Origin of the sequence: Brevibacillus sp. MER 51 (assembly GCF_023714195.1) — a bacterium.
Classification (GTDB): Bacteria; Bacillota; Bacilli; order Brevibacillales; family Brevibacillaceae; genus Brevibacillus.
In genome coordinates this window covers 514,484-572,154 of sequence record NZ_JAMAUS010000002.1, presented here as the reverse complement: position 1 = coordinate 572,154, position 57,671 = coordinate 514,484, and the positions used below count along the sequence as shown (strand labels likewise).

The 57,671-nt window shown below is 48.2% G+C and carries 57 protein-coding genes and 1 other annotated feature (2 of these 58 running past the window's edge); of the genes, 47 read left to right on the top strand and 10 right to left on the bottom strand.

What is annotated here, in order from left to right; all coding sequences use genetic code 11:
- The 5 genes from M3630_RS07005 to M3630_RS06985 form a co-directional block, all read left to right on the top strand.
- Positions 1-568: the final stretch of an MDR family MFS transporter gene (locus M3630_RS07005; RefSeq protein WP_251251649.1), read on the top strand. Its footprint begins 869 nt before the window's first position; 568 of the gene's 1,437 nt are visible here — the last part of the coding sequence; its start codon lies beyond the left edge, outside the window; its stop codon occupies positions 566-568.
- 146 nt (positions 569-714) lie between these two features.
- A complete protein-coding gene (locus M3630_RS07000) occupies positions 715-1,965 on the top strand; it encodes a GNAT family N-acetyltransferase (protein ID WP_251251648.1) in 1,251 nt (416 codons plus the stop codon).
- An 89-nt stretch (positions 1,966-2,054) separates the two neighbouring features.
- Complete coding sequence (locus M3630_RS06995) at positions 2,055-2,228, top strand: hypothetical protein (protein WP_007728597.1); 174 nt, start codon at positions 2,055-2,057, stop codon at positions 2,226-2,228.
- Between the two features lie 78 nt (positions 2,229-2,306).
- Complete coding sequence (locus M3630_RS06990; protein WP_173608674.1) at positions 2,307-2,783, top strand: PilZ domain-containing protein; 477 nt, start codon at positions 2,307-2,309, stop codon at positions 2,781-2,783.
- 115 nt (positions 2,784-2,898) lie between these two features.
- Positions 2,899-4,041: a DUF2087 domain-containing protein gene (locus M3630_RS06985; RefSeq protein WP_251251647.1), complete on the top strand. Its 1,143-nt coding sequence runs from the start codon at positions 2,899-2,901 to the stop codon at positions 4,039-4,041.
- On the opposite strand, the gene M3630_RS06980 is transcribed toward M3630_RS06985, so the two are convergent.
- From M3630_RS06980 to M3630_RS06970, 3 genes are all read right to left on the bottom strand, one after another.
- Positions 4,038-4,355, bottom strand: coding sequence for a hypothetical protein (locus M3630_RS06980; RefSeq protein ID WP_251251646.1), 318 nt, complete (start codon positions 4,353-4,355; stop codon positions 4,038-4,040). The genes M3630_RS06985 and M3630_RS06980 overlap by 4 nt on opposite strands.
- A 125-nt stretch (positions 4,356-4,480) precedes the next feature.
- The gene (gene gerQ / locus M3630_RS06975; RefSeq protein WP_232773370.1) at positions 4,481-4,933 is read right to left on the bottom strand and encodes a spore coat protein GerQ; all 453 of its coding nucleotides are present in this window, start codon (positions 4,931-4,933) and stop codon (positions 4,481-4,483) included.
- A 32-nt stretch (positions 4,934-4,965) separates the two neighbouring features.
- The gene (locus tag M3630_RS06970; protein ID WP_012685322.1) at positions 4,966-5,388 is read right to left on the bottom strand and encodes a cell wall hydrolase; all 423 of its coding nucleotides are present in this window, start codon (positions 5,386-5,388) and stop codon (positions 4,966-4,968) included.
- A gap of 168 nt (positions 5,389-5,556) precedes the next feature.
- Between M3630_RS06970 and M3630_RS06965 the strand changes: the two genes are divergently transcribed.
- From M3630_RS06965 to M3630_RS06955, 3 genes are read left to right on the top strand one after another with little or no spacing between them, the layout of a single operon-like run.
- Positions 5,557-5,973 (top strand): MerR family transcriptional regulator, encoded by a 417-nt coding sequence (locus M3630_RS06965; RefSeq protein WP_173608670.1) that lies wholly within the window; start codon positions 5,557-5,559, stop codon positions 5,971-5,973.
- On the top strand, positions 5,970-7,541 hold the full coding sequence (locus tag M3630_RS06960) for a class I adenylate-forming enzyme family protein (protein ID WP_251251645.1): 1,572 nt from the start codon (positions 5,970-5,972) through the stop codon (positions 7,539-7,541). The genes M3630_RS06965 and M3630_RS06960 overlap by 4 nt, the downstream gene beginning before the upstream one ends.
- Positions 7,538-9,349 (top strand): acyl-CoA dehydrogenase family protein, encoded by a 1,812-nt coding sequence (locus tag M3630_RS06955; protein ID WP_251251644.1) that lies wholly within the window; start codon positions 7,538-7,540, stop codon positions 9,347-9,349. The genes M3630_RS06960 and M3630_RS06955 overlap by 4 nt, the downstream gene beginning before the upstream one ends.
- Positions 9,350-9,401: 52 nt before the next feature.
- On the opposite strand, the gene M3630_RS06950 is transcribed toward M3630_RS06955, so the two are convergent.
- Positions 9,402-9,968 (bottom strand): YqaA family protein, encoded by a 567-nt coding sequence (locus tag M3630_RS06950; protein ID WP_251251643.1) that lies wholly within the window; start codon positions 9,966-9,968, stop codon positions 9,402-9,404.
- A gap of 194 nt (positions 9,969-10,162) precedes the next feature.
- Between M3630_RS06950 and M3630_RS06945 the strand changes: the two genes are divergently transcribed.
- The 11 genes from M3630_RS06945 (at position 10,163) to M3630_RS06895 (ending at position 20,916) form a co-directional block, all read left to right on the top strand.
- Complete coding sequence (locus M3630_RS06945) at positions 10,163-10,588, top strand: hypothetical protein (protein ID WP_251251674.1); 426 nt, start codon at positions 10,163-10,165, stop codon at positions 10,586-10,588.
- A 129-nt stretch (positions 10,589-10,717) separates the two neighbouring features.
- Positions 10,718-10,942 carry a hypothetical protein gene (locus M3630_RS06940; protein WP_173608665.1) on the top strand — a complete coding sequence of 75 codons (225 nt, stop codon included), beginning with the start codon at positions 10,718-10,720 and terminating at the stop codon, positions 10,940-10,942.
- Between the two features lie 146 nt (positions 10,943-11,088).
- Complete coding sequence (gene mqnC / locus M3630_RS06935; RefSeq protein ID WP_221867723.1) at positions 11,089-12,195, top strand: cyclic dehypoxanthinyl futalosine synthase; 1,107 nt, start codon at positions 11,089-11,091, stop codon at positions 12,193-12,195.
- Between the two features lie 178 nt (positions 12,196-12,373).
- Positions 12,374-13,294 (top strand): putative sporulation protein YtxC, encoded by a 921-nt coding sequence (ytxC, locus tag M3630_RS06930; RefSeq protein WP_251251642.1) that lies wholly within the window; start codon positions 12,374-12,376, stop codon positions 13,292-13,294.
- A 25-nt stretch (positions 13,295-13,319) separates the two neighbouring features.
- Positions 13,320-13,555: a binding site (T-box leader), on the top strand.
- Between the two features lie 60 nt (positions 13,556-13,615).
- Entirely contained in the window at positions 13,616-15,529 is a 1,914-nt protein-coding gene (gene thrS, locus M3630_RS06925; protein WP_047070955.1) for a threonine--tRNA ligase, read from the top strand.
- A 135-nt stretch (positions 15,530-15,664) separates the two neighbouring features.
- On the top strand, positions 15,665-17,719 hold the full coding sequence (locus M3630_RS06920; RefSeq protein ID WP_251251641.1) for a methyl-accepting chemotaxis protein: 2,055 nt from the start codon (positions 15,665-15,667) through the stop codon (positions 17,717-17,719).
- A gap of 207 nt (positions 17,720-17,926) precedes the next feature.
- On the top strand, positions 17,927-18,946 hold the full coding sequence (gene moaA, locus M3630_RS06915) for a GTP 3',8-cyclase MoaA (RefSeq protein WP_251251640.1): 1,020 nt from the start codon (positions 17,927-17,929) through the stop codon (positions 18,944-18,946).
- A 263-nt stretch (positions 18,947-19,209) separates the two neighbouring features.
- On the top strand, positions 19,210-19,713 hold the full coding sequence (gene infC / locus M3630_RS06910; protein WP_035291699.1) for a translation initiation factor IF-3: 504 nt from the start codon (positions 19,210-19,212) through the stop codon (positions 19,711-19,713).
- Positions 19,714-19,743: 30 nt separating this feature from the next.
- Positions 19,744-19,941, top strand: coding sequence for a 50S ribosomal protein L35 (gene rpmI, locus M3630_RS06905; protein WP_047070958.1), 198 nt, complete (start codon positions 19,744-19,746; stop codon positions 19,939-19,941).
- Positions 19,942-20,032: 91 nt separating this feature from the next.
- Positions 20,033-20,392, top strand: a complete 360-nt coding sequence (rplT, locus tag M3630_RS06900) for a 50S ribosomal protein L20 (protein ID WP_047070959.1) — start codon at positions 20,033-20,035, stop codon at positions 20,390-20,392.
- Between the two features lie 158 nt (positions 20,393-20,550).
- Positions 20,551-20,916: a hypothetical protein gene (locus M3630_RS06895; protein WP_173608660.1), complete on the top strand. Its 366-nt coding sequence runs from the start codon at positions 20,551-20,553 to the stop codon at positions 20,914-20,916.
- Between the two features lie 68 nt (positions 20,917-20,984).
- Here the strand turns inward: M3630_RS06895 and M3630_RS06890 are convergent, their stop codons facing one another.
- Positions 20,985-21,671: a helix-turn-helix transcriptional regulator gene (locus M3630_RS06890; RefSeq protein ID WP_232774237.1), complete on the bottom strand. Its 687-nt coding sequence runs from the start codon at positions 21,669-21,671 to the stop codon at positions 20,985-20,987.
- A gap of 192 nt (positions 21,672-21,863) precedes the next feature.
- Between M3630_RS06890 and M3630_RS06885 the strand changes: the two genes are divergently transcribed.
- From M3630_RS06885 to leuB, 10 genes are all read left to right on the top strand, one after another.
- Positions 21,864-22,778: a R2-like ligand-binding oxidase gene (locus M3630_RS06885; protein WP_255438307.1), complete on the top strand. Its 915-nt coding sequence runs from the start codon at positions 21,864-21,866 to the stop codon at positions 22,776-22,778.
- Positions 22,779-22,951: 173 nt separating this feature from the next.
- Positions 22,952-23,191, top strand: a complete 240-nt coding sequence (locus M3630_RS06880) for a hypothetical protein (RefSeq protein WP_173608658.1) — start codon at positions 22,952-22,954, stop codon at positions 23,189-23,191.
- A gap of 161 nt (positions 23,192-23,352) precedes the next feature.
- Positions 23,353-23,586 (top strand): hypothetical protein, encoded by a 234-nt coding sequence (locus M3630_RS06875; RefSeq protein ID WP_251251639.1) that lies wholly within the window; start codon positions 23,353-23,355, stop codon positions 23,584-23,586.
- A gap of 173 nt (positions 23,587-23,759) precedes the next feature.
- A complete protein-coding gene (locus M3630_RS06870; protein WP_221867726.1) occupies positions 23,760-24,461 on the top strand; it encodes a phosphoadenylyl-sulfate reductase in 702 nt (233 codons plus the stop codon).
- The gene (gene sat / locus M3630_RS06865) at positions 24,443-25,582 is read left to right on the top strand and encodes a sulfate adenylyltransferase (RefSeq protein WP_251251638.1); all 1,140 of its coding nucleotides are present in this window, start codon (positions 24,443-24,445) and stop codon (positions 25,580-25,582) included. The genes M3630_RS06870 and sat overlap by 19 nt, the downstream gene beginning before the upstream one ends.
- A 608-nt stretch (positions 25,583-26,190) precedes the next feature.
- Complete coding sequence (gene ilvB, locus M3630_RS06860) at positions 26,191-27,927, top strand: biosynthetic-type acetolactate synthase large subunit (RefSeq protein ID WP_173608654.1); 1,737 nt, start codon at positions 26,191-26,193, stop codon at positions 27,925-27,927.
- Position 27,928: 1 nt separating this feature from the next.
- Positions 27,929-28,435, top strand: a complete 507-nt coding sequence (gene ilvN, locus M3630_RS06855) for an acetolactate synthase small subunit (protein WP_047070968.1) — start codon at positions 27,929-27,931, stop codon at positions 28,433-28,435.
- 56 nt (positions 28,436-28,491) lie between these two features.
- Complete coding sequence (gene ilvC / locus M3630_RS06850; protein WP_088906547.1) at positions 28,492-29,514, top strand: ketol-acid reductoisomerase; 1,023 nt, start codon at positions 28,492-28,494, stop codon at positions 29,512-29,514.
- 57 nt (positions 29,515-29,571) lie between these two features.
- Positions 29,572-31,110 (top strand): 2-isopropylmalate synthase, encoded by a 1,539-nt coding sequence (locus tag M3630_RS06845; protein ID WP_173608653.1) that lies wholly within the window; start codon positions 29,572-29,574, stop codon positions 31,108-31,110.
- A 79-nt stretch (positions 31,111-31,189) separates the two neighbouring features.
- Positions 31,190-32,284, top strand: coding sequence for a 3-isopropylmalate dehydrogenase (gene leuB / locus M3630_RS06840; RefSeq protein WP_173608652.1), 1,095 nt, complete (start codon positions 31,190-31,192; stop codon positions 32,282-32,284).
- A gap of 72 nt (positions 32,285-32,356) precedes the next feature.
- Here leuB and M3630_RS06835 read toward each other — a convergent pair whose 3' ends face one another.
- Both M3630_RS06835 and M3630_RS06830 read right to left on the bottom strand, forming a co-directional pair.
- Complete coding sequence (locus M3630_RS06835) at positions 32,357-33,703, bottom strand: TrkH family potassium uptake protein (protein WP_056496231.1); 1,347 nt, start codon at positions 33,701-33,703, stop codon at positions 32,357-32,359.
- An 88-nt stretch (positions 33,704-33,791) separates the two neighbouring features.
- On the bottom strand, positions 33,792-35,234 hold the full coding sequence (locus M3630_RS06830) for an aminotransferase-like domain-containing protein (RefSeq protein WP_173608651.1): 1,443 nt from the start codon (positions 35,232-35,234) through the stop codon (positions 33,792-33,794).
- 174 nt (positions 35,235-35,408) lie between these two features.
- Here M3630_RS06830 and M3630_RS06825 point away from each other — a divergent pair, with 174 nt between their 5' ends.
- The 10 genes from M3630_RS06825 to M3630_RS06780 all read left to right on the top strand — a co-directional run bounded on the left by M3630_RS06825 (position 35,409) and on the right by M3630_RS06780 (position 46,169).
- The gene (locus tag M3630_RS06825) at positions 35,409-35,915 is read left to right on the top strand and encodes a MogA/MoaB family molybdenum cofactor biosynthesis protein (protein ID WP_173608650.1); all 507 of its coding nucleotides are present in this window, start codon (positions 35,409-35,411) and stop codon (positions 35,913-35,915) included.
- A gap of 121 nt (positions 35,916-36,036) precedes the next feature.
- Positions 36,037-37,815 carry a B12-binding domain-containing radical SAM protein gene (locus M3630_RS06820; protein ID WP_251251637.1) on the top strand — a complete coding sequence of 593 codons (1,779 nt, stop codon included), beginning with the start codon at positions 36,037-36,039 and terminating at the stop codon, positions 37,813-37,815.
- A gap of 40 nt (positions 37,816-37,855) precedes the next feature.
- Complete coding sequence (locus tag M3630_RS06815) at positions 37,856-38,527, top strand: DNA alkylation repair protein (protein WP_251251636.1); 672 nt, start codon at positions 37,856-37,858, stop codon at positions 38,525-38,527.
- Positions 38,528-38,698: 171 nt separating this feature from the next.
- Entirely contained in the window at positions 38,699-39,316 is a 618-nt protein-coding gene (locus tag M3630_RS06810) for a DedA family protein (RefSeq protein ID WP_088906555.1), read from the top strand.
- A 3-nt stretch (positions 39,317-39,319) separates the two neighbouring features.
- Positions 39,320-39,703 carry a DUF1294 domain-containing protein gene (locus tag M3630_RS06805; RefSeq protein ID WP_173608647.1) on the top strand — a complete coding sequence of 128 codons (384 nt, stop codon included), beginning with the start codon at positions 39,320-39,322 and terminating at the stop codon, positions 39,701-39,703.
- Between the two features lie 93 nt (positions 39,704-39,796).
- Positions 39,797-41,077: a kynureninase gene (gene kynU / locus M3630_RS06800; protein WP_251251635.1), complete on the top strand. Its 1,281-nt coding sequence runs from the start codon at positions 39,797-39,799 to the stop codon at positions 41,075-41,077.
- 126 nt (positions 41,078-41,203) lie between these two features.
- On the top strand, positions 41,204-42,745 hold the full coding sequence (locus M3630_RS06795) for a spore germination protein (protein WP_221867734.1): 1,542 nt from the start codon (positions 41,204-41,206) through the stop codon (positions 42,743-42,745).
- Positions 42,742-43,902 (top strand): GerAB/ArcD/ProY family transporter, encoded by a 1,161-nt coding sequence (locus M3630_RS06790; protein ID WP_173608644.1) that lies wholly within the window; start codon positions 42,742-42,744, stop codon positions 43,900-43,902. The genes M3630_RS06795 and M3630_RS06790 overlap by 4 nt, the downstream gene beginning before the upstream one ends.
- Entirely contained in the window at positions 43,895-45,025 is a 1,131-nt protein-coding gene (locus M3630_RS06785) for a Ger(x)C family spore germination protein (protein WP_251251634.1), read from the top strand. The genes M3630_RS06790 and M3630_RS06785 overlap by 8 nt, the downstream gene beginning before the upstream one ends.
- A gap of 13 nt (positions 45,026-45,038) precedes the next feature.
- Positions 45,039-46,169 (top strand): GerAB/ArcD/ProY family transporter, encoded by a 1,131-nt coding sequence (locus tag M3630_RS06780; protein ID WP_251251633.1) that lies wholly within the window; start codon positions 45,039-45,041, stop codon positions 46,167-46,169.
- Between the two features lie 43 nt (positions 46,170-46,212).
- Here the strand turns inward: M3630_RS06780 and sspI are convergent, their stop codons facing one another.
- Positions 46,213-46,449, bottom strand: coding sequence for a small acid-soluble spore protein SspI (gene sspI / locus M3630_RS06775; protein WP_047070986.1), 237 nt, complete (start codon positions 46,447-46,449; stop codon positions 46,213-46,215).
- 171 nt (positions 46,450-46,620) lie between these two features.
- Between sspI and M3630_RS06770 the strand changes: the two genes are divergently transcribed.
- Complete coding sequence (locus M3630_RS06770) at positions 46,621-47,274, top strand: potassium channel family protein (RefSeq protein ID WP_007728524.1); 654 nt, start codon at positions 46,621-46,623, stop codon at positions 47,272-47,274.
- Positions 47,275-47,278: 4 nt separating this feature from the next.
- Positions 47,279-48,106, top strand: coding sequence for a TrmH family RNA methyltransferase (locus tag M3630_RS06765; protein ID WP_251251632.1), 828 nt, complete (start codon positions 47,279-47,281; stop codon positions 48,104-48,106).
- Here the strand turns inward: M3630_RS06765 and M3630_RS06760 are convergent.
- The gene (locus tag M3630_RS06760; RefSeq protein WP_173608640.1) at positions 48,103-48,822 is read right to left on the bottom strand and encodes a DUF2225 domain-containing protein; all 720 of its coding nucleotides are present in this window, start codon (positions 48,820-48,822) and stop codon (positions 48,103-48,105) included. The genes M3630_RS06765 and M3630_RS06760 overlap by 4 nt on opposite strands.
- A gap of 457 nt (positions 48,823-49,279) precedes the next feature.
- Here M3630_RS06760 and pheS point away from each other — a divergent pair, with 457 nt between their 5' ends.
- The 3 genes from pheS to zapA all read left to right on the top strand — a co-directional run bounded on the left by pheS (position 49,280) and on the right by zapA (position 53,111).
- Positions 49,280-50,314: a phenylalanine--tRNA ligase subunit alpha gene (gene pheS / locus M3630_RS06755; protein ID WP_106833018.1), complete on the top strand. Its 1,035-nt coding sequence runs from the start codon at positions 49,280-49,282 to the stop codon at positions 50,312-50,314.
- Positions 50,315-50,329: 15 nt separating this feature from the next.
- On the top strand, positions 50,330-52,753 hold the full coding sequence (gene pheT, locus M3630_RS06750; RefSeq protein ID WP_251251631.1) for a phenylalanine--tRNA ligase subunit beta: 2,424 nt from the start codon (positions 50,330-50,332) through the stop codon (positions 52,751-52,753).
- 82 nt (positions 52,754-52,835) lie between these two features.
- The gene (zapA, locus tag M3630_RS06745; RefSeq protein WP_007728510.1) at positions 52,836-53,111 is read left to right on the top strand and encodes a cell division protein ZapA; all 276 of its coding nucleotides are present in this window, start codon (positions 52,836-52,838) and stop codon (positions 53,109-53,111) included.
- Between the two features lie 96 nt (positions 53,112-53,207).
- Here zapA and M3630_RS06740 read toward each other — a convergent pair whose 3' ends face one another.
- On the bottom strand, positions 53,208-53,582 hold the full coding sequence (locus tag M3630_RS06740) for a phage holin family protein (RefSeq protein ID WP_251251630.1): 375 nt from the start codon (positions 53,580-53,582) through the stop codon (positions 53,208-53,210).
- 242 nt (positions 53,583-53,824) lie between these two features.
- Between M3630_RS06740 and M3630_RS06735 the strand changes: the two genes are divergently transcribed.
- From M3630_RS06735 to M3630_RS06725, 3 genes are all read left to right on the top strand, one after another.
- Positions 53,825-56,182: an endonuclease MutS2 gene (locus M3630_RS06735; protein WP_173608637.1), complete on the top strand. Its 2,358-nt coding sequence runs from the start codon at positions 53,825-53,827 to the stop codon at positions 56,180-56,182.
- A gap of 17 nt (positions 56,183-56,199) precedes the next feature.
- On the top strand, positions 56,200-56,610 hold the full coding sequence (locus tag M3630_RS06730; protein ID WP_173608636.1) for a DUF350 domain-containing protein: 411 nt from the start codon (positions 56,200-56,202) through the stop codon (positions 56,608-56,610).
- 282 nt (positions 56,611-56,892) lie between these two features.
- Positions 56,893-57,671 carry the 5' portion of a nucleotide sugar dehydrogenase gene (locus M3630_RS06725; protein ID WP_251251629.1) on the top strand. Its footprint extends 520 nt past the window's final position, so only the first 779 of its 1,299 coding nucleotides appear in the window; the start codon lies at positions 56,893-56,895; its stop codon lies off the right edge, out of view.

The window sequence follows — 57,671 nt, the reverse complement described above, 5'->3', positions numbered from 1 at the left end:
AGAAAGTGCGACGATGGCTGGCTTTGTCCTGACACCGATGCCGGTTTGCTGGACAATCGGCTCTATCCTTGCCGGGAACTTGTTAGGAAAGCTGCGAGCGGAACAGTTGTTTATCGCGGGGACAGCCGTTCTGACGGTAGCGACAACGTTGTTGAGCTTCCTTTCCGCTCACTCAGCGGGATACCTCATTTATGTGGCTGTGGGCTCAATTGGTTTGGGAATGGGACTCATTTCCCCGATCGTTATGGTAAAAATTCAATCGTCTGTTGCAGTCGACAAGAGGGGAACTGCCATTGCTCTCAATACATTCACGGGTACATTTAGCCAAACCTTCGGGGCTGCTGTATTCGGAATGTTGTTCAACATGGTAACTGTAGCAAGTGGTCATACGAATTTAGGGGCCTCGTTTGAACACGGATCGGTCCCTGTGGCACAGCTGGCACAAATCCGGGACTTATTGGCTAGTGGTGTTCATGTGGTTTTCACAGGCACTTTAGTGCTTGCGATAGGCAGCTTTATTCTGACGCTTTTGATCGCAAAAGGGAATCGAGTCAAGCAGACACACTAATTCGAAGACGTCCGCCAAGTGCGGACGTTTTTTAATATTTGGTTACAGTTTTCCAAAAAATACAAACTTCGTATTGCCAGCGGTTACATTCATCGATACTATTTTCCTAGATGCCCAATTTCTTGCAGACAGGAGTGCATGAGACGATGGAGGAGATTCGCCCGGTTTCAATTGACGATATCGATGAGGTCGTTAGGATTGCAGCGATGAGCTACCCTGGAAGCAATCTTCTGGGTACAGATAGCAGACAGCGTTTTGCGGACCGTGTAAAAGAAACGATCGAAAACGACCCACACGTCAGCTACCACGGCTGCTATCGGGATGGACGACTAGTGGGAATTATGAAATGGTACGATTTCCCTATGAATGTTCACGGTACACCGCTCTTGACTGGCGGGATTGGGCTGGTCGCCGTAGACCTTTTGCATAAAAAGGAAAAGGTCGCCATGTCGATGCTACAAGGTTTTCTTTCCAGCTACCGGGAACGGGGAATCTCGCTGGTCTCTCTCTATCCGTTTCGTGTTGATTTTTACAAGCAAATGGGGTTTGGAATAGGAACCAAGGTTCACCAATACAAATTCAAACCGTCCAGCCTGCCGTTTGTAGGAAAGGACAAAATCGTTTATATAGGAAAAGAGGACAAAGAAGAACTGTCTGCTTGCTATCATCGCATCGCCCGTCAAACCCATGGTATGATCAAGCGAACAGACCGAGAGTGGGACAGACTCCTCGATGTCCCGGAAATGATTGTTGTCGGCTACAAAAAGGAAGGGAGATTAGGCGGCTATCTCGCTTTCCAGTTCCAGAGCGCTCATGAAAAAAATAAACTCGTCAACAACATAGAAGTAAGAGAGCTTCAATATGAGAGCCGCGAAGCATTTGCCCAACTGCTCTCTTTCCTGCGGAGTCAGGCCGATCAGATTCAACGGATCGAGTTCACGACACCGGACGAAGATTTTCACTTGTTGCTCTCTGATCCGGGCAATGGAACGGATTCGCTGTTGTGGAGCATTTATCATGAGAGCCATGCATCAGGAGTCGGTCTGATGTATCGGATCATTGATGTTCCAGGATTTTTCCGTCAGCTCTCCCACCACCGTTTTGGTTCGGAAACAGTGAATGTAAAGCTGACGATCCGCGATTCGTTCCTGCCCGAGAATGAAGGAACATGGCTCATCAAGTTTGTCGATGGACGTCCGGAAGTAGGAGAGGCAGCGGAGTCAGACGTTTCGGTGCAGCTCGATATTGCCGATTTTTCTTCACTCGTGATGGGGGTAGTAACTGCCCGCAAGCTGTATCAATACGGCCAGTTAGAGCTGGATACTACACAGAAGCTTCCCATTTTGGATAGGCTGTTTGCAGTTTCCGAGAAGCCGAGAAGTGTGACAACCTTCTAAAAAGAAGATTCGTCACGTTTTTGACACATTTGGTTATCTTATTTTGCTTCCTCCCATATGTTGTTAGTAAATGGGAGGAGGCAGGTTTTATGATCTTTTTAACACTCGTTATCTTTTTTGCGTTTCTTTTGATTGTTTGGGTGGTCGTTAGGCTCCTCTTCCGGCTTGAAAAGCATGATTCCATCACACATGATGAGAGGGAATTATGGAATCGCTTTCAGGTGAAAGAGCAGGAGATCAAATACCGAAAGCCCAAAAAATAAAAAGAAAGGCGCCAAAGTGACAGGCGCTCTTTCTTTTGCGTGTTACCCCACTATGAGAAGAGAAAGAAGGAGAAAACAATGCCGGGTAGATCAGAGGGGCATCAACGTGAATTTTTTCGCTTACGACTAGAATACGCCCTCTGTGCAGACATGACCATTGTGCTGGTCAAAGGGAAGACCATGGAGATTGGGAGCACGCAGGTTTTGATCGAGGATATTGGGGCAGGTGGACTTCGTTTTCTCTCTCATCTCAAAATGCCAGCAAATGACCAGCTCGTTCTGCAGTTTGCGACGGAATTGTGCGGACAGGCTCTGAAAATGTACGGCCACGTAGTTCGCACGATTCCGTGGGAAACGGACTATTACGAATACGCTGTACGGTTTACGATGGAAGAGGAACAACATCTGGAGATTAATCGCTTGGTAAACCGACTGGCGATCCGCTATCGGCAAAAACGCACAGCAACAGAAGGACGTTTCTTTAAAGGTGATCGCCAGGCATTTTTAAAAGAGTTGGCCCAAGCAAGTCTTTCGATGCGAGCCAGTGAAGCATAGACAATAAGGCTTTCTGTTGTGCAATACACAATGGGGAGCTTTTTTGTTTGACATAAAATAAACGCAGTGATAAGTTATCTATAATAAGTCAAACGAATAAAGGTTGTGTTTATAGATGGGTCTACATGAAGCATTTTGGAGCGCTTCTCTTCAAGAATGGAAGCAAGGTTACATCGAACAAGATGAACATTTCATGTGTTTGCTCTGTGGGGAACAGGTGGAGAAAGGAATCATTTATCCGGTGGAGGGGGTCCTGTACGAAGCGTCCCGCTTTATGCGCCATCATATCGAGGTTGCGCACGGTTCTGTCTTTACCCATCTGAGCCAGTTGGATAAACGATTGACGGGCTTGTCTGATCATCAAGTTAATTTGCTTCGCCTTTTTTACCAAGGAAAGACAGACGCCGAGGTTCAATCTGAAATGGGGATCGGCAGTGCATCAACGATCCGTAATCACCGCTTTGCACTCAAGGAAAAAGAACGTCAGGCCAAGGTATTTCTGGTCATGATGGAATTATTGCATGAAGCGGATAAAAATCAATCGTCCAATGATGCCAAATCAAGCAAGCAAAAGAACACCTCGAAAGATGGCGATGCCGCTGAGTATGTCGCGATCGTAAAGAAATTCCTGCCAAATGGATTATCAGGTCGATTAGAGCGCTTCCCGCGCAAGCAAAAGCATAAACTCATCCTACTCGAAGAGATTTCTAAAAAATTTGAGCTCGATCGTATCTACACCGAGCGGGAAGTAAATGAGATTTTGGAAGGTCTCTATGACGATTATGTGACCTTGCGGAGATATTTAGTCGATGTGGGTTTGATGGATAGACAGGCGGACGGCAGTCAATATTGGCGGATCGCTGTGGAAAATGAAGGAGAGGAGCGGGGGGCGCAGCAGATGAATCGCAAGCAAGAGCTCAAGCAGATGTACAAGGAAGTAGAAACCGATGCAGGCGTTTATCAAATAAAAAACAAGCAAAATGGCAAAGTCTTCATCGCCAGAACGAATAACCTAAAAACGATCAACGGTAGAAAGTTCATGCTTCAGCATGGCTCGCATCCGAATCGTGAACTGCAAAAAGACTGGGATAAATACGGTTCGGACGCTTTCGAAATCGAAGTGCTAGAGAAGGTTGAAAAGAAAGACCATCCGTATTTTGATCTGAAGGATGCCCTGGAAAAACTCGAAGATAAGTGGATGAAAAAGCTGGCGCCATATGGTGATCGAGGCTATCACGTGCAAAAGGATCCGTCCTAGTCTCGTCCATCACCCAGCATGCGGAAGCGCTCCAAGTGATCCCACAGACCTTCCTTTTGCAAGATCTGGATTTGCTTTTCGCCAAGTAAATCAAAATGCGGGAAGGGTGCACGGTTATGAATGTAGACGGGATCGAGTCCGTTGGCAAGGCACCAGTCTGTCAGTAACGAATAATTGGCACAGCCTACTTTTGTAACGGTTTTGATGCCAGGAAACCGTGGGTCCAGCCAATAATGCGTGAGAAATGCCAATTCGCCTCGACTAACGGCTTGCTTCCAACGGTTCAGTTCGTCTCGTGTAATCCCAAATGCCACTCTACCTCATCCTTTACAAAGCGGTCGTGTTTCTCACTCATTAATAGCATGGAATGGTATAAACGTCAAAAAGACAGTTCTCCTCGGGGATAGCCGACGAAAACTGTCTTTTTGTAATTGGTCGCTTACCGAACTCCTGTTGGAAGCTGAGGCGGGATGTAATTCAACTCTTCATCCGCCGTGATGTAATCGGTGTTGACCATGAGGAGCAAATAGCGTTTGCCGGTTTGCGGATCGCTGATAATGATGTGGTCCCGGCCAGCTGTTTCGAGGACACCACGGAAAATTTTAGCGTTCCATTGGCTGTTGTTTTCAAATGTTTGGTACACTGTAATGACTTTGCCTCGGTTCAGGCGAAGGATGTTTTCGATGTACGATTCTTCCAGTACTTGCCCAGGGGTAATGGGCATTCCGGGAATCAAGGATCCGCTTGGTTGCATCGGAACCAGTTGAGGTTGCTGCTGCTGAATCATCTGCTGTTGTTGCTGAGGTATGCCGTATGGATACTGTGCGGATGGGTACATGTCGTAGCCGTATTGTTGTTGAGGGAAACCAGTGTAAGGCATTTGTTGACTCATGATGAACTCTCTCCTTTATCTATCTAATCCTTTTAATAGACGCGTGGACAATCTGCTGGTGTTGGAACGAAGAAGCAGTGTGCCTTATAGCGACCGGAGTTTTGTTGATCCCACCAGGTAGCTGGACAGTTTCCGGCAGGCCGGTAAAACCATAATGCGTTGCTAGCCGGACGGGTCTTTTCGCCATTGACTGCGCGCTGTGCCAATCGTCTTTCTTTATCTCTGGTCCGTTGATAGAAATACGGCTTTTGGACCGCTTCGAATCCTCCCGGAGATTGATAGACCATGTCACGCATGCTGCGAATGTTTTTGAAGTCAAGGCAGTTACCTAAAATCCGATTTACCCCAACGTTGCCAACCATCAACATGCCCAACTCACCTTCACCCTCAGCCTCAGCTCGAATCAGTCTGGCAAGCATATCGACATCTTTGGAGTTCGCTTTGATGACGGCCATTGCTTCACCTCCTTCCCCAAAAATCACAATAACAATATATGGGCGAATAATAGATTGGTGATTGGCCCGATAAATTTTTCATCAAGTTGACGTTTACGTAAACGGCAGTTACAATCATGTTGTTCGGTAAATTTTGAATTTTACAAATGTAAGTAAGGGGCGCTGGACATGAGCAGAGAAGGAATACAGAAGGAAGAATCGTGGACCATCTCTGATCTTGCTCAACAATTAGATGTCAGCACCAGAACGATTCGGTACTACGAAGAGCTCGGCTTGATTTTCCCTAGTCGGACAGAGAAGGGAAGCAGGTACTACAACCGCAAGGATCGTGCGAGGCTGCGACTCATTCTGCGAGGGAAGCGCTTCGGATTTTCGTTGGATCAGATTCGCGAGATGATTGAGCTGTTCGACGAGGACCGTACAGGTCGGGCGCAGCTTTTGCGAACGATTGAGTACGGCAACCAAAAGCTGGCTGAGATCGACGAGAAAATCATGGAACTCCGACAACTGAGAGAAGACATTCTCGTCTACAAGCAAAACTTTGAACAAAAATTGCTTGAAGAAAATGAGGAGGAGAAACGATGAACGTATCAGCTCTGCTCGCAGCAAACGGAAGGAAATACCCTGACAAGCCCGCTCTGGTTGCAGGGGATGTGGAGGTCAGCTATTCCCAGTGGGATACACGCTCTACGCAGTGGGCTTGCTATTTGCGAGAGCTTGGCATCGAGCAAGGGGATCGGGTCGTCATGCTGATGCCCAATTGTCCGGAGTTTGCCATTTTTTACGTCGCCGTCATTCGCAGTGGTGCCCTCGTCGTGCCGATCAATGCACGCTCAACCCAAGAAGAAGTACGACATATATGTGATCATGCCGGAGCAAAGGCACTTCTTGTTCACGATGCCCTCGTGCCTATCGTCAATGAGTGGGTCCTCCAAACGCCGAAACTTGTAGCAATCAAAACAGGCAGGAGCCAAGGGAATTGGCATGGCATTGCTGACTGGGATGCCAATGATCTGTCTTTAGATAAAATGGATACGCTTTCCTCACAGCCTTATTTGGTGAACATGAATGAAGATAGCGAAGTCAGCATCCTCTATACATCTGGTACGACTGGACGCCCTAAAGGGGTGCTTTATACACATAGAAGCTTGTTGACTGTCGCGAAAATGATGTCGATTGAACTGACGATGACACATCGTTCCCGAATTTTACATTTGATGCCGCTGAGTCATTCGGCTCCCCTCCATCTCTTTTTCATTGCAGGGCTCATGCTTGGCGCCACCCAGGTAATGGCCCTGACCTTCTCGCCGCAGCTTCTTTTGGATTTGGTGCAGCAGCATCGGATTACGCATTTCTTCGGTGCGCCAGTAGCGTATTTGCTGACGATGAAGCATCCCGAGTTTGCGGCGTACGATCTGTCTTCCATCGAATATTGGATGTATGGCGGTGCTCCACTGTCCAAAGAGATGGCTTCGCTCATGGAAAAAGCTTATGGACGCGATAAACTGGCGTGCGTCTACGGCTTGACAGAGGCCGGGCCGACCGGAATGTGTCTTTTGCACAGAGAGCATCCGGACAAAATCGGCAGTATAGGCAATCGTGGTGTATTGTTCGTCGAAATGGAGGTCGTAGACGAGCGAGGAGAGCGATGCGCCAGTGGCGAAGTGGGCGAAATTCGCTTGCGCGGAGAAGGGACAATGAAAAGTTACTACAACAATCCAGAGGCTACAGCAGAAACCATACGCGATGGCTGGGTGTACACTGGTGATATTGCACGCGTGGATGAGGATGGATTTTTGTGGATGATTGATCGCAAAAAAGACGTGATGATCACGGGTGGGGTAAACGTCTATCCCAAAGAAATCGAGCAGTTGTTGGAGCGTCATCCGTGGATTGGCGAGGTAGCTGTTGTGGGTTTGCCGCATCTGGAGTGGGGCGAGACGGTTACAGCGTATGTGGTCCTGAAATCAGGAGTCGATACCAATCGAGATTGGCTAGAGGAAATCCAAAGCTTTTTGCGCGGTCATCTCGCTGATTACAAGCTCCCCCGACAGGTAAATATCGTTCCTGCACTGCCGCGGAATACGAGCGGAAAAGTCCTGAAGCATGTATTGCGTGATGTCCGTTCCCAAAAGGAAGTGGAGCTGAGATGAGTGATTTGCAAACGAGAATCGATCAGCGAACTTACAGCGACAACATCCCGCACCCGCGTACGTCACAGGGGGAAAACTTTTTCAAAGCAGATCCCAACCTCGATTACTTGCTGGAACGTTATCTCCCTGGTTCCATGCATGAATGGGCCAGACAGCAGTTGAGCTGGCTAGGTGCGCAAGTGGCAGGACCCATCGACGAGCGTGCCGCCCATACGGACAGAGAAGGCAAGCCAAGATTGCGCAAGTACAATCGGCTGGGCGAGGATATTTCCGAGATTATTACCAATGAAGGCTATAAGGAAACAGTAGCAGAGGTTTACGGAGCAGGCATCGTCAGCTATTTGTATCAAGACATTCCCGAGTTGGGGAGAAAAGCGCCGTACAGCTATTCTTTTTTCATGGGCTATCTCGTGAGCCAGTCTGAGCCGGGGTTCTATTGCCCTGTTACTTTGTCGATGTCAGCCGCTTATTTACTTGATCGCTATGGCAGCGAAGAACAAAAGGAGCAGTACCTGACAGGACTGACCTCTCGTGATCGCACTCGCTTGTATGAAGGAGCTACGTGGCTGACCGAGAGACAGGGAGGCTCGGATGTCGGTGCGAATTTGACTATAGCAGAGCCAGTAGCAGGTCGGCCGGGTGTGTACCGATTGACAGGAGAAAAGTTTTTTGCGAGCAATGCTGGAGCATTTGTTGCGACTGTTTTGGCGAGAATCGATGAGGAGAAACCGGGGACAAAAGGGCTCGGACTGTTTTTGGTGCCATGGGTGAAGCCTGACAACGAACGCAATCACATCCAGGTTCGCCGCTTGAAAGAGAAGCTGGGAGTCAACGCCGTACCATCTGCAGAGATTCTGTTGAACGGGGCAGAGGGTTATTTGATCGGGGAGCCACAGAACGGCTTCAAGTACATGGCAGAAGCACTGAACCTCTCGCGCATTTGCAACGCGATTGCTTCGATTGGGATCATGCGTCGGGCCTTTTACGAAGCGAGGTATTACGCCGAGCAACGTCGTGCATTCGGGAAGCCAATCGATCAGTATCCGATGGTAAAAGAAATGCTGGTGAGCCTCTTATTGGATACGGAGGTCAGCACAGGCGCGGTGTTTGATATGATTGCTGTCTATGATCGCTTGCAGTCTCATTCCGCGAGCAAAGAGGATAACGCGCTTGCTCGTCTACTGATTCCTTTGCTGAAATACCGTACAGGGGAGGAGGCCGTCGAATCGACCCATACCGCGATTGAAATTCATGGCGGTAACGGATATATCGAGGAATACGTGACGCCGCGTCTGTTGCGGGATGCCCAAGTTTTGACCGTATGGGAAGGGACCTCGAATATACTCGCACTCGATATTTTGCGTGTGATGCAAAAAGAAAACAGCCACGAAGTGTTTAGCCAATTGCTTCGGGAGCGCATAGCTGGGTGGAAGCATGCCTTTTCACAGCCGTACGCTGAGCTGATTCGGACAGAACTGGTCATTCTCGAGGAAAATATCGCCTATCTCATGCAACAGACCCATGATTATGTAACGTACAAATTAAAAACGCTCGCAGACCATATGGTAGACTTGTACACCTTATCATGCATCGTCAGTGAAGCAGAGGATCAGGTAACACGTATGGGAAATGCGCGCAAATACATTTTGGCAAGACTGTATGCCAAAAAGCATTTCCAATCACCAGAAAAGCGGGGGGTTCAATCCGATTCTTTGCTGGACGTACAGTTCTTCACCCAACTGGTGGAGTATCAGTTTGTCAGCGTAGAAGAGTGGGCCCAACAATCCGTGATTGTTCCGACCCGATAATCAAAAAGCGCCTTTAGACCACTTGTTGAGGTGGCTAAGGCGCTTTTGAATTTTACGCATACCGCTTGCGGCGTATGCTCCAAATAAACCAGATCGCAGCTACCAGTGTTGCAACCGCCAGCAGAGTGATCTCAAAGTATTCATCGATCAGGACCTTTGCGTGTTTCCCGTATAAAAAAAACAAGGTGCCAATCAGATAAAACTTCAATCCTCGCCCGACGATCGCATAAAACATGAGCTTGGTCAGCGAGTAATTGAATACGCCAGAGAGCACAGTGAAAACCTTGAAAGGAATGGGGGTAAAAGCTCCGATCAGTACGGCAGCATCCCCGTTTTTTGCGAATTTTTCCGTCGCTACGATAACCCATTTTTCAGGGAGAATCTTGTGCAAAAGTGGTTTTCCCAGCCATCTCCCCAACAAAAACCCGATGGGAGCGCCGAGGACGGAAGCAGTAAAGGCTACTGTCGCAAACTGAATCGCTGAGCCTGGATCGAGCAGACTCATCGCAATTTGCATAAAAAACGGAGGAATCGGACTGATAAAAGAGTCCAAAAATGCCATGGCAGCGAGTCCCCACATCCCATATTGCATGAATAGCTGTGTGATATGTTCGAGCATGAGCATCTCCTTGTGAGGTTTTTTCTATTGTAGCCATCTTATGCCACTTTGTCCAAAGAAAGACCACAACGGAAGTTAAACGTCGGGAGGGAAAATAAGGATTTAGGACGAATGACCCATCATTCAATTTCCAAAAAATCCCGATTATAAGTGGGTACGGAATGTCATTACGAAAGGGAAATTTTTAATTGAAGATGCCATTATCTATCAAAGTCATTCAAGGGTTTATACTGTTGCAAGTCATCGTATTGGGGGGCCTCTATTTTGTGGTTTCACAGGCAGATCCGATGAACTTGAGCCACTGGGCCAGTAAAATGGTTTTCAGCGTGGTGACGATGCCGGAAGATATGTTAGATCAAAGCTACGTGTTGGGAAGAATGCAAGGAAGATTAATGTTTCCACTGATCATCACTACTTTATTGTTCATCTTTATACAGATGAAGTTACTAAAATCGTCGATTGTCTGCATAAGTTTGGCGATTTTACTTGATATAAGCAATGGAACTTTTTTGATCGCCATCTTGTATATAACCCTTCTTTTGGTTGTGACCCACAACAAACAATCGAAGATATATTTTAAGCGGGATCATCATGAAGTTGCGCAGACGGTTTCAAAATAAAAAATGAGTGATCCAGTGAGCTGATCCTAAGTCGAATATTGGTAATGAAGTCCTTGCTTTTTCATTGACGCTAGGAAAGATTATCCACTAAAATGTAGGGAAACAGGACAAACATCATGGGAGGAACCAATGAAAACATTGGGTTCGGGAAAAGTCGTTTTCTATGCGCCAAACGGTACTACTCTGCAATTATCAGGGGAAATTGATGTACGTGGGGATCGGATATCTATAACTGAAATCATCTATTTTAATGGTAAACCAAACGGAGCGCGCGAAACGAATTTGCCACTCGCGCAATCAGTGATTTACTGGGAGCCAGAAGTGTACGAACAGATCGGATATGAAGAAGAATAAGAATCATTGCGATTCCAGACCCTGTCTCTTGCAGGGTTTTTTCGCGTATCGCAGTGTATCTGCCAGCACCTCGGGCTATAGCCGATGTCCTGGTATTGTGTTATGATGTGGGATGGAATTTACGTATGGTACAAGGAGTGATCCTTATGATCGATTCTATATTAGAACGAGCACTCGCAGGTGAACGACTGGGTCTCGAAGACGGTCTGGCTTTGTTTGCGAGCAATGAAATCGAAAAGATCGGACATTACGCCAATCTGGTCATGCAGAAGCATCATCCAGAACCGATTGCGACCTTTGTCATCAGTCGCAACGTCAATTACACGAATGTATGTGATACCTATTGCCGTTTTTGTGCCTTTTACCGTCCCCCTGGCTCTTCAGAAGGATATGTTCTTCCCAGAGAGACTATTTTCCAAAAAATTCAGGAGACCGTTGATGTAGGCGGTACGGAAATCTTGATGCAAGGCGGCACCAATCCCGATCTGAAGCTGGATTATTACACCGACCTCTTGCGTGCAATCAAAGAGCGCTTCCCGCAGATTACGATGCACTCTTTGTCTGTGGCGGAAGTGATGAAAATCGCGGAAGTTTCCAACATGTCTGTCGAGGAAGTGCTGAAAGAGCTAAAGGCAGCAGGTCTCGATTCCTTGCCGGGAGCGGGTGGCGAAATCCTCGATGATCGTACACGTCGGAAGATTTCCCGATTGAAAGGCTCTTGGACTGACTGGATTGATACCCAAAAAGCAGCACACCGTGCAGGCTTGCCTGGTACTGCTACCATGGTTATTGGTTTTGGAGAAGAGATGGAAGAGCGCGTACTTTCTCTGTTGCGCATCCGCGAAGCACAAGATGAAACAGGCGGCTTCAAAGCCTTTATCGTCTGGACCTTCCAACCGGACAACACCAACATGAAGGCTGTCAACAACACGCCAGAGGAATACTTGAAAACACTGGCAATCAGCCGTCTCATGCTGGATAATATCGAAAACTTCCAATCTTCCTGGGTGACGATGGGCCCGCATTACGGTCAGCTTTCTCTCTCTTACGGAGCGAACGATTTCGGCCAAACGATGATGGAAGAAAACGTTGTTTCCGCAGCGGCATGTACGTACAAGGTCAACACGAACCAAATTTTGGAACTCATTCGCGGCGCAGGCAAAATTCCTGCACAGCGCAACACACAGTATGACATTCTCCGTGTTTTCAAAGACGGTGAAATGGCAGAACGTGATTTTGTCATGCAAAACTAATAAACGAAAAAACGCTTCTCTGCCCCTCCTTACAAAGGGGATTTGGCAGGGAAGCGTTTTTGGGTTTTTAATCAGGAACTTTTTACCTGCAACCTTCCCTGAGTTTCCAACCGTTTAAAAGTATATCGCTCCTGACGGGACATATACTGTAACTACAATGGCGGTTGGGGGGATGGTTATGCAGACGTTTCGCGTATTGCTGGAGAATGTCCCTGAGCATTGTGACACGTATCGGACTATCGTAAATGAGATGACGGAGCGGGTTAACACTGCACCGGTGCGCATTACATACAGGGAGCAAGAAGAGAATGGATACCTCTTGTTCTACTTTCAAAGCTGGTGTGAGAGTGAGTATGACGCGCAGACCATCGAATGGGCGAGAGCCTTCGTTGCTCTTACATTAGCCGAATGGGTCATTCAGGTGAAGGAACCGAAAATTATGGAAGAAATGGCCACTGACTTACTCGCAGCCGAACAGATGGAAACCGAGTGGGCGGAGATTTTCCCTTATATTCAACGCATGTGCCAAGAAATTGAGCTAGATGGCAGGGAACTGTTAACGGCGACAACACGCAAGGCAAACGTATATCGCAAAGTTTTCACCTATCTGGAGTCGGAGCGAACGATCAACGTTTTGGGTTTCGTCCGGTTTCGATTGCAGGAGCACTGGAACGAGCTATTCGAACTCGTGGAAACTGGTATTGATGAATATCTGGAAGACAAGCAATATCAAGAGTTTGTCGAGCTGTTGCGCTATTTCATTGCTGTACAGGAAACCAAGCAGGAAATCGTTCATGTCGTTCCTAGTGTGGACAAACCTTTCCATCTTTATGATAAAAAAGGGGATCGTCTTTGGCTTGAACAGTTGGATACCGTTCTGAACATGGACGAACAAAAATACAGGGACGAAGATTATTTGGTCAGTGCTTTGGTTACACTGGCTCCTGAGAGTATCGTGCTCCATTTGGCTTCGGAAAAGCCTGGGCTTGTACAGACGATCCGCAGTATTTTTGACGGTCGGCTTATTACTTGCCACTCTTGTTCGCTTTGCCTATCCGAGAGACGTGTACTTGACGGGAATAATCCCTCTAAACTATAATAGCAACAACAACTTTACATTGCTTATAAATACGATGAGAAGGACACGGACAATAGTAAGGACGCTTTAGAGAGGCGGGTCACAGGCTGGAAGCTCGCTGCGTACTGTTATTGATCTACCACCTTCGAGTAGCTGCCGGGAACGAAGCATAGGCTTTTACTATCGGTATGCCGGTTAAATACCGTTACATGGAATGAGGAGTCTGTTTTTGTGAACAGACTTGAAGTAGGGTGGTACCGCGAGAACACACTCGTCCCTTTTTGGGGATGAGTGTTTTTTTATTTTCTCAACCAAACAAGATACAGGAAGGAAGAATCCACAGTGGCACAAATTCATGTTACTTTCCCAGATGGAGCCGTTCGTCAATACGACGCTGGGATTACGATCGAGGACATCGCAGGCTCCATTAGCTCTAGCCTGAAGAAAAAAGCAGTAGCTGGTAAAAAAGATGGCAAGGTTGTCGATCTGTACACAGAACTCACAGATGACGCAGCGATTGAAATCGTTACCCTCGATTCTGCTGACGGATTGGAAGTATACCGCCACAGTACAGCTCACTTGCTCGCTCAAGCGGTAAAACGCATTTACGGCGCTGAAGTGAAGTTTGGAATCGGTCCTGTGATCGAAGATGGCTTCTACTACGACATGGATATTCCGGTTTCCCTTTCCCCAGAGGATTTGGGCAAAATCGAGGCGGAAATGGAAAAAATCGTGAAGGAAGACCTGCCGATTCGCCGCAAAGTCGTAAGCCGCGAAGAAGCAACTGCGATTTTCCAAGAACTGAACGATCACCTGAAGCTGGAACTGATTCGCGACCTGCCAGAGGATGCGACTATTACGCTGTATGAGCAAGGCGAATTTTTCGACCTCTGTCGTGGACCGCACTTGCCGTCTACTGGCTACATCAAAGCATTCAAGCTGATGAGCGTGGCAGGTGCATACTGGCGCGGAAAAGCAGAAAACCAAGTTCTGCAACGCGTATACGGTACAGCTTGGCCGAAAAAAGCAGACATGGATGAATATCTGCACTTCATCGAAGAAGCGAAAAAGCGCGATCACCGCAAATTGGGGAAAGAACTGGGCTTGTTCATGTTCTCCGAGGAAGCACCGGGTATGCCGTTCTATCTGCCAAAAGGCTTCACTGTTCGCAACGAGCTGGAGCAATTCTCCCGCCGTCTGCAACAATTGGCACAATACACAGAAGTGCGCTCTCCTTTCCTCATGAACGAGCGTCTCTGGAAAGAATCCGGTCACTGGGATCACTACAAAGAGAACATGTACTTCTCTGAAGTAGACAACGCGACTTACGCCTTGAAGCCAATGAACTGCCCAGGTCACATGCTGATCTATAAAAACGAGATGCACTCTTACCGCGACCTGCCGATCCGTTACTCCGAGTTCGGGCAAGTTCACCGCCATGAGTACTCTGGAGCCCTGAATGGAATGCTGCGGGTGCGCACCTTCTGCCAGGATGACGCGCACGTATTTGTCCGTCCAGATCAGATCGCGAGCGAAATCAAAGGCATGATCACTTTGATTGACAGCATCTACAAGGTATTTGGTTTCGAATACAGTGTGGCTCTATCCACTCGTCCGGAAGATTCCATGGGCTCTGATGAGCTGTGGGAAGCAGCGGAAAGCTCTCTGAAAACAGTGTTGGAAGAGCTCGGTATGGCCTATGAAATCAAAGACGGAGACGGTGCGTTCTACGGACCGAAGATCGACTTCCAAATTACCGACGCGCTGAAACGCCGTCACCAATGTGGAACGATCCAACTGGACTTCCAAATGCCTGAGAAATTTGACCTGACTTATGTTGGTCAAGACAACGAGAAGCACCGTCCGGTTGTCTTGCACCGTGCGATGTACGGCTCCATGGAGCGTTTCATTGGTATCCTGATCGAGCACTACGCAGGTGCATTCCCGATTTGGCTGACACCAATCCAAGCACGCATCATGAACATCAGTGAAGTGCACATGCCATATGCAGAACAAGTAAGAGAAAAACTGCAACAAGCTGGCATTCGTGTAGAGCTGGATGGCCGCAATGAGAAAATCGGCTACAAAATCCGTGAAGCACAAGTTGAAAAAATCCCGTACATGCTGGTCATCGGTGAAAAAGAGGTGGCTGACGGTACACTGTCCGTCCGCAAACGCGGAGTGGGCGATGAAGGCGCGATGACAGTGGATGCATTTGTTGAAAAAATCCGCGCTGAAATCAATGAAATGAAGTAATAGCACATAGAAGTAGAGCCGCCCTGAATTTTCGGGCGGCTTTTTTTATTATACGTTTACTTGGAAAAAAGAACGGGAAAAGGATGTAGGGTAAAAAGTTTATATGGACATCAAGAAGAACTGCGGGGGATACGTATGCGGGTAAGCATCAAGCAAAGACTGATAGCAGCATTTCTTGCCATTATTTTAATCCCGATTGGAGTGATCAGCTCATTTGTATATGTCAATATGGAGGAGCGAATCCAAACTTATTTTATTGAATCCTCGACAAAAGAAGTGGCTCAGGTAGACAACGCGATTAACTTGTATTTCGACTCGATTCGTGAAAACGTAAACCTGATAGCAGGCAGTCCCTTGCTAAAGCGTGCAGATAACACTATTACGACGTATATGGATAAACCGACCAAAACCAAACATACCCCATTGCAAAATGGCGGGGTAGAGGCGGCTATTTTTCAAGATTTCCTTCGATTTGTAGATTCTCATCCGAATACTGCATTTATTTATTTAGCGACCAAATACGGAGGATATATACAATGGCCGACAGATGATGTCATTCCGAATTACGATCCGCGTACAAGGGATTGGTACAAAAAACCAATGGAGAATCCCGGAAAAGTGATCACGACAGATCCGTATCTCTATTTGGGGGATAACAGCATCGTGATCAGTAACGTGACGACATTAAAGGATGACAAGGGTGAGCCACTGGGCGTTGTTGGACTGGATGTGAATTTAAAAGGGCTTACCGATATTTTGAAAGAAATTAAGATTGGGAAAACGGGTTACCTCATGCTGGTTGGCAAAGACGGAACGATTTTGGCTAATCCGAAGAACCCTGAGCTCAATTCGAAAAACCTGAAAGAGACGCAAATTCCTGAATTGGCTGCTATCGCTGAGAATACCTCCAGCAGCTTTGCAGTCACGATGAACGATACCGAGTATTTGGCGAACGTCTTTACTTCCGAAAAAACCGGTTGGAAATATATTTCGTTTATTGAAAGAGCTGAGCTCTCTGCTGAAGCCCATCAAATCGGTTTGATCATCGGGGCGTTAAGCATTTTGTTTGCTTTACTAGCGGTTGTCGCTTCCGTTCTTTTCTCGCACAAATTCACCAAGCCATTGCTTGTTATCGGTAACCAGATTGCGCAGATCGGTCGTGGTGACTTTACCGGGGAATTGCCCAAAAACCTTTTGGAAAGAAAAGACGAAATCGGCATGCTTGGTCAGAGCATTCAGGTGATGCAAGTATCCATCCAAGGACTCATTCGAGAAGTCCAAAAAGCGGTTAACACCCTCTCTACTTCGTCAGACAACATATCGGTTCGCTTGGCGGACAATGTAGATACTACGAACAAGATTTCTACTACGATACAGGAAGTAGCGAGCGGGGCGCAAAATCAGCTCAGGGGTACGGAAGAATCCGCAAGAGCGATGGAAGAAATGTCGATCGGCATCCAACGCGTGGCGGAGACCACCTCCATCATCTCGGAATCATCTACGAGTACCGCGGATGAAGCGCAGCTAGGAAACCAGTCCATCCAAAAGGCTATCCAGCAAATGGACTCCATCCGTGGCTCTGTGGAACATTCCGTATCCGTCGTCAAGCAATTGGGGGAGCGTTCCAAAGAAATTGTGCAAATCATTGATGTGATTACGGGAATTGCTTCCCAAACGAATCTGCTTGCTCTCAACGCAGCCATCGAGGCTGCTCGTGCGGGAGAGCATGGACGAGGTTTTGCTGTCGTAGCAGATGAAGTGAGAAAACTCGCTGAACAGTCTGATGAATCTGCTCGTCAAATCGCCAACCTCATTCAGGAGATCCAAGCAGATACGAACATGGCAGTCAACTCGATGGACTCCGTCAATCAAGATGTGCAGGTTGGATTGTCAACCGTACTGGAGTCAGGAGAAGCCTTCCAACGGATCTTACAAGAAATTCAACAGATAACCGATCAAATTCAGGAGGTTTCTGCTGTCTCTGAACAGATGTCCGCCGGATCGGAACAAGTAGCAGCATCTGTGGACGAGACTGCCCAAATTGCAAGGATTTCAGCCCACAATGCTGAAAATCTGGCGGCTTCCTCCAAAGGTCAGTTGGCCACTATGGAAGAGTTTGCGGTTTCCTTTGAATCCTTGAATCAGATGGCTCGCGAACTGGAAAGAATGATTACCAAATTTAAGATATAAGAATGCATAACGGGAAGAGTACGAATGTCGGGAGGAATTCGTACTCTTTTTTTTGCAAAGTGGACCCATTTATGACAGAATGTGCGGTTTGCGTTTGAAAATTTGGCGATTTCGATTTAAGATAATAGACTGGTACTAAGTCGAAATGCGATATGATGAAGATGAAGGAAAAAAGTCGTCTTATAGATTAAAGGAGAGTGAACAGCAATGCCAGATAAAGTGCTTGATTTACGGAACCGTCCTCTCCGAGATTTACGAATATCTGTCACCGATAAATGTAATTTTCGTTGCCGTTATTGCATGCCTGCCGAAATTTTTGGACCGAATTTTGAATTTTTGCCGCAAAGCAAGTTGCTGACCTTTGAGGAAATTACCCGTTTGACCCAGATCTTTACTTCGCTTGGAGTCGGGAAAATCCGCATTACCGGCGGAGAGCCATTAATGCGCAGAAATTTGCCTGAATTGATTCGAATGATCCGTGAGGTAGAAGGCGTTCAAGATATTGCGATGACGACCAATGGTTCTCTCTTGTCCCGTCATGCGCAAGCGCTAAAAGAAGCAGGTCTGGATCGGGTCACGGTCAGCCTGGACAGCTTGGATAATGAGCGCTTTGGGATGTTGAATGGAAGAGGCTATCAGGTCGATGCCGTGCTGGATGGGATTCGTGTTGCAGCAGATGCCGGGCTTTCGATCAAGATCAACATGGTGGTACAGCGCGGAGTCAATGATCAAGATATTTTGCCGATGGCACGGTACTTCCGTGAGCAAGGGCATACCCTTCGATTTATTGAATTCATGGATGTGGGAAACAGTAACGGCTGGCGGCTGGATCAAGTCGTACCTTCCCGTGAAATTGTGCGTATGATCCATGAAGAGATGCCGTTGGTAGCGACAGAAGCGAACTACTACGGAGAGGTGGCTTCCCGCTATCGTTATGAGGGATCGGACCAGGAAATCGGGTTGATTTCATCGGTGACCCAAGCCTTTTGCTCCACTTGTACGCGGGCTCGCCTGTCGGCAGAAGGGAAATTGTACAATTGTCTCTTCGCTTCATCCGGAGATGATTTGCGCGAACCAGTCCGCGATGGACGCACGGATGAAGAGATTCGCGAGCTGATACGTGCGATTTGGGAGCGGCGTGATGTGCGCTACTCGGAGGAACGACTAAGTGAAACGCCTGGTCTCGCCAAGCGTGAAAAGGTCGAAATGTCCCATATCGGGGGATAAATAGGTATTAGCCTTGACAAAACCCAAGCTATCCTGTAATATAAATTGCGTGTATAAACACTTCATACTTCGAGAACAAGCAGAGGCGCCCAGCTTCTCACCTGGGTCGACGTCGTATACGACTGTTGACAGGTAACTCTTACGCAAAGATCCTCGGATCTGATGAAATTGCTTAGGTGAGATATGTGCGGGCGCAGAATGCGTTCGCACATTTTTGTTCCTTCTCGAAATTGACGGGGGTGGCAAGTATTAGCAAGGATCAAATGTTAATTAACGAAGCGATCCGTGCCCGTGAAGTCCGTTTAATCGGTGCTGACGGGAGCCAATTGGGAGTCGTACCTTTTAGGGAAGCATTGCGCATTGCCCAGGAAGCTGAATTGGATCTGGTAAACGTTGCTCCTACAGCCAAGCCGCCTGTATGCCGTATCATGGACTATGGAAAGTTCAAATACGAGCAGGCGAAAAAGGAAAAAGAAGCGCGTAAAAACCAGAAGATCATCGAGCTGAAAGAAGTGCGTTTTTCTTCTAACATCGAGGAACACGATTTTCAAACAAAGCTTCGCAACGTCCGCAAGTTCTTGGAGGATCAACACAAGGTGAAGTGTACGATCCGTTTCCGTGGACGTGAAATCACCCACTCCGAAATTGGACTAGGCGTTATGGAACGTGTAGCTGCCCAGTGTGAAGATCTCGCTACGCCTGAGCGCAAGCCGAAGATCGAGGGCCGCAGCATGATCATGATTCTGGCTCCGAAAGCGGAAAAGTAAGATAGTAGTTTAGACAGGAGGATTTTTCAGATGCCTAAAATGAAAACCAACAAGGCTGCTGCGAAACGTTTCAAAAAGACTGGAAGCGGCCAATTGAAGCGCGACCGCGCATTTGGTAGCCACTTGTTCGCTAACAAATCGACTAAGCAAAAGCGCCACCTGCGCAAAGCTGCACTCGTTTCCAAAGGCGATCAAAAACGTATGGAGCAAATGCTCACTTACCTGTAAGTTTTTCTTTATTACACACCATTACGCAGCATGAGCTCCCTAAGCGCCTAGCAGTAGGCCGCCATGCTGGAAAGACCAGGAGGAGTTTAGTATGCCAAGAGTAAAAGGTGGCATTGTTACACGCCGTCGTCATAAGAAAATCCTGAAGCTGGCGAAAGGATACTTCGGTTCCAAACATCGCCTGTTTAAATCCGCTAATGCGCAGGTAATGAAATCCCTGCTGTATGCATACCGCGATCGTCGTCAAAAGAAACGTGATTTCCGCAAATTGTGGATCACTCGTATCAACGCACAAGCTCGCATGAACGGCCTGTCCTACAGCCGTTTGATGCACGGCCTGAAAGTTGCTGGCATCGAAGTTAACCGCAAAATGCTGGCTGACTTGGCTGTTAACGACAAAGCTGCGTTCAACGAACTGGCAACAGTTGCAAAAGGCAAACTGAACGCTTAATTTTTGAAAAGAAGAGTCGATCTGCCCGATTAAGGGCAAGGTCGGCTTTTTTTGTTGTAGTCAGAGCGCAAAATCAAACGAATAGCATCCTACACCTGTCCACACGCTATCAATCTTCTCCTCATATCTTATAGCAAAGATAGAAGGAGGTGAGTGGCATGGCGGAATTACGAGTAAGCCTATGGGCAGGCAGAAACTTTGAAGCTCGTCGTATTCGTTTTCGCAGACGTGGGGTAGCAGTCAGACAGTGTCAAGCGCTTGAATTCAATGACGTACTGTCGAGTTTTCGATTGCGAGCAGGGAATAATGGCCGAGTGACACTCGTTCTGTTTTCAGGAACCGCTTATCAGGGGGATTTTCGTGTTTTCCGGGGGAATCGCGATATTGCCAACCTTGGTAATTTCGACTTCAACAATCGTACCTCGTCGTTTATTTTTGTGGGACGCAATCTGACTACTTCGCAAATCAGAGAGATTCAACGGACGAGAACGGCACCGAGAAACGTGGTAGAAATCAGAACGTAGGAAAAGGAAGTATGAGTCAAAAGAAAAAACAACCGAGCTCACATTCGGTTGTTTTTTTCTATTTCTATTCAACAAATGATTCGCTGACGAATAGCGTCTGCCACGCCTTGTGCGCGATTTTGCACACCGAGCTTTTTTAAGGCGGACTTGATGTAATCCTGCACGGTAAATTCACTAATTCCCATCCAGTTCGCCATCTCTTTAACGCTTTCGCCCCATGACATCCGCTGCATGACTTCGACTTCTCGGCGTGAGAGCTTGACGGTTTTAGGGCGAAGGGAGTCGGTTGTCAATACTTTGCCCAGCATTGAACAGTATGCGCTCAAAGATTGTAGCAACTGATGATTGATGCCAGAACAGCCATCCTGATGCCAGGAAATACCAGCATATCCGAGAACGTTAGGCCCATAGCTGATAGGGAGAATGAGCGCATAGGGGGCACCGTACACTAAATGGGGCGGGAACTGACGAATCGCCTCAGAATCTAGCAGGATAGCTCTCTGTTCACGGATCGCCTGCTGGATAAGGGGCATATTGCGCATGTCCACCCGTATATTTCGAATGGAGCATAACTCTTGGTCAAGGATCGACCATAGTCCCTCACCCATTTGACTGAGCGTCGAGTAATTGCACAGAATGGCTCCCATGAAAGGAAAGAGCTCCACGAAGCCGCGTACAGCAAGCACCAGTTTCTCCTCGTAATATGCCGTTTCTTCGATCCGATTGATGTACATGTTCAGCTCTGGACTGACCATGGAGTGATTGCCACCTCCATTTGAGTGATGGACACCCCCTGATTTTTGGGGATATGAACGACCGTTCAGCCTGACCTATAATCAACCTACAGCGCCTTCATTTTATCAAACCGCCGATCGGAACGTAAAGAATGTGAATGGTATAAATTGACATTTTTATGACTTCTTTCATTCGTTCGAAATAGAAGGCGTATGAGAAAAAAGAAAGGTTGGATGGGGATGAGGAATGGTTTTGTTTCGACCAGCCAAAAAGGATTGAATCAGGAGCTACTGCCGTACCAGTTGTATCAAAAAGCGAAGAGATACGGCATTTGGAACCCGCAGGACATTGATTTTACGCAAGACCGCGAAGATTACGCGAAGATGAATCCGGAGCAGAAGGAAGAAACCTTGGGAAGGATTGCTGGTTTTCTGGGTGGGGAAGAGGCAGTCACCCTCGATCTTTTGCCTTTGATCATGGTCATTGCCGAGGAAGGGCGCTTGGAGGAAGAAATGTATTTGACGACCTTCCTCTTTGAAGAGGCCAAGCATACGGAGTTTTTCCGGTTGGTTCTCGACAACATCGGCGAGTCAGGAGACTTGCATCATTTTCACGATGATGTGTACAAGCGAATTTTCCATGAGATCTTGCCAAATGCACTCAATCGTCTATTGACGGATAAATCCCCCGAAGCTATCGCAGAAGCATCTACTGTCTACAACATGTTTGTAGAAGGCGTGCTCGCAGAGACAGGCTACTATGCGTTTTATGAAGCACTCAGTAAAACGGGGCTCATGCCTGGTTTAATGCAAGGAATTGGCTATTTGAAGACAGACGAATCGCGGCACATCAGCTACGGAACATTCCTGTTGCAGCGGTTGATCTGTGAGCATCCCCATATTTACGATGTCATTGCCAAAAAGATGGATGAGCTGGCTCCGATGGCAAGTCATCTGTACGACTGGATGGATGACCCACAAGGGGTGAGTGCATTCGGAGTGAAGGTTGCTGATTTGCAGCAGTTTGCGAAAAAGCAATTGAGTGTGCGTATGGAGGTACTTGCCCGAGCAAAAGGGCAGACGATTGAAGAACTGTATAAGCATACAAGAACAACGATCGATGTATAAGAAAAACGATCGAATGTATTCGAGTCGTTGCTTACAGAACTGGGCTATGGTCCTAAAGCGGAATCCGCCCAAGGTCTGAGAAGAAAACAACCTCCCGTCTGTGTTAGACAGCCTGGCTGATCCCTTACAATAAAGCCATAAGAGGAAAACATTGGATAGGGAGAGAGATCAAAATGAGAAAACAAAAGTGGATGATGATGGGAATTACAGCAGTTGTTTGTTCGGCGATGGTCGTGCCAGGGGCGTTTGCCAAAGAGAAAGATGACGCACATTCCGTGACGAATTCTTTCTTCGCCCCTGCTCCGTACACGACGGCTCCAGTAGTTCAGAAAACAGATGACGTGACCGGCACGCAAAAAACAGGAAGTGCATTCATTTTCGCTCCAAATGTAAACGAAAAAGAAGAAAACTAACGGGATTCAAGCATCCGTACAGGATGCTTTTTTCTTTTGCAAAAAACGATTCCGTCTCAAGTCTGAAAAAAAAACAATCTTTCGTCCGTGTCGAGCAGACTCCCCATTGCCATACAATAAAAAGCGTTACAGGAAAATATTGGATAGGGAGAGAGACATAGATGAGAAAACCAAAATGGATGATGATGGGTGTAACAGCAGTTGTTTGTTCAGCATTGCTCGTGCCAGGAGCGTTTGCAAAAGAAAAGGATGATTCTTACACCGTAACTCCTTCTCTGATAACCCCAGGTTCATACGCCGTACCAACGGTTCAAAAAATGGAGGCAAAAAACACGCAACAAATCGGTGCCTCTTTTACTTTCGCTCCCGCGGTAAACGAAAAAGAGGAAAAATAAAGCAGCAGAAAGCTGTCAGACCCTGTCTGGCGGCTTTTTTTCTGTGAAAAGCGTCTCAACCAAACGGTCATGATGTTTGGTTTGGGCGAGTTGGATATAGGTGGACGATGCGCCACTTTCAGTCACTAGGCATATGATGGTGGGTGAATCCTAGCAAGAGAGGAGCTTCGCTGATGAACAATCGCCAGAAAATGGCGGATGAGGAATTACAGGAATGGGCAAGCCGACTGGAAGTTCAAGCACCGCAGGATGTGCTAGTGAACGCCGTGGAAAACTATGCAGCCGGTCTGATCCTAGCTGCCAGCTTTGGCGCTGAAGATGTCGTTTTAATCGACATGCTGCACAAATTGGCCCCCACGATTCCTGTATTTTACCTCGATACCAACATTCATTTTGCTGAAACGTATGATACGCGTGACACACTGCAAGCTAGATACGGCACAACATTTATTCAAGTACAGCCACAGTTGTCGTTAGCCGAGCAGGCAGAAAAACACGGAGAAAAACTGTGGGAAAGAGAACCGAATCTTTGTTGCGAGATTCGGAAGGTGGAGCCGTTAAAGCGCGTCCTGTCCAACTATCAGGCGTGGATTACAGGCATTCGCCGCGAGCAATCACCTACCCGAGCGAATACCAAAAAAGTGGAGTGGGACGAAAAATTCAACCTGGTTAAATTCAATCCGCTAGCAGATTGGACGGAGGCCCAGGTGTGGGAATATATCCATGCAAATGATGTCCCTTACAATCCATTGCACGACCGAAACTATCCAAGCATTGGCTGCCGAGTATGCACGCGCGCTGTCCTGCCTGGCCAAGATTCTCGGTCGGGACGGTGGGCTGGCTTTGAAAAGACCGAATGCGGTCTGCACAAATGAACAGCGCAGGAGGGAAAGATGTGAAGCAAACGATCTTGCGGCACGGGATCAAAAAAGCCGTTATCGTGGACAAATGGACCCTGTCGGACATCGAATGTCTTGCCATCGGAGCATTTTCACCGTTGACTGGATTCATGGAAGAGGCGGATTACCACACTGTCGTGGAAACGATGCGTCTGACCAATGGAGCGGTTTGGCCGTTGCCGGTGACATTGGCTGTCGATGCAGATGAGCACGACGATCTTGTGCCTGGCGACAGTATTCTGTTACGCGGGGAAGATGGAGTGGATTATGCGATTTTGCGGGTGAAAAGCTGCTTTGTGCCAGATAAAATGCGGGAGGCAGAACTCGTTTTTCGCACGGTAGATCTCGCTCACCCCGGTGTGAAAAAGCTGTTTGAAAAGCCAAACCTATACGTGGGTGGGCCTGTAGAAATCCTGCAAAAGCCACAGCCTGAGCGGTTCTCTGATTTTTATTTGACGCCGGCAGAAACCAGAAAAAGGTTTCGAGAAAATGGTTGGAAAACGGTGGTTGGTTTTCAAACGCGCAATCCGGTTCACCGGGCACATGAATATATTCAAAAGGCAGCATTGGAGATTGTCGATGGCCTTTTTCTCAACCCATTGATGGGGGAAACGAAATCAGACGATGTTCCAGCACAAGTGCGAATGAAAAGCTATCTCGCCCTTTTGGAAAATTACTATCCACACAACCGTGTATTGCTAGGTGCTTTTCCGGCTGCTATGCGATATGCGGGTCCGCGTGAGGCGGTCTTCCACGCCTTGGTGCGAAAAAATTACGGTTGTACGCATTTTATCGTCGGCCGCGATCACGCAGGGGTAGGCGATTATTACGGCACGTATGATGCGCAGCACATCTTTTCCGAGTTTGCGCCAGGCGAGCTCGGTATCCAGCTGCTCTTTTTTGAACACAGCTTTTACTGCAAGGCATGCCAAGGGATGGGGACGACCAAAACGTGCCCGCATGACAGAGACTCGCATATGACCTTATCGGGAACAAAAGTGAGGGAAATGTTGAGAAACGGGATCACGCCACCTCCGGAATTTACACGTCCGGAAGTCGCAGCGATTTTGATAGAAGGATTGAAATCCCCGCAATAAAGTGGAACCCAAAAAACAGGAGAGGGACGGCAATGCTGTCCTTTTTCCGTTGTGAAAAACTGGACAAGTTTTCTAGTTTCTGGTGAAAAAATGTATCCGCTTTCAAGCAAAAACCGCGCTGTAAAGCCATTTCCAACTGAGCATTCGTTCGGACGAAAGTCCAGTAAAATCTTTTTGTTTTCGTTGACACCCCCTAGGTGCCTAGCTATAATCAGACGTAACACTTTATTCTGACAACAACAATATTGAAAATATTGTTTAAATAGCAGGCTATGACGAGGATGGTGCACGTTTCCCCTTTTACAGAGAGCCCTGATGCTGAGAAATGGGTATTGGGTACGTCGCATTGCTCACCTCCGAGCCGTTTAGCTGAAACTTGTTTTACAAGTAGTAGGCCAAACCGCTTAACACCCGTTAACGTGTTACAGTCCACATTTGCTGTGACTGGCTGAGATCGGCTGACCGTGAGGCGCCGATAAAGTTGGGTGGTACCGCGAACCCTTTCGCCCCAAAAGACATGGAAATAAAACCGTGTCGGGGCGAAAGGGTTTTTCTATGTGTCTATAGTTATTTTCAATACCTGTTGGAATTGGGAGGAGGAGAGATCAATGAGTGTTGAAATGGCCGAATTGCAGAAAAAGAACGGCATTCCACCGATTCAGTTCGGGGAAGAAGTGACAGGAGCAGAAACACTGCTGCGCTGTCTGATCCTGGAGGAAGTCGAATACATTTTCGGCTATCCGGGTGGTGCGGTGCTCCCTATTTATGACTCCCTGTACGGGAGCTACTTCAAGCACATTTTGACCCGCCACGAGCAAGGTGCTATCCACGCTGCTGACGGATATGCCCGAGCGACTGGCAAACCGGGCGTATGTATCGCCACTTCTGGTCCAGGAGCAACGAACCTCGTAACGGGAATTGCAACCGCTCAGATGGACTCGGTTCCGCTGGTCTGCATCACGGGTAACGTGGCACAGTCTCTGATTGGTACCGACGCGTTCCAAGAGGCGAACATTACAGGAATTACTATCCCGATTACAAAGCATAGCTACTTTGTCCGCGACATTCGCGATCTCCCGCGGATAGTGAAGGAAGCTTTTCACATCGCGACAACCGGTCGTCCGGGCCCCGTATTGATCGACATTCCAAAAGACGTCGCCAATGCGAAGGCACCATTTACCTACCCGGATAAAGTGGAGATTCGCGGCTACCGAGCATCACTCGTACCGAGTGACGAAGAAGTACAAGAGTTTGTCAAAGCTGTTAGCGAAGCGAAGCGTCCAGTCATTTTGGCGGGCGGGGGAATCATTGCAGCTCAAGCAGAGAAAGAATTGCGCGACTTTGCTGAAAAAACACGCATTCCGGTGATCAACACCTTCATGGGATTGGGCGGTTTCCCTGGAACACACGAGCTGTCGCTAGCAATGCCAGGGATGCACGGAAATTACACAGCCAACCAAGCGCTCTTGAATGCGGATTGTGTCATTGGTCTGGGAGCACGCTTTGATGACCGGATCACGATGGGACGCACGAAGGAGTTCGCACCAAAAGCCCGTATCGTACACGTCGACATTGATCCAGCAGAGCTGGGGAAAAACGTAGACACAGCCGTCACAGTAGCGGGCGACGTGAAGAGCACGCTGGCAAAAGCAATTCCACTCGCAAAAGCTTGTGATTCGGAAGCGTGGATCAGCCAGTTAAAAGAGTGGAAAGAACAATATCCGTACAAGTACAAAAAAGATGGCGACGTATTGAAGCCACAAGCAGTCATTGAACTCTTGTACAACTCCACAGATGGGGAAGCGATTGTCACAACAGACGTTGGACAACACCAGATGTGGACAGCTCAATACTATAAGTTCAAGCACCCGCGCTCCTTTATCTCTTCCGGTGGTCTCGGCACGATGGGCTTTGGCTTCCCGGCAGCAATTGGCGCACAGATCGCTCACCCGGATCGAACGGTAATCTCCGTCGTAGGGGATGGTGGATTCCAGATGACCAACCAGGAGCTGGCAATCGTCTCCCAGTACAACATTCCGGTTAAAGTAGCGATTGTGAACAACCAGTGCTTGGGTATGGTACGTCAATGGCAGGAGCTCTTCTACGATAATCGCTACAGCCAAATCGATCTGACATGCAGCCCGGATTTTGTCAAACTGGCGGAAGCATATGGCGTAAAAGGCTTGCGAGCAAGCACGCCAGAGGAAGCAGAAGCAGTTTGGGCAGAGGCGCTTGCGCATGATGGACCAGTCGTGGTGGACTTCCGAGTTGCGCAGGAAGAAAACGTATATCCGATGGTTGCATCAGGCAACACACTAGATCAGATGGAATTGGGGGACGATTAGGATGCAGCAACATACCATTTCCGTACTCGTCAACGACCAACCAGGCGTTTTGACCAGAGTGGCGACACTGTTCGGCCAACGCGGCTTCAACATCGACAGCATTACGGTGGGGGGCACGGAAGAACAGGGGCTTTCCCGGATGATCATTACAACCGGGGGAGATGACCGCCAAATCAATCAGCTCATGAAGCAATTGCACAAGCTGATCGATGTCATCTCGGTGACGAATCTCAGTGAGAACCCTTTTGTATCACGGGAACTGGCGCTGATTAAGGTGACGGCATCGCCCAGCCAGCTGGCAGAGTTAAATGGAATTGTCGAGCCGTTCCGTGCCGCGATCGTCGATGTGGGCCCCAGCTCACTGATCGTGCAAGTAACGGGTGACACCGAGAAGATTGATGCGCTGCTCGTACTATTACAAAGCTACGGCGTTATTGAACTGACAAGAACAGGTTCAGTAGCGATGGCGCGCAGTATTGTTCCAGCAACAGCCGCAGCAACGGTTTAAATTTCCAAATTTCAGAATAAAAATTCAAACTAAACTTTTTTAGGGAGGCTACACAAATGGTAAAAATGTATTATGAAGCGGACGTAAAACAAGAGGTACTGCGTGGGAAAACAATCGCAATCATCGGTTACGGTAGCCAAGGTCATGCACAAGCACAAAACCTGCGCGACAGCGGTTATAAAGTAGTGGTGGGTCTTCGTCCAGGGAAGTCTTGGGATGTGGCAGCAAAAGACGGTTTTGAAGTTTTGACTGTAGCAGAAGCAACCAAACGCGCTGACGTGGTTCAAATCCTGATGCCAGATGAGCGCCAAGCACAAGTATATCGCGACGAGATCGCTCCAAACCTGAAATCCGGCGCTGCACTGTGCTTCTCTCACGGATTCAACATCCACTACGCGCAAATCGTGCCACCAGCTGATGTAGACGTAATCATGGCAGCTCCAAAAAGCCCGGGGCACCTGGTTCGCCGCGTATACCAAGAAGGCTTCGGCGTACCTGGTTTGATCGCCGTGTACCAAGATGCAACTGGCAACGCGAAAGATCTCGCACTCGCCTACTCCAGCGGTATCGGTTGCACAAAAGCTGGCGTAATCGAAACCTCTTTCCGTGAAGAGACAGAAACTGACCTGTTCGGTGAGCAAGCAGTATTGTGCGGTGGCGCAAGCGAGCTGGTAAAAGCAGGCTTCGATACATTGGTGGAAGCAGGGTATGCTCCTGAGATCGCCTACTTCGAGTGCTTGCATGAACTGAAGCTGATCGTTGATCTGATGTACGAGGGTGGCTTGGCTCGTATGCGCTACTCCATCAGTGACACTGCTGAGTACGGTGACTACAGCACAGGTCGTCGAATCATCACAGACGAAACGCGCAAAGAAATGAAAAAAGTACTGGCTGAAATCCAAGACGGTACATTCGCTCGCAATTGGATCTTGGAAAACCAAGCAAACCGTCCTGGCTTCACTTCCCGTCGCCGTCTGGAGTCCGAGCATGGCATCGAGGTAGTAGGGGAGCAACTGCGCAGCATGATGTCTTGGATCAACAAAGATACGAAAAAAGAAGAAGTGAAAATCGGTCAATAAATAGGTGTGTAAAAAACGCATATATAATGTAGGGAAAAATGTGGAGGTGAAAAGTTCATGCGGACCATTGAGATTTTTGATACGACACTGCGCGATGGGGAGCAGTCTCCGGGCGTCAATATTAGCACGAACGAAAAGGTGGAGATCGCCCTTCAACTCGAGAAGCTGGGCGTAAACAAAATTGAGGCGGGCTTCGCTGCTGCCTCCCCAGGTGACCAAAAGTCTGTGGCCGAAGTTGCAAAACGGGTGAAGAATGCAACCGTCGTCAGTCTGGCTCGTGCTGTAAAAGACGACATGGATAAGGCATACGAAGCGCTTCGCAACGCACAAAACGCTTCCCTCCACGTCTTTCTCGCAACATCTCCGATTCACCGTCAGTTCAAGCTGAACATGAGCAAGGAAGAAGTCCTTGCTCGGGCGGTGGAAGCGGTCACCTATGCGAAAAAGTATTTTACGGAAGTTCAGTTTTCCGCAGAGGATGCGGCGCGTACCGAGATTGACTTTTTGGCAGAGGTTGTAGAGGCAGTCATCAAGGCAGGGGCTACCACGGTAAATATTCCAGATACGGTTGGCTACATGACGCCGTATCAATACGGAAACATTTTCCGCGAGCTGAAAAAACGCGTCCCTTCTACTGATCTGATTCGCCTGAGCTGCCATTGCCACGATGACCTCGGGATGGCAGTCGCCAACAGTCTCGCTGCTGTCGAGGGTGGAGCTACGCAAGTGGAGGGCACCATCAATGGAATCGGAGAGCGCGCTGGAAATGCTGCTCTGGAAGAAGTGGCGCTTGCGTTGGAGACGCGCAAGGATTACTACCAGGCAACGACCAAGCTGAATTTGAAGGAAATCGCACGGACCAGCCAGCTGGTGAGCCGTTTGACGGGGATGATCGTGCCAGGAAATAAAGCAGTCGTGGGTGCAAATGCTTTTGCGCACGAGTCCGGTATTCACCAGGATGGTGTGTTAAAAGAGGTCACTACGTACGAAATTATCCGTCCGGAATCGGTCGGCTTCAAGTCAAACAAACTGGTTCTCGGCAAGCATTCTGGCCGCCATGCTTTCAAAGAAAAGTTGGTTGATCTGGGTTATCACTTGGAGCAAGAAGAGGTAAACGCAGCGTTTGCAGCATTCAAAGTATTGTGCGACAAGAAGAAAGAAATCACGGATGACGACATCCTCGCATTGGTCGACTCCAAGATGGTTCGCGGACCTGAAGCGTTCCAGCTGGAATCCGTGCAGCTCGCTTACGGCAACATTTCCGTTCCGACAGCGAGTGTGCGGCTGGTTCGTGCCGACGGATCGGTATGCGAAGAAGCCGCATGTGGAAATGGATCGGTTGATTCTATCTACAAAGCGATTGACCGCGCTACCGGAGAGGAAGTCACCCTTGTCGATTACAAAATCCTTTCTGTTACCCACGGGCAAGATGCGTTGGGTGAAGTGTTCGTACGACTTCAACAGGACGATCTGATCGTAACAGGACGCGGTGTGAGTACGGATGTGCTGGAAGCAAGCGCCATTGCCTATATACGGGCAGTCAACAAGATCATGGAGCGCCGAGGCGAGCCTACGCCTGTCAGTGCAACGATATAAAGATAGGGTCAAATGTGGATAGGATCATAGGAACCAGCAGCGTTCGGAAACCATTACGTATAGAAAAGCGGGATAAACGATGAAGAAAAATTATCGCATCGCCGTTCTTCCTGGAGACGGTATTGGACCAGAAATCATGCAGGAAGCGGTCAAAGTCCTTACACTCGTAGGGGAACTTGAAGGTGTCACTTTTACATGTGAAGAAGGCCGGATCGGTGGTATCGCAATCGATACAGATGGAACACCGTTGCCAGAAGAAACGGTAACGCTGGCAAAGCAAGCGGATGCTGTGCTCTTGGGAGCCGTTGGCGGACCGAAGTGGGACCAGAATCCTGGGCATCTTCGTCCGGAAACAGGGCTGCTGGGCATTCGCAAAGCACTCGGTTTGTTTGCAAATATTCGCCCAGCTACCATGCACAGCTCTCTGGTGGAAGCGTCCACCCTCAAGCCAGAAGTTGTTTCTGGCGTTGACTTGATCGTTGTACGTGAACTGACCGGTGGGATTTATTTCGGTGAGAAAAAACGTTATGACGGTCCGAACGGAGAAGTCGCAGAAGATCAGTGCATCTATCATGAAGCGGAAGTCGAGCGAATCATTCGAGTAGGCTTCGACATTGCGCGCAAACGCCAAAAGCGTCTCGTATCTGTAGATAAGGCAAACGTCCTCGAAAGCTCCCGCCTCTGGCGCAAGGTAGCCGAGCGAGTAGCGGCTGACTATCCAGATGTAGAGCTGTCTCACCAGTTGGTAGACTCTTGCGCGATGCAGCTCGTGCGTGATCCAAAACAGTTTGACGTCATCGTGACGGAAAACATGTTTGGCGACATCTTGAGTGATCAGGCAGCGATGCTGACTGGTTCGATTGGAATGCTGTCCTCGGCGAGTCTGGCAGCAGGCAGCTTTGGCTTGTATGAACCGGTTCATGGCTCTGCCCCTGACATTGCTGGAAAAGGCATTGCCAATCCACTGGCAACCATTCTGTCCGTAGCGATGATGCTTCGTCTTTCTCTCGGAATGGATGAAGCGGCAGCAGCTGTGGAAAACGCAGTTTGGTCCGTGCTGGAAGCAGGGCATCGCACTGGCGATATCGCCGCAGACAGAAGCAAAGCGATTGGTACAATCGAGATGGGCCAACTGGTACGCGACGAGCTGTCCAAACAGTGGCAAAAACAATAAATCATACACAAAACGAAACCCTGCCAAAATCCTTTCGGTGCTTTGGCAGGGTTTTCTCCATGTTTATACGGCTTATCCGATGGTGATCCGCCCTTTTGGATAGCGGAAGTACTCCTTTTGTTTGCGCTGTGCGAGGGCAAAGGCAATCGTGAGGGGCCCGAGCCGACCAGCAAACATCGTTAATATGATCAGCGTTTTCCCGATCGGAGTCAGATGAGGGGTCAGTCCCATAGAGAGTCCGGTCGTAGCAAAAGCGGAAGTAACCTCGAATAGGATCATCTCAAAGCGTGCTCCTGTCTCGGTAATCGAGAGGACCATCGTCATGACAAGCACAATGAACAGGGCAATCATGGTCAGTGTCAGCGATTTGTAGACCATGTGTGGCAGGATGCGTTGCCGGAAGAAGATGACATCTTCTTTTCCTTTAATTTGGGCAATAACAGCGCCAATCAGTGTGGCAAAGGTCGTCGTCTTGATACCGCCTCCCGTCGAGCCAGGAGAAGCACCGATGAACATTAGGATAATAAGGAGGAAAAGCGACGACTGATACATATCCCCGATATTCAATGTGTTGGAACCTGCCGTACGGGGTGTAACCGATTGATAGAAGGAGCCCAGCACTTTGCCCATCATGGATAGGGGCTGCAACGTTTTGGGATTGTTGTACTCCAAAATAAAAATAAGCACTGTCCCTGCCGTAATCAAAAGACCGGTTGTTGTCAGTACGACTTTCGTATGTAATGACAAGCGGCGGTTATGACGATAATCGTATATCTCGCTGACAACGATGAAACCAATACCGCCAAGTATGATCATCAGACAGACGACGAGATTGACGAGCGGGTCCTCCACATAGGCTGTCAAGCTGGCGAACTCGCCCATCAGGTCAAAACCAGCGTTGTTAAAGTTAGAAATCGCATGGAAAAAGCCGAAGTAGATCGCTTTTTTCAAAGGAAAGTCAAAGGCAAAACGAATAGAGAGAAGCACTCCACCTATAAACTCAGTAAGGGCAGTAAAAACCAGAATCATTTTGGCTAATCGTACGACACCTTCTATCGACATCTGATTCAGCGATTCTTGCAGGATGAGCCGTTCACGCAGTGAGATTCTTTTACGCATAATCAGTGCGAAAAAGGTAGCGAACGTCATAAATCCGAGACCGCCAATTTGGATGAGCGACAAAATGACGAGTTGACCAAAGGTAGTGAAAGTCGTTCCAGTATCGACGACAACCAAGCCTGTTACACATGTAGCAGAGGTGGCTGTAAACAGAGCGTCAAGCCAATGCAGACCAACTCCATCAACTGTAGCGACCGGGAGTGTCAAAAGCAGCGCTCCCAAGAAGATAATCAAGGCAAACCCAAGAACCAGCGTTTTTGGTGGATCAAGGTGAAGCTTTTCTACGATTTTTTTAATCATAGCAGGTTATACCTCGGCTTTTTTCGAGTCTAGTGAAAAGGAAAAGAGGGGAAATCTATCTCTTAGTATGGCATTTCCCTTGGAAAACTTACCGAAGAAGAGCAGCACCCAATCGGTGAAGCCAATGTTTCAACTCTCGTTCTTCCAGTGGAGCGAGTGGGAAACGGACAGCCGGGCAGCGCAGAATATCGGCAGGCTCATCGGCTACGCGAAAAGCATGACCGCCAGTCAGCTCGAGACCTTCCTCTCGCAGAATAGCGACGACTCTCTCTTCTTGTTCAGTTGCTCTTGCGGTTGGCGTGCCCCATTTTATCCACGTATTTAAGCCCCCTGAAATAGGGTACATTCGTGCATGATCAGGGAGTGCCTGGCGTTTTTCCTGCCACAGTCGCAGGAAGCGGGTCTGGAACAGAGCACGACGATCCGTTAGAAACTCTTCATAAAACCACGGATCATCGAGGAGTCGAACAGCGGATTCCACGACGAGCAAGGATGGCTCTGCTCCTGTCATGGAAACAAGCTGACTATAGCGCTCCAACTCGTCATCCGATAAATCAGAAGGAAGCATCAGTACGCCCAATTGTAAATCGCGAGCCAACGTTTTGGACAACGAATGCAGATAGTAGACCTCCACTGGGCTTTTTGCCTGCGCAGCCATCTGGTACAAAGGAACACTCGGTTCTTCAAACCAGAGGTCGCCATAATGGTCGTTTTCCACAAGACGTACGTTGTGGCTCTGCGCCCATTCGAGCAAATCTTCCTTTCGTTTCAACGAATAGCTGATACCGGTAGGAAATTGATAATGCGGGTTAATCAAAAGCCAATTCGCAGGGTAATGCTCCTGCTCTTCCGTGAGAGCTTGAATGCAAACGCCTTCTTCATCCATGCGAATCGGGCGAACGGTAATTCCGCACTGGCTCAACAGTCGAAGAAATACGGGATAGCTGTACTCCTCTACATAGACGACATCACGTGCACTCATGACACGCTGCGCAAGAAAGGCGAAGCCGCTCGTGCTTCTATTAAAAAGCAGGAGGCGCTCAGGTGAGTGAGGAAGCCCCCGGCGGCCGAGGTGATCAGCAAAAACCTTGGCAGCTTGTGTACGTCTGATTTTCTTTTGGGCGGACGGTTCATCCAATACAGTCAGACTCTCATAAAAAGCACCACGCAATCGCTTCACCAGCTCTTCGCTTGGACGAGGAGAGGAATCAGCCAGGGAAGCGATCGGAATATCTGTGAGCGGGAGGCGATTTTCCAAACGCGCTTCTTTAGCAAGCTGCGTCAAGTAATAACCTTTGCCGTGCACAGCTTCCAGCCAGCCTTCCAACGCAAGATGATCGTATGCTTTTTTGACTGTCTCCAACGAGCAACCACTAATTGTTTTCATATCTCGCAGCGATATCAATTGTTGTCCATCTACAAGAAAGGCACCACGCAAAATCGCTGTTTTCAATTGTTCAGCGAGTTGTACATAGATCGGTGTGTGCGATTGTTTGTGGAAATGAAAAGAAAAATACGGTCGCTCTGGCATTCGCGCACGCCTCCTTGTCTGTCGAAAAAATAGCAGTCATCAGCATTATATAGGAAAGCGAAGCATCTCGGGTATAGGGAGTGAAGAAATTGTTTCAGGAACGACGAGGGTACTGGAAACCCGAACATGGTATCATGAGAAAAGATATATATTGAAGAAATGAGGAAAATACGGATGAGTACGCAGGAACACAAGGCGCTATCGCCCAAGCAAGTCATATGCATGGTCATTACCGTTTCCGATACCCGGACAGAGGATACAGATAAAAGCGGACAATTGATGAAGCAGCTTCTGACTGAAGCCGGTCACAGCGTAGCGCTCTATCAAATAGTAAAGGACGAGCCTGTACAGGTCATTGCTGCGATCGAAGCGGGAATTGCACATGACGACGTTCAAGTCATTCTTCTCAATGGCGGTACTGGCATTTCGCCCCGAGATAACACCTTTGAGGCTGTTTCTGGCTTACTCGATAAGGAAATGCCGGGATTTGGCGAGCTGTTTCGGATGTTGAGCTTTACCGAAGACATCGGTTCGGCTGCGATGCTCAGTCGTGCGATTGCAGGGACGCGGAAAGGGAAAATGATTTTTTCCACGCCAGGCTCGACAGGTGCGGTGCGACTGGCGATGAATCGGTTGATCGTGCCGGAGCTGGGGCATGTGGTGCGCGAATTAAACCGTTAACGATTTGCCGTTACTAGCCTCGTATGGTACTGTTACGAAAGGAAAAAGATCGGTCAGACCTGAACCATCGATTGCAGATGGTTTTTTGGTGCCGAATTTTGCAAGGAGAGTAGACCCATCCATGAAGATTTTACTATCGACCTTAAACGCCAAGTTTATTCACTCCTCACTCGCTTTGCGTTATTTGCGAAGCTATGCTCAGGAAGCATTTCCTTCGATTGAGCTGGTGGAGTATACCATCAACGATGTGACGTTAAATATAGTAGCAGATATACACAAGCGCAAGCCCGATGTCGTTGCATTTTCCTGTTATATCTGGAACATTCGCGAGACGCTCAGTGTCATGCGCACGCTGAAAAAGATTTGCCCGGATGTTCCGATTATCCTCGGCGGACCAGAAGTGACCTATGACGCGGACGAATGGATGAAGAAGCATCCTGAAATCGATGTCATCTGCATTGGTGAAGGAGAGCAGACCTTCTTGGAGCTTTTGCAGGTGTATCAGGAATCATTGCAAACCAAGCAGCCTCCACGCCTGCGAGATGTCGCCGGAATCGCTTATCGCGAAGACGAGTACGTACGTTTTTCCATGCCGCGTGCGCAAGTTGAAGAGATGGACAGCATTCCTTCCCCTTACGCGGATCATCTGGACGAGCTGAACAACCGCGTCGTCTATTTTGAGGCATCTCGTGGCTGTCCGTTCAAATGTCAATACTGTCTGTCTTCGATTGAAGACGGCGTACGCTATTTCAGTCTCGAACGAGTAAAAGAAGATCTCATGCGTTTGATCAATCACGGCGTCAAAACGATCAAGTTCGTGGATCGAACGTTTAACATCAATAAGAAATATGCCTTGGAAATCTTTCAGTTTTTGATCGATAACCACAATGGAACGATCTTTCAATTCGAGATCACGGCAGACATTTTGCGCGCGGACGTACTCGACTTCTTGACAGAGAACGCACCTCCAGGCATTTTCCGCTTCGAGATTGGGGTTCAGTCCACGAATGATGAGACCAACCGCCTTGTTCAGCGGATTCAGCGCTTCGATCGCCTTGCGCGTACAGTGACACAGATCAAGGATTCGAAAAAAATCGATCAGCATTTGGATTTGATCGCTGGTTTGCCTGAGGAAGATTATGCGTCCTTCCGCAAAACCTTCAACGACGTGTTTGGTCTGCGCCCGGAGGAGCTTCAGCTTGGCTTTTTGAAAATGCTGCGCGGGACAGGTGTTCGTGCGCGTGCGGCTAATCATGGCTATATTTTTATGGATGAGGCTCCTTACGAAATTTTGGGGAACAACGTCCTTTCCTTTGATGACATGCAAAAAATCAAGCGTGTAGAAGACATTCTGGAAAAGTACTGGAATGCGCACCGGATGGATTATACAGTGGAATGGTTGTTGGCAAATCAATTCGAAACGGCTTTCGACTTTTTCCAGGCATTTGGCGATTATTGGGAAAGTCAAGGCTGGAGCCGTATTGGTCATCAATTAGAGGATTTGTTCGTGCGTTTGCAGAAGTTTTTGCAATTCCAGCAAGTGGAAGGTATGGGTCATGTACTTAGCATGATGAAATTCGATTTCCTGCGCAACCAGAAGCATCGTCCCCGCAAGCTGTGGTGGGAGGATGTTATGGACAAGGAAGAGATGCAACAGACGTTTGCTGTGCTAACTGAGCAGCGTGAGCGACTCCGCGATGATTTTGCGGCACATGCAGCATTGGAAAAAGATTATTTCAAACACACGCTGACTGCCAAGGTGACCTTTGACATTGAAAAATGGATGGAGACCGGTGAGCTTGTCGAGGGAGATTTTATACTCGTCGTGTATTATCCGTACAAAGATGAAGAGCAAAATGCTTTTGCTGTCGTCAAGCAGGATGTCCAAGTAGCAGGCTAAATGACCGGATGAGCAGATGGGATGGGAGGAGGAGACGCAGATGAATGCAAGCGCGTATACGGAGGCTGTCGAGGAACGGTTGCGTGCACATGGTGATTCGACTGTGGCTGGCCCCATGGCGCAGTACATGAAAAATCATTTTTCTTTTCTGGGGATCAAATCACCACAGCGCAAAGAACTGACCAAACAAATCTTTCGTGATTATGGCGCACCCGAAAATTGGGAGCAGGTCGTTCGTTCCTTGTGGGATTTGCCAGCGCGAGAGTACCAGTATGTAGCGCTTGACGTACTCGAGAAGTCCAAAAAGCGTCTCACCCCTGACCATCTCCCGTTCGTTGTCGAACTCATTACGACAAAATCGTGGTGGGATACCGTAGATTATTTGGCTTCTCATACAACAGGCAAATTGTTCGCCTTGCATCCCGAACTGATTGTATCGAATACGACAGCTTGGATGAATGGAACCAACATGTGGCTGCAACGTACAGCGATTTTATTTCAACTCTCGTACAAGGACAAGACAGATCAGCGGTTGCTCTTTTCCTTGGTGGAAAGAAGCTCGGATTCCAAAGAGTTTTTTATTCAGAAGGCAATTGGCTGGGCGTTGAGAGAGTATGCGAAAACAAATCCCAAAGCCGTACGTGAATTTGTAGAAGCGACTCCACTTGCGAGTTTGTCCAGGCGTGAAGCGCTCAAGCATCTATCAGGATAGAGTCGCTTGTTGTATCTGTGCTTGATAAAATACGTACATCTATTGCAAAATAAACAAGTACCATTTTTGAGGTTCATAACGTAATACATAGAGTCAGATATCGTGCGATGCCATAGCTGCTAGTATGTCAAGAAATGACCGCACTGTGGCAAGGATAGGGGATTTTGCCTCATGGAAGTCGACCTGCTAATGTCCATCATAGAGCAATACGGCTACGTAGCGATTTTTTTCATGCTTTGGCTTGGGATTGTAGGTTTGCCGATTCCCGATGAGCTGGTTGTCGCTACAGGAGGATTTCTTGCCTCCATTGGCGTGTTAAACCCTTGGTATTCTTTTTTGGCGGGATATTTAGGGGTTGCCTCCGGATTGACGATTGGCTTTTTACTTGGAAAGTACTTTGGGAAACCGATATTGCAATGGCTGTGCAAAACCGAGAAAATGAGGAACGCGGTGAATCGATCAACGGGCTTGCTGGAGAAGTATGGAACTACTGCCCTCTGCATCAGCTACCTATTTCCGGTTGTCCGCCATGTCGTACCTTATTTGGTCGGCCTGGGCGGTATGACGTTCCGGCGATATGCGATGCTGTCATATCCGATCGGGTTGGTTTGGACCATCGCCTTTTACTTTCTCGGCCATGTATTCGGTAATAACGTGGAAGCTATTATCGAAGTCATCCGTAAATACGGTTTCTACGCTTTGCTGGTGATCGTGGTTGTATTGGCTGTGGTATTCTTTGTACGCAAGCAGTTTATGGGAAATCGGGCATATCGGGCAAAAGGAGAATAACAAATGTACCATGAACAATTAGCTGCCCACCGCCGCAATTTCGTGTTGGTGCTCGTGATTAGCTGGGCCCTCCTCATGGCAGGATACTTCAATTCAAATGTCTGGGTGCTGGCTGGAGGAGCTTTACTGCTGAATGGCTATGCTTATTACCTGATGCAGGCAGACAAGCGTCTGGCTAAAGAAAAAGGTTTTCGGGTTCCGGAACTGAGCCTTTTGTTGGTCGCATTTTTAGGAGGAGGGATTGGTGCGCTGGAGGGTATGCTCATTCAACGGCATAAGACGAAGCATACCTCTTTTCGCATCCTGCTCCCGCTCTTTTGCATCGCGCAAATCTTCCTAGTCATTTGGGTAATACAACTATATTTGGATAAGAATCTCGTGTCGTAGGGGCACGGGATTTTCTTTTTGAAAATGTGATTCTCTTGTTTGAAAATTCAGCCTATAATAAGGGTAACGATAGAACAAGCTGAGGAGGTAGCTATGTCTCAATCAAGCCCCTTGACGAAAACGTACGCACAGCAACTGGATGCACAGGACGAACTCGCGAGCTATCGCGAAGAGTTTTATCTGCTTTCGAGTCTGTATTTGGATGGTAACTCGCTTGGCCTCATGTCAAAAAGAGCGGAAAAGAGCGTCATGGATATGATGCAGTCTTGGAAGGAACTGGGTGTGGAAGGCTGGACAACGGGTACTCATCCGTGGTTTTTCTTTTCGGAGAAATTGGCAGAGATGAGCGCAGCACTTGTAGGGGCAAACCCCGAGGAAGTGATCGTCACGGGCTCTACGACGATCAACCTGCATCAGCTGGCAGCTACCTTCTATCATCCGGTTGGGAAGAGGACGAAGGTTGTTGCCACTGAACTGGATTTTCCTACCGATATATACGCACTCCAGAGTCAAATGAAGCTCCATGGGCTGGACCCGGAAGAGCATTTGGTTCGGGTAGCGTCAAGAGATGGTCGTCTGATCGAAGAAGAGGATATTATCGATGCGATGACGGATGAAGTAGCACTGGTTGTCCTCCCTACTGTCCTGTATCGCAGCGGCCAGTTGCTCGATATTGAACGCTTGACAGCAGCCGCGCATGAGAGAGGCATTCTGATTGGGTTTGACGGATGTCACTCTGTAGGAGCGATCCCGCATTCCTTCAGCAAATGGGAAGTGGACTTTGCCTACTGGTGCAACTACAAATATGTAAATGCAGGGCCTGGAAGCGTGGGTAGCCTATATGTAAACCGCAAGCATTTTGGCAGAACTCCTGGATTGGCGGGATGGTTCAGCTCGAAAAAGGATAAGCAATTTGACATGGACCATACGCTGGATGCATGTGAAAGTGCGGGCGCGTACCAGATCGGTACCCCACATATGCTGAGTCTCGCCCCACTGCTTGGTTCTTTGGAAATGTTCCAGGAGGTGTCCGTGGAAAAGCTTCGTGCCAAGTCGCTCAGCTTAACGCGGTTCATGATGGATTTGATCGAGGTGGAGCTAGCCGACATGGGTTTTACGATTGCGAACCCACAGCAGGATGATCGTCGGGGTGGGCATGTCAGCCTTGAGCACGACGAGGCCATACGTATATGCAAGGCATTGAAGGAAGCGGGCATAATTCCTGACTTCCGTGCCCCAAACATCATCCGGTTAGCCCCCGTTGCTTTCTATACGACTTATACAGAGGTTTGGGAAAGTGTCCAGATCTTAAAAACGATCATGTTAGAGAAGAGCTACGAAAAATTTGAAAACAAGCGCGAGGTGGTTGCGTAACAGGTCCGACTTAGGTTGGACCTGTTTTTCTTTTGTAATACGCCTTTTACGGGATTTTCTTTCCATTATTGGGCACACTATCCGTACCTGTAGACAGTCTACATTCCATGGATAAGGGTGAGCAGCTTGAGCCAGTTTTTTCAAGCATGGAAAAAAAGAAAAGAAGCCCTCCAGTCAAAAGCGTTGGAGCAGCACTCCGACAAGAGCATGGAAAGCGTGTCCGATGTTGCGCTCACAACAAATTTGGAAGAAAACATCCAATTGATTCAAGCGCAGTTTGGAAAGTGTGACGATCTTGTCGTTCGTCGATTTCAAACGAAGACGAAGGCTCAAGCCGCTATCGTTTTTATAGATGGCATGGTGGATCGCAATGTCATCAGTGATTTTATTATTCGCTATATGACGACTCCTGATATCACCTATAATGATCCGGCGACAAATGAGCTGGATTTGACAGACAAACTGAGGCAGATCGTCCGAAATATTTTGTCTGGATGCGCGGTACTGATCATTGATGGGTGTCAAAATGCTTACTTGAATAATACGAGAGGTTGGGACAGGCGTTCGGTCGAAGAGCCTCAGACGGAATCAGTCGTACGAGGGCCACGCGATGGTTTTTGTGAGACATTGTGCGTGAATTCAGCCCTGATCCGTTTTCGTTTGAAGGACCCCAATCTCAGAGTGCGTCATATGGTTGTCGGTGAACGAACACAGACTGACGTTTACATCATGTACATCGAGGGTCTTGCGTATCCTCCGATGGTGGAGGAAGTGATTGCGCGAATAGAGAGTAATGTTCGTGTGGATTCTGTGCTGGAGAGCGGGTACATCGAACAAATGATCCAGGATCGGAGATGGTCCCCCTTCCCGCAAATTCAAAATACGGAGCGCCCTGACAAAGTAGTGGCCAATCTTTTGGAAGGGAAAGTAGGCATTCTGGTAGATGGTACTCCGTTCGGATTGATTGCTCCGGCTGTGTTTTCACAGTTTTATCAGAGTCCAGAGGATTATTACGAGCGATTTTATATCGCGACCTTAATTCGTTTCATTCGGATTATCAGTATCAGCATCGCTTTGTTGCTACCTTCTCTATATATCGCTTTTAGTTCATTTCATCCAGAGATGATCCCTTCTCGACTGGTCATTGCGATGGCGGCAGGGCGATCTACCGTTCCATTCCCTTCTTTAGTCGAAGCTCTGTTTATGGAGTTGGCCATTGAGATATTGAGGGAAGCGAGTGTGAGGCTGCCGGGGCCAATCGGTCCTACGATCGGGATTGTTGGAGCACTCGTGGTCGGGGAAGCAGCGGTAACGGCCGGGCTTGTCAGTCCTGTCATGGTGATTATCGTGGCTGTGACGACAATCGGCTCGTTCGCATCTCCGAGTTACAGTGCGGCGATTGCCATTCGGATGCTACGCTTTCCGGTTATGATTCTGGCAGGAATGTTTGGCCTATACGGTATTATGCTGTTTTTGATTGTCATCCTCATTCATTTGTCTTCACTGAAATCGTTTGGAGTACCCTATATGAGCCCGCTTAGTCCGCTCAACCTGAATGGAATGAAGGACTTGTTCTTACGGGCACCCTATCACATGATGAAAAAAAGACCGATGATGTTTCATGTTCAGGATAAAATCCGGATCAGAGAGGAGGAGAACCAGAAATGAACAGGAGGGAGGGGCACAGCTGGCACCATAATCTATCGATGTGGCAGCAAATTTGTCTAATGACAAGTACCTTAATCGGTGTCGGCGTTTTGACCCTTCCTCGCACAACCAGTTCGAAATTATTTGAGGCAGGCTGGATCGCTCCTCTGATTGGCTCAGCAGGTGCCTATGTCTCCTTATGGTTAATTGTCAAATTGAGCAAGCGCTATCCAGGTGAAACCTTTATTGAATATAGTCATAAGGTGTGGGGATCTGCCAAACGGCCTTGGGTGGGCAAAGTTTTCAGCCTCCCCTGGATTTGTATCTATCTGGTATACCTGTATTTCTCCACGGCCGTCGTTTCGCGTGTATTTGGTGAAGTGGTTGTGACTTCCGTTCTTTTACAGACTCCGTTGGAAGTTATACTCATGTCAATGTTTTTATTGATACTATTTTTGTGCATGCATGAGGTGGAAGTAGTAGCACGAGTGAACGAGCTGCTGTTTCCTTTTATTATCTTTCCACTTCTTTTTATCGCGATTGCGTCGTTCCAAAAGGCGGAAATTGGGAATCTCCTGCCGATTAATCATGTGTCAATCCGTTCAATGGTAGCAGGAGTGTACGAAGGAATTTATTCCTATTCTGGTTTTGAAATTATGTTCGTCTTTTTCGCCTATGCGCAACAAAACACGAACAGGGAATTGGCGGGACTTTACAGTTTATTAATTGCAGCATCACTCTACATGTTAATTGTGGTTGCTGGTATTTCAGTGTTTGGTTACGAAGAGCTACAGAGGGTGACGTGGCCGACACTAGAATTGGTCAAGACGACGCAGGTGCCTGGATTGATCTTGGAACGATTGGAATCCGCTTTTTTGGCAGTGTGGGTATCGGCTGTTTTTACTACGGTAGCCAATGCGTATTACGTTGTTGTTTATTCATTGAGACAGTTGTTTCGCAAGGGAATCAGATTTCAAAGAATCGTGGCTACAGTCCTTCTCATCCCTTTATTCTTCTTTGCCCTCATTCCACAAAACATCACGGAAGTATTTAGGGTGGCGTCGTTGCTGGGATTGTCTAGCCTGGTCATTAATTTGCTGATCCCTGCTGTTTACTGGGGAGCAATCCTCATTCGTGACATGGTGACCCGACGAGAGGGGCGGAATATCGATGGGTAAATCTCTTAGATACTTCGCTTTGTTGATCATTTCTACCATCCTGCTGACAGGGTGCTGGGACAGACGTGAATTGGAAGAACGCGCATCGGTGTTGGCCATTGCGATAGATCAGGATGAAGAAAATGAAAATCTGTACAAAATGACCGTCCAAATCCCGATTCCCATCAAAATCGCGGGTAGTAGTGGGAAGGGCGGAGGAAATAATGCAGATGCCGTGAAAATCATGAGCGTGACAGGAAGAACGGTGACGGATGCTTCCAATAACTTGCAAATGCGGATGAACCAGCGATTGTTTCTTGGACATACCCGTATTCTTGCCATAAGTGAGGAGATCGCTAAAAAGGGAATTCAAGACATCATGGATAGTTTTCGTCGCGAACCGCAAATACGACGACTACTATGGCCGATCGTCGTGAAGGGTAAAGCGTCCACCTTGCTGGAAATCAAACCGAGAATCGAGCCGATTCCAGTTGTCTATATGATGGGGCTGATCGAAAATGGCATGAAATTAGGAAGAATTCCAGACCAAACGTTGGGCGACTATTTCAATCAGACCTCTAATCTAACCATGGAGCCGTTTTTGAATTATGTAGAGGCAAGAAAGAACGAGGTGAGCTGGAAAGGGGTTGCTGTTTTTCGGGGACACAAGATGGTGGGGATACTGGATCACATACAGTCATGGGTATTGCTTCAGCTGCGTAATGAAAAACCAGGTGGAGACATTGTCATTCCGTTGCCGAAAACCAAGAACGGATATGTGAGTTTTCGTCCGCATTTCGCAAAAAAAAAGGTGATCATTCACAAATCCTCCTCCGCTACCTATCATTGCGAGCTTCAAGGAGATATTGTCGAACTCACAGAAGACCTGAAAATTCCTGCTGAGCAATTCATCGTACAAATGCAAGCGCTTATTCAAAAAGAAATGGAAAACCGCGCAAAAAAACTATTGCAGCAATTACAAAAGCAGTACAATAGCGACATTTTGAAGCTGGGCCTTACACTGCGTGCGAAGCATTACCAAGACTACTGGAAAACTCACAACTGGAAGAAAGATTTCAAGGATTTTCCCATTCGCGTTACATACACAATCAAGCTGCGCCGTCTTGGTATGGAAATGCAATAGGAGAGCGATCACTGTGGAGAATCAGAAACGTAATTTTGGTACCTGGCAACTGACAAGCATTATGGTCAGTTCGATGATCGGGGTGGGTATCCTCGTCATCCCGAGAACAGCAACCCAACTTCTTCATCAAATGGGGTGGGTGGGACCCATTGTAGGTGGTTTCATAGCGTCCATGGCTGTAGCGGCTATTGTTTATTTAGGCAACCAGTTTCCCGGTCTTACCTTTGTCGAATTTATGCCGAAGATATTTGGGGTTGCCATCGGTACCCTGTGTATATCTCTCTTCATTCTCTATCAGTTCCTCAATGCGGGAATCACAGCCAGATTGTTCGGGGAAGTCGTCGTGACCTCCGTATTACCGCAAACGCCACTGGAAGTAATAATCATCACGCTGCTGTTGTTGGTCGTGTTTCTTTGTTGTCATGAGATTGAAGTTGTGGCAAGGGTAAATGAGCTGTTGATTCCTTTCCTCCTGTTGCCGTCTCTCTTGATTCCGCTCGTCTCCTTCATGAACGCAGATTGGTACAATTTATTGCCATTCCGATTCGAGTCATGGACAAATGTCATGAAAACGGGTCTGAATACGTATACGCTTTATACCGGATATGAGTTGTTAATGGTTTATTTTGCCTTCGCTATTCCCGGGGCAAGGCTAGGGGTAGCCAGCATGACAGGTATGAGTTTTGCTCTTGTCATTTATGTGATCACAGTTGTCGCAGGCATTACTGTATTTGGCTATGAAGAATTGCAGAGGCTGGTGTGGCCTACGCTTGAACTGGTCAAGGTAACGCAGAAAACCGGCTGGTTTTTGGAGCGTTTTGAGTCCGCCTTTCTCGCGATTTGGGTTGCTTCTGTATTTACAACGATCGGGAATATGCTGTACGCGACGATTTTTTCATTGCGGCGCTTGTTTCACAAAGGCATTCGTTTTCAGCAAATCACCGCGATTGTGATCATGGTGCCCCTTTTTTTCCTGACATTAGTGCCGCAAAATATAGTGGAGCTGTTTTCTTTTACACAGTATTTGACAAACATAGGATATTTGATCACCATCATCATCCCTATCTTGCTGGCAATCACCCAATTCATGCGCAATCAGTTCAACAAAGGTCGAGAAGTGAACAATGAAAAGGGAGGGACGTAATAGCCCCTCCCTTTGAAGCATGTTTGTTCGAAAGAAGAAATGGTTAGATCGGCTTTTCGGCTTGTTCAGGCAAGTGTTCCGCGATAGTCGTAATCATGGATTGGCGTGAGGAAGCATCGCTGTTTTGCCACAGAACTTCAAACAAAACACCTAACCCCGGCAGTGTCTTCTCCTGACCGCTGGCGATGGCATCACTGATGGTCTCTTCCACTGCGTTTGGATCTGAGCCTTGCATTTTGTACATGATCGCTTGACGTAAATTGAGTGAGGCAATGTTCATGACCGTGCTTGCACCTCTCTTTTGAGAATGAATTCAAGAAATAGTATTTGTAAACGCTGATTTGTGCATACCATGCTTTTCGTACAAAACGTTCATGACCGTTTTGTGGGGGATGTTTTGGTTGTGCTATAATGCTTGTTATTGGTAAGTTCCGTAAAGGGGAAGATTAACATGTCCAAGCAATTTGCCATTATCGGGATGGGACGTTTTGGTTCTAGCGTGGCGAGAACGCTGTACGAGATGGATTATGAAGTGATGGGTATAGATGAGAACGAGGAGCGTATTAACGAAAATATTCAATACGTAACGCACGCGGTAGCAGCGGATTCTACGGATGAACGCGCCTTGAAGGAAATCGGCATCCGCAATTTTGACGTAGTCGTTGTGGCCATTGGGGTCGATATTCAGGCGAGTATACTGACGGTATTGACGCTGAAAGACTTGGGTGTCAAAAAGATCGTGGCAAAAGCACAGAATGAGCGTCATGGACAAGTATTGTACAAAGTGGGAGCTGACCGTGTCGTATTCCCTGAGCGTGACATGGGAGTTCGGGTCGCCCACAATCTGATCTCTTCGAATGTACTTGACTTTATTGAGCTGGCAGAGGATTACAGCGTGGCCGAGGTAGTCGTGTCGTCCAAGCTGGTCGGTCAAAACTTGCGGCAACTGGATATTCGGAAAAAATACGAGGTCAACGTTATTGCCATCAAAAGCGGAGATAAATTCAACATCGCTCCTAGCCCGGATGAAGTCATCCAATACGGCGACGTGCTTGTGGTGATCGGGAACAACAAAGACTTACGCGAATTTGAGGAGCGGGCATAGGTTTATGACAAATGAAATCATTACTTCGGTACAAAACCCACTGGTAAAGCGATTGCACCAGTTGCTGTCACGAAAAGGACGGGAAGAGCAGCAGCGTTTTCTCGTGGAAGGGGCGCATCTGGTAGAAGAGGCGTTAAAAAGCGGGGCGGAGGTAGTCACGGTGATTTACGATCAGCAGCGTGACATGGACCCTGCTTGTCAGCGTGCTCTGGCTAATCATCCGGAAGCTGTTCAGGTCATTGCTGCATCAGAGGCAGTGCTGGCGAAGCTGTCCGAAACGAAGTCACCGCAAGGAATTGTGGCCGAAGTGAAAAAAACAGCAGCAGATTGGGCAAAATGGGTAGATCAGAAGAGAGAGGAACAAGGAAGCTTGCTACTCCTCTTTTTGGACGAAATACAAGACCCGGGCAACCTCGGCACGATTTTGCGCACAGCAGAAGCGGCTGCAGTCGATGGTGTCGTACTGGGGAATGGCAGTGTCGATATTTACAATGGAAAAGTGGTACGGGCAACAATGGGGGCACTGTTCCGCATCCCGGTCTTTACGCAATCGTTAGCTGACACGGCTGATGAATGGAAGGCAAAGGGAGGGAGAGTTCTCATCTCTTCTTTGGAGCAAAACAGTGTTTCCTATGACGAGGCTGATTATGCTGGTCTGACAGCACTGGTTATCGGCAATGAGGGAAGAGGCGTCTCCAAAGAGATGTTTGCCAAAGCTGATCAATTCGTCCACATTCCGCTTTACGGCGGAGCAGAGTCACTGAATGCGGCAGTCGCGGCAGGAATATTTGTCTATGAGGCACAGCGCAAAAGAAAAGATCGGCATGTCTAGCCGATCTTTTGCTCGTTCTTTTTCTCTTTATATTCTTCACGCGCGAGCTGCCATTGATCTTGCGCCATCCGGATAATGCCGCTCTCGATGGTGTGGTTGCGAAACGCGAGTGCTTTGCCGAAATACTTGATGGCTAAATCATACTTTTCGAGCCTGCGATAGAGCTCACCAATCAAGTACAGCAAGCGGACTTCGGTCATTTCCTTGTCACCGCGTGTATAGTCAGAATGAATATACGATTGTTCATATTCTTCCACGGCCATATCGATAAAGCGCATTTCTTCCGCGACATTTTTCTCGAATCGATAAAGCCATGCAAGGCGCAAATACAGACCGGCTTTTACAGAATGGGGCTGATCCGTTATTTCAGCTGCGTAAATGGCAAGCTTGTAGCTGACAATGGCTTCTGGTACATGGCGAACTTTGCCAAAATCTTTTGGCTTCCATTTCGAGGAGATTTGTTCATCCACAATCTGCTTTTGCCAGGGGGCGAGCTTGTCCCGGAATTGATCCGTAAAAGCAAAGCCGCATTCAGGGCAGACATTGACGGTATATATAATGGGATTTAAAGATTGCTCTTTAAAAGTGGTATAAAAATCGCTGTCGCGATGGAGCATCGTCAACGTGCCGCTTCTGATTCTTTTGGTCGAAAAGGTCGCTTGGCAATGGCGGCAGATACTTGTCTTATCGTAAAGGGCGGAAACATTATCAATCATGTCAAAATCCCCTTTCGAATGGGTAACATACACATGAAAACACTCTCTGGATATGTAACATTTGTGGAATTGAAAGTTCTCTCTTGTTGCGCTATAATTTTCCTTACGTCATAATTATAACGTAAAGCGATGACGGAGACTAGTACGCAGGACCTATCTGTTTTTCAGGGAGAAGATGTCACAGACTGCGAGCATCTTAAACATGATAGCTGCCGAATTCACTCCAAAGCCGCACTCTGAACCGCTTTTCGCGCAGTAGGAGCAGCCGGGTCATACCCGTTACCAATGATCTGAAGTGAGACAAATGTCTCTTTCCACTAGTGATATTGTCATGGATTTGTCACAGGGCGGAAGCGAATTGTCTAACAAGGGTGGTACCGCGAGAAAAAAGTAACTCGTCCCTTTTTGAGGGGCGGGTTTTTCTTTTTCCAAAACAGAAATAAAGGAGCGATTCGAAGTGCAAACTCGGTTGCAAGAAATGAAAGAGTCCGCACTGGGCCAAATCAGCCAAGTGACAGAAGCCGCACAACTTCAGGATTTGCGCGTCAAATACCTGGGGAAAAAGGGTGAGTTGACAGAACTGCTTCGCGGCATGGGCGGCTTGTCCCCAGAAGAGCGTCCAGTTGTCGGTCAGCTGGTAAACGAAGTAAGGGAAGCGCTCGAGGCAGCGTTCTCTGGCAAACAAAAAGCATTTGAAGAGGCAGCTCTCTTTGCCAAGCTTTCTTCTCAAACGATCGATGTAACACTGCCAGGACGTCCAGTACCAGCAGGCACCATGCACCCGCTTTCTCGGATCATTGAAGAGATCGAAGACATCTTCATCGGTCTGGGTTTTGAGGTGGCAGAAGGTCCTGAGGTAGAAATGGACCACTTCAACTTCGAAATGCTGAACCTGCCAAAAGATCACCCGGCACGCGATATGCAAGATACGTTCTACGTCACGGAAGAGCTACTGCTCCGTACGCAGACATCTCCTGTGCAAGCACGTACGATGTTGAAAAAAGAAGGCAAGACTCCACTCAAAATGATCTGTCCGGGTAAAGTGTATCGCCGCGATGATGACGATGCGACACACTCCCACCAATTCACGCAGATCGAGGGTCTCGTGATTGATAAAAAAATCGGGATGAGTGACTTGAAAGGTACCCTCTTGACGTTTGCCCGTCAAATGTTTGGAGAAAACCAGCAAATTCGTCTGCGCCCAAGCTTCTTCCCGTTCACGGAGCCTTCCGTAGAAGTAGACCTGCAATGCTTCAACTGCGGTGGTCACGGTTGCCGTGTATGTAAGCAAACGGGTTGGATCGAGATTTTGGGTGCTGGTATGGTACATCCGCGCGTACTGGAAATGGCCGGTTACAATCCTGAGGAAGTCAGCGGCTTTGCATTCGGAATGGGTGTAGAACGAATTGCGATGCTCAAATACGCGGTAGAGGACATCCGCCATTTTTATACCAACGACGTTCGTTTCCTGCGTCAGTTCAATCGAGGCTAGAGAGGAGAGGCAAAGATGAAGGTATCATACCAATGGTTATCTGAATACGTCGATCTGAGTGGAACGACGCCCCAGGAGCTGGCTGAAAAGCTGACTCGCAGCGGGATTGAAGTAGACGCAGTTGAATCGCGCAACGCAGGTGTATCTGGTGTTGTGATCGGTTATGTAAAAGAACGCAGCAAGCATCCGGACGCTGACCGTCTCAACGTATGCGTCGTTGATGCAGGACAAGGAGAAGACCTGCAAATCGTTTGTGGAGCAGCGAACGTAGACAAGGGACAAAAAGTTCTCGTCGCCCTGATCGGTGCGAAGCTCCCAGGTGGTCTAAACATCAAGCGTTCCAAGCTGCGCGGTGTAGAATCCCAAGGGATGATCTGCTCTGCAAAAGAATTGGGTTTAAACGACAAGCTTCTGGCAAAAGATCAGCAAGAGGGCATTATGGTTCTGCCAGCGGATGCAGAAATCGGTATGGATGCCGTTTCGTACCTCGGCTTGGATGACTATGTGCTGGAATTGGGATTGACGCCGAACCGTTCGGATTGCTTGAGCATGCTGGGGGTTGCTTACGAGGTAGCCGCTATTTTGGGTAAAGAAGTGGTATTCCCACAAATCGAGCTGACCGAAAACGGTGGCGACAACCCGGTCCAGGTTAAGATCGAAGCGACGAACGAAAGCCATCAATACCACGGTCGTCACTTCACCAACGCCAAAATCGCGACATCTCCGCAATGGATGAAAAATCGCCTGATGGCAGCGGGAGTTCGTCCGATCAACAACGTGGTAGACGTGACCAACTATGTCCTGCTCGAGTACGGTCAGCCACTGCATGCTTTCGATGCGACACAGGTAGCTGATCGCTCTATTGTCGTTCGACTGGCAAACGAGGGCGAAAAGCTCGTGACATTGGATGATCAAGAGCGCACGCTGGATGAGCAAACCTTGCTGATTGCCGACCAGACCAAAGGCTTGGCGATCGCAGGGGTCATGGGCGGAGCTAACTCCGAAATCACTGATGAGACGAGTGAAATCATTCTCGAAGCAGCTTGGTTCACACCAAAAACAGTGCGCCGTACAGCTCGTATGCTCGGCATGCGTACAGAAGGCTGCGTACGTTGGGAAAAAGGCGTTGACCAAGCGCGTGTGCAGGAAGCGGGAGAGCGCGCTGCTGCGCTGATTCAGCAATTGTCCGGCGCAACAGTATCCAAAGGAATCAGCTCTGCTGTTGTAAGCAAAGCTGCGCCTGCTGTTGTTTCAGTTACACTTGCAAAAATCAATCAGCATCTCGGAACCGACATGTCGGCTTCTGATGTATCGCCGATTTTCGAGCGTCTGCAATTCCCGTATGAAGTAGCGGGCGACAAATGGACGGTAACCGTTCCAACGAGACGTGGCGACATTACGCTGCCAGAGGATTTGGTGGAAGAGGTTGCTCGTCTGTACGGCTACGACAACATTCCGACCAGCTTGCCTTCTGGTTCGACCACACAAGGACAGTTGACAAAAGAGCAGCAATTGCGCCGTACGATCCGTCATCATTTGATTGGTACCGGTATGAATGAAGCGATTTCCTATGCACTGGTTCATCCAGATCGTGTCGAGGCAGTAGCGGGTCTGCATCAGGAAAAAGTAAACCCTGTTGCGCTCATGATGCCAATGAGTGAAGATCATAGCGTTCTGCGCACGAGCTTGATTCCAAGCCTCTTGGAAACAGTGGCATACAATAAAAACCGTCAAAACCACGATGTTGCGATTTTCGAATTGGGCCGGGTGTTCTTGACAAAAGAAGAAACGCTCACACAGCTTCCAGAAGAGCGTCTGTATGTAGCAGGTGCGTTGACTGGACAACTGCTCGCACAAAACTGGATGGGCGCCAAACAGCCTGTTGATTTCTTCCAAACAAAAGGGATTGTGGAATCACTTTTCGCTCGTTTGGGTATCCAAGCTGCCGAGTACAAAGCTGTCCAGGACATCGCAGGTATGCACCCAGGACGTACCGCAGAAGTATGGGTAGCGGAAAAACGTCTGGGCTATCTGGGGCAAGTTCATCCGGGCACAGAAAAAGCTTATGATCTGTCCGAAACGTACGTATTCCAGTTTGATGTAGCTGCTTTGATTGATGTAGCTGCCGAGGTAGGCCATTACAATCAGCTGCCAAAATCCCCGGCTGTAACGCGTGACTTGGCTCTCGTTGTCGATCGCAGTGTAGCTGCTGGTGCATTGGAAGCAACGATTCGTGAAGCGGCAGGCGAACTGCTTGAGTCCGTAACCCTATTCGATGTATACATGGGTGAACGTATTGCTCAAGATAAGAAGAGCATGGCATTTGCCCTGGTATTCCGTCACGCCGAGCGTACCTTGCAGGACGAAGAGATTCAACAAGTGACTACTGCTGTTATTGACGCCTTGAAAAACAAAACTGGTGCTGAACTGCGCATGTAACACAGCTTGACGAACTCTGACATTTTCAGTAACCTAAAAAAGGATAATGTAGAGCAAAGGTCGCAGTAGGGAGGTACCTCTCGTGCAAGGTGATGGGAAAAATCGTTTGACGGTGGACATCTTTGGCCAACAATACCGGCTCAGTGGCAAGGCAAGTGTCAATCACATACGCATGGTGGCCGGTTTCGTTGATGACAAGATGAACGAAATCGCAAACGGCAACCATCGACTGGATACTGCCAAAATTGCCGTACTTTCTGCAGTCAATATTGCGGATGAATACTTCCGCTTGCGTCAGGAGTACGAAGAACTGCTGAAAATCATTCAGGAAGAGGCAAAGGCTAAACCGATAGATTAAGGAAAAGAGGGGCTTAAGTGCCTCTCTTTTTACGTTTTGGGTAAAATGAGAAGAGCCACCCCATTTTTAAAGGGATGGCTCTTTGGTGTATTCTGCCTATGTCTCCTGCTTGTTCCTGGCATCTCCATTGCGCAAATCCATATGGGTTTTGATCGGGATAAACAAGTCGATGATCCCGATCATTAAGGAAGCCAGAAGCGCGCCAAGAATCGTTACGCGGAAGCCAGAGACGATGAACTGAGTGAGATAAATCACGACGGCACTGACCAAGAAGCCGATAATACCACGATTGTACGGCGAAATTCGATCTCCGAAAATGGCTTCTACGGCCCAGCCAATTAGTGCAATGACAACGGCCGCGAGCAGAGCTGTCCAAAAACTGCTAACCGAAAAGCCGGGGACCAGAAAGCCGACAAACATCAGGACTACGGCAGCGACGATAAAGCGGACGATATGGCGCATGATCGTCATGTGTACTCCTCCTTTAGGGTTGTTTCACCTTTCATTCTCTCACGCAAAGAGTGGAACTATGCCAAGCGAAGACGTGTAAATTTATCCTTCGCCCGTGGTTCCTTTCCGGTGCAATCCGGGCCCAAGTTTTCTAAGCTTCGCTGCCATGCTATAATGGGGAGATCGTAATGATTGCCGGTATAGACCGTCGCTCCCGCCCGCACGGTACAACGGTCGCCGCTGGATAAAGAAGGAGGAGCACAGTGGAACAACGGGTTTTAAAGACGTTAGAATACGATAAAATAGTCGCCCTGTTGATTGACAAGGCATCTTGCACATATGGAAAAGAAAAAGCATCAGAGCTGGTTCCTTTTTTACGCTTGGATGAAGTCATAACCGCTCAGCAAGGGACTGAACAAGCTGCAACTGTGTTACGCCTAAAGGGCAGCGTGCCTCTCGGTGGCATTCGCGATATCCGTGGTCCCGTACAACGCGCCAGATTGAATGCTATGCTGGCCCCGATGGAATTGCTAGATATCGCCAGCACCGTTATGGCCGGACGCAGACTCAAAACGTTTTTGCTCGATATGTGTGAAGATCACGAACTGCCATTATTGCAACAGCAGGCAGAGCGTATTGAGGGCCTGCGCGAGTTGGAAACCGAAATTCGCCGCTGTATTGATGAAAACGGCGATATTTTGGACAGCGCGAGTCTTGAACTCCGACAGGTACGTCAGGAAATTAGACAACTCGAGTCGCGCATTCGCGAAAAACTCGATCAAATGACACGCTCGTCTACTTACCAAAAAATGCTGATGGAAAACATCGTTACAATTCGTGGGGATCGTTTCGTCATTCCGGTAAAGCAAGAGTATCGTTCTGTATTTGGTGGAATTGTTCATGATCAGTCGGCATCTGGGGCGACGCTCTTTATCGAGCCGGAAGTGATCGTCGAGATGAACAACAAGCTTCGCGAGCTTCGCTTGCGAGAGGAACGTGAAGTAGAGCGCATTCTGTACGTGTTGACGGAGCAAGTATCCTTTGCGGTAGAGGCTTTGGTCGAGAATACAGAAGCACTGACAGAGCTCGATTTTATGTTTGCCAAGGCTCAGCTTGCCTGGAGCATGAAGGCGATTTGTCCACGCATCAATGATCGCGGCTACGTAAACATGCGAAAAGCGCGTCATCCACTTATTCCACGAGAAGTTGTCGTTCCTGTAGATGTGGAGCTAGGCGGAGAGTATCAGGCGATTGTTGTGACAGGTCCGAATACAGGGGGGAAAACCGTTTCCCTCAAAACAATCGGACTGCTGTCCTTGATGACGATGGCGGGCTTGCATATTCCGGCAGAGGAAGAGAGCGAGATGACTGTTTTCTCCTCCGTTTTTGCCGATATCGGGGATGAGCAATCCATCGAGCAGAGCCTGTCTACATTCTCGAGCCATATGACCAATATTATTCAAATCTTGGCGAAAATGGACGACAAGAGCTTGGTGTTGTTTGACGAGCTAGGCGCAGGAACAGACCCGACAGAGGGTGCTGCTTTGGCCATGTCCATCATTGACCATGTGATTGATTCCGGTGCGAGATTGGTTGCAACGACTCACTACAGTGAATTGAAGGCGTATGCCTACGATAGACCCGAGGTCATCAACGCCAGCGTAGAATTTGACGTACAGACGCTGCGTCCTACTTATCGCTTGCTCATCGGGGTGCCGGGCCGATCCAACGCGTTTGCTATCGCAAGACGTCTGGGATTGCCGGAACACATCATTGATGTAGCGCGCGGCTCGATCAGTGAGGAAGACAATCAGGTCGAGAGCATGATCGCTTCGCTGGAGCGTAACCGCAAGTCGGCGGAAGCAGACAGGTTGGCGGCAAAAGCGGCACGCGAGGAAGCAGAAGTGCTCCGTAGACAGCTGGAAGAAGAGCGCGCGCAATTTGCGGAAGAGAAGAACAAACGAATGGAGCGGGCAGAGGACGAAGCGCGAATTGCCGTCCAACTCGCAAAAGAAGAAGCGGAAACGATCATTCGCGAGCTGCGCGAAATGATGGCAGAAGGCATGGAAATCAAGGAGCATCGTCTCATCGATGCGAAGAAGCGCTTGGGCAATGCCGTTCTTGAGCTGGAGAAGGAAAAGGTGAAGAAGCCGGCAAAAGCAGTTCGCGCTACGCAGATCAAGGTGGGCGACGAAGTAATGGTGACGAGCTTCGGACAAAAAGGAACCGTGCTGGAAAAGGTAAATAATGAAGAATTCCTCGTGCAGATCGGAATCATGAAAATGAAAGTGAAGCGCGATGATATGCATGTACAAAATTCGATCCAGCAAAAACCGCAAGCAGCTCCGTATACCTCTGTGAAGCGTCGCAGTGACAATATCAAGATGGATCTCGACTTGCGCGGCTACAACGTTGAGGACAGCATTCGGGAAATCGATCAGTTTTTAGATGATGCACTGTTGGCAGGCTTGCACTCGGTTTCCATTATTCACGGACACGGGACAGGGGTACTGCGCAAAGGCGTGCACGAGTATTTGAGAAACCATCGTAATGTAAAATCCTTCCGCTTAGGTGGTCAAGGAGAAGGCGGCGTAGGTGCTACCATTGCCGAATTGAAATAAGAGGTCGGGAGGGACATATGGAAAGCCTTCTACACAATCCATATTTTGCAACTGCAGCTTATTTTACTGTGTCTGGACTGGCGATGGTTTTATTCTTAGCCATTTTTGAACTGGTGACGCGTTATCGTGTTTGGGAAGAATTGAAGCGTGGGAACATGGCAGTAGCAATGGCAACGGGCGGGAAAATTTTTGGGATCGCGAACGTTTTCCGTTATTCCATTCAGGCGCATTTGTCTTTGGGCGAAGCGCTGATTTGGGCGACCTTCGGATTTTTCTTGTTGTTGTCTGCTTACTTCATTTTTGAATTCATGACCCCTACGTTTAATGTTGATCAGGAAATTGCAAAAGATAACAGGGCCATTGGTTTTATTGCGATGGTCCTGTCCATCGGTTTTTCGTATATCATAGGGGCATCCTTGCCTCGTTAGACGGGTTGAACGATATTTCAAACGAGAGTATAATTTGATTTGGCGAAAGAGTACCAAACTATTCTGCCCAATCAACGTCCTTTTTACGAAAAAGAGGACAAGCCAAGATTGTATGGGGGAGGAACAGCCTTGGAAACGTTGTACAAGGTCCTCATCGGATTGTGTGTGCTTTTTATCGCTGCAGGTGTTTACTACCTGTCCTAAAAATATAACGCAAGTTGGCCGCGTGACTTCTACAGTCATACGGACCTTACTTGGAGAATGTGAAAGAGGAGATACGCAATGACTCAACCTGTACGCGTAGCTGTTGTGGGATTGGGGTTTGTAGGCTTGCCGTTGGCGCTTACCTATGCCATGAAAGGAGCAAACGTCATCGGTATTGACGTCTTACCGCATGTCGTCGATGAGATCAATGCGGCACATTCCCATCACCTGGAGTCCTATCAGGGGAAAACGTTGCCAGAGATCCTCAAAGAGCAGATTGAAGCAAAACGTTTCCGTGCAACGTCCTCCTACGAGGAAGCGGCGGCGGAAGTCCATAATTATATTGTAACAGTCGGATTGCCTGTTCATAACGGTGATCCTGATCTCGGACCGCTGAAAAGCTGTGCGCAATCGCTTGGTCGTGTACTGAAAAAAGGCGATACCATCATGATCCGCAGTACCGTCGTACCAGGAACGACAGAAGACGTGATTCTGCCGATTTTGGAGGAAACAAGCGGTCTTGTTGCGGGTGTCGATTTCTACCTGACATATTGCTCGGAGCGAATTGCAGAAGGGCGCGCTTTTGAAGAGTTCATCCACATGCCGCTCGTTTTGGGAGGCATCAACGAGCAAAGCGCCGAAAAAGGAAAAGAGTTGCTGTCCTTCATCAGCGAGACAGACATCACGATCACGGATATCCGCGTAGTCGAGACAGCAAAAGTCATCGAGAACATCCAGCGTGATGTAAACATTGCGATGGTACAGGAATTTGCTCGTTTCTCCGAGGCATTTGGCATCGATACGTTCGAGTTGATCAAGGTTGCCAATACGCACACGCGTGTAAACCTGTTATCGCC

Coding starts and splice junctions, on each gene's coding strand:
- M3630_RS07000 (WP_251251648.1), top strand. CDS start 715: ATGGAGGAGATTCGCCCGGTTTCAATTGACGATATCGATGAGGTCGTT.
- M3630_RS06995 (WP_007728597.1), top strand. CDS start 2,055: ATGATCTTTTTAACACTCGTTATCTTTTTTGCGTTTCTTTTGATTGTT.
- M3630_RS06990 (WP_173608674.1), top strand. CDS start 2,307: ATGCCGGGTAGATCAGAGGGGCATCAACGTGAATTTTTTCGCTTACGA.
- M3630_RS06985 (WP_251251647.1), top strand. CDS start 2,899: ATGGGTCTACATGAAGCATTTTGGAGCGCTTCTCTTCAAGAATGGAAG.
- gerQ (WP_232773370.1), bottom strand. CDS start 4,933: ATGAGTCAACAAATGCCTTACACTGGTTTCCCTCAACAACAATACGGC.
- M3630_RS06970 (WP_012685322.1), bottom strand. CDS start 5,388: ATGGCCGTCATCAAAGCGAACTCCAAAGATGTCGATATGCTTGCCAGA.
- M3630_RS06965 (WP_173608670.1), top strand. CDS start 5,557: ATGAGCAGAGAAGGAATACAGAAGGAAGAATCGTGGACCATCTCTGAT.
- M3630_RS06960 (WP_251251645.1), top strand. CDS start 5,970: ATGAACGTATCAGCTCTGCTCGCAGCAAACGGAAGGAAATACCCTGAC.
- M3630_RS06955 (WP_251251644.1), top strand. CDS start 7,538: ATGAGTGATTTGCAAACGAGAATCGATCAGCGAACTTACAGCGACAAC.
- M3630_RS06950 (WP_251251643.1), bottom strand. CDS start 9,968: ATGCTCGAACATATCACACAGCTATTCATGCAATATGGGATGTGGGGA.
- M3630_RS06945 (WP_251251674.1), top strand. CDS start 10,163: ATGCCATTATCTATCAAAGTCATTCAAGGGTTTATACTGTTGCAAGTC.
- M3630_RS06940 (WP_173608665.1), top strand. CDS start 10,718: ATGAAAACATTGGGTTCGGGAAAAGTCGTTTTCTATGCGCCAAACGGT.
- mqnC (WP_221867723.1), top strand. CDS start 11,089: ATGATCGATTCTATATTAGAACGAGCACTCGCAGGTGAACGACTGGGT.
- ytxC (WP_251251642.1), top strand. CDS start 12,374: ATGCAGACGTTTCGCGTATTGCTGGAGAATGTCCCTGAGCATTGTGAC.
- M3630_RS06920 (WP_251251641.1), top strand. CDS start 15,665: ATGCGGGTAAGCATCAAGCAAAGACTGATAGCAGCATTTCTTGCCATT.
- moaA (WP_251251640.1), top strand. CDS start 17,927: ATGCCAGATAAAGTGCTTGATTTACGGAACCGTCCTCTCCGAGATTTA.
- infC (WP_035291699.1), top strand. CDS start 19,210: ATGTTAATTAACGAAGCGATCCGTGCCCGTGAAGTCCGTTTAATCGGT.
- rpmI (WP_047070958.1), top strand. CDS start 19,744: ATGCCTAAAATGAAAACCAACAAGGCTGCTGCGAAACGTTTCAAAAAG.
- rplT (WP_047070959.1), top strand. CDS start 20,033: ATGCCAAGAGTAAAAGGTGGCATTGTTACACGCCGTCGTCATAAGAAA.
- M3630_RS06895 (WP_173608660.1), top strand. CDS start 20,551: ATGGCGGAATTACGAGTAAGCCTATGGGCAGGCAGAAACTTTGAAGCT.
- M3630_RS06890 (WP_232774237.1), bottom strand. CDS start 21,671: ATGGTCAGTCCAGAGCTGAACATGTACATCAATCGGATCGAAGAAACG.
- M3630_RS06885 (WP_255438307.1), top strand. CDS start 21,864: ATGAGAAAAAAGAAAGGTTGGATGGGGATGAGGAATGGTTTTGTTTCG.
- M3630_RS06880 (WP_173608658.1), top strand. CDS start 22,952: ATGAGAAAACAAAAGTGGATGATGATGGGAATTACAGCAGTTGTTTGT.
- M3630_RS06875 (WP_251251639.1), top strand. CDS start 23,353: ATGAGAAAACCAAAATGGATGATGATGGGTGTAACAGCAGTTGTTTGT.
- M3630_RS06870 (WP_221867726.1), top strand. CDS start 23,760: ATGAACAATCGCCAGAAAATGGCGGATGAGGAATTACAGGAATGGGCA.
- sat (WP_251251638.1), top strand. CDS start 24,443: ATGCGGTCTGCACAAATGAACAGCGCAGGAGGGAAAGATGTGAAGCAA.
- ilvB (WP_173608654.1), top strand. CDS start 26,191: ATGAGTGTTGAAATGGCCGAATTGCAGAAAAAGAACGGCATTCCACCG.
- ilvN (WP_047070968.1), top strand. CDS start 27,929: ATGCAGCAACATACCATTTCCGTACTCGTCAACGACCAACCAGGCGTT.
- ilvC (WP_088906547.1), top strand. CDS start 28,492: ATGGTAAAAATGTATTATGAAGCGGACGTAAAACAAGAGGTACTGCGT.
- M3630_RS06845 (WP_173608653.1), top strand. CDS start 29,572: ATGCGGACCATTGAGATTTTTGATACGACACTGCGCGATGGGGAGCAG.
- leuB (WP_173608652.1), top strand. CDS start 31,190: ATGAAGAAAAATTATCGCATCGCCGTTCTTCCTGGAGACGGTATTGGA.
- M3630_RS06835 (WP_056496231.1), bottom strand. CDS start 33,703: ATGATTAAAAAAATCGTAGAAAAGCTTCACCTTGATCCACCAAAAACG.
- M3630_RS06830 (WP_173608651.1), bottom strand. CDS start 35,234: ATGCCAGAGCGACCGTATTTTTCTTTTCATTTCCACAAACAATCGCAC.
- M3630_RS06825 (WP_173608650.1), top strand. CDS start 35,409: ATGAGTACGCAGGAACACAAGGCGCTATCGCCCAAGCAAGTCATATGC.
- M3630_RS06820 (WP_251251637.1), top strand. CDS start 36,037: ATGAAGATTTTACTATCGACCTTAAACGCCAAGTTTATTCACTCCTCA.
- M3630_RS06815 (WP_251251636.1), top strand. CDS start 37,856: ATGAATGCAAGCGCGTATACGGAGGCTGTCGAGGAACGGTTGCGTGCA.
- M3630_RS06810 (WP_088906555.1), top strand. CDS start 38,699: ATGGAAGTCGACCTGCTAATGTCCATCATAGAGCAATACGGCTACGTA.
- M3630_RS06805 (WP_173608647.1), top strand. CDS start 39,320: ATGTACCATGAACAATTAGCTGCCCACCGCCGCAATTTCGTGTTGGTG.
- kynU (WP_251251635.1), top strand. CDS start 39,797: ATGTCTCAATCAAGCCCCTTGACGAAAACGTACGCACAGCAACTGGAT.
- M3630_RS06790 (WP_173608644.1), top strand. CDS start 42,742: ATGAACAGGAGGGAGGGGCACAGCTGGCACCATAATCTATCGATGTGG.
- M3630_RS06785 (WP_251251634.1), top strand. CDS start 43,895: ATGGGTAAATCTCTTAGATACTTCGCTTTGTTGATCATTTCTACCATC.
- sspI (WP_047070986.1), bottom strand. CDS start 46,449: ATGAACATTGCCTCACTCAATTTACGTCAAGCGATCATGTACAAAATG.
- M3630_RS06770 (WP_007728524.1), top strand. CDS start 46,621: ATGTCCAAGCAATTTGCCATTATCGGGATGGGACGTTTTGGTTCTAGC.
- M3630_RS06765 (WP_251251632.1), top strand. CDS start 47,279: ATGACAAATGAAATCATTACTTCGGTACAAAACCCACTGGTAAAGCGA.
- M3630_RS06760 (WP_173608640.1), bottom strand. CDS start 48,822: ATGATTGATAATGTTTCCGCCCTTTACGATAAGACAAGTATCTGCCGC.
- pheT (WP_251251631.1), top strand. CDS start 50,330: ATGAAGGTATCATACCAATGGTTATCTGAATACGTCGATCTGAGTGGA.
- M3630_RS06740 (WP_251251630.1), bottom strand. CDS start 53,582: ATGACGATCATGCGCCATATCGTCCGCTTTATCGTCGCTGCCGTAGTC.
- M3630_RS06730 (WP_173608636.1), top strand. CDS start 56,200: ATGGAAAGCCTTCTACACAATCCATATTTTGCAACTGCAGCTTATTTT.